This is a genomic window from Arthrobacter sp. H-02-3, from assembly GCF_003097355.1.
Taxonomy (GTDB): domain Bacteria; phylum Actinomycetota; class Actinomycetes; order Actinomycetales; family Micrococcaceae; genus Arthrobacter; species Arthrobacter humicola.
In genome coordinates this window covers 1-57,283 of record NZ_PYUI01000027.1, presented here as the reverse complement: position 1 = coordinate 57,283, position 57,283 = coordinate 1, and the positions used below count along the sequence as shown (strand labels likewise).

Below are 57,283 nucleotides of genomic sequence, written 5' to 3'. Positions count from 1 at the left end.
GGAATCGCGCATCCACGGGCGTGACCAGCAGGTTTGCCACGAAGCCGATCACCAGCAGCCCCACCATGGTCAGCAGGGCGGGCTGGTACGACGCGGCCGTGAGCGCGCCGGGCTTGCCCTGCGCGTCCAGGAAGGCGTTGACGATCAACGGACCGGCGACGCCGGCCGCGGACCAGGCGGTCAGGAGGCGGCCGTGGATGGCACCCACCTGGAACGTGCCGAAGAGGTCCCGCAGGTAGGCGGGGGCGGTCGCGAACCCGCCGCCGTAGAAGGAGATGATGATAAACGCGAGCGCCACGTAGAGCACGGTGGACGTCGAGCCGGCCAGGGCGAGCACGGTGTAAAGCAGGGCGCCGACGCCGAGGTACACCATGTAGATGCGCTTGCGGCCGGTCACATCGGAGGTCGCTGACCAGGCAAAGCGGCCTGACATGTTGCCGATGGACAACAGCCCGACGAAGCCGGCGGCGACGGCGGCACTGACCAGGGAGGTGCCGTCGGACTGGCGGAAGAAGTCCTGGATCATCGGGGCGGCCTGTTCCAGGATGCCGATGCCTGCCGTGACATTGCAGAACAAGGCAATCCACACGAGCCAGAACTGCCGCGTCTTCACCGAGTTCCGGGCGGAGACGTTGTCCGTCGTGACCAGAGCGGCGGCCTTGACCTTGCCGGGGTCGAAGCCTGCCGGTTTCCATCCCTCGGCCGGGACCTTGATGGTGAAGGCGCCGAACATCATGTAGGCCAGGTAGACGACGGCGAGGGTCAGGAAGAGCTTGGCCACCGAGTCGCCGCTGGCCACCCAACCCTTGGCGCCGGAGTTGGGGTCGTACAGCTTGAGCAGTGCCGTCGAGACGGGGCTGGCGATCAGGGCGCCGCCGCCGAACCCCATGATCGCCATGCCGGTGGCCAGCCCGGGCCGGTCAGGGAACCATTTGATGAGGGTGGACACCGGCGAAATGTAGCCGATCCCCAGCCCGATGCCGCCAACGACGCCGTAGCCCAGGTATACGAGCCAGAGCTGGCTGCTGAAGATCCCCAGAGACCCGATCAGGAAACCGCTGGCCCAGAACACGGCAGAGGTGAACATCGCCTTGCGCGGCCCGTTCCTGTCCACCCACGTGCCCATGATGGCGGCCGAGAGGCCCAGCATCACGATCGCGATCGAGAAGATGACGCCGATCTCGGTCAGGCTGGCACCGAAGTGCTTCACCAGAGCGGTCTTATAGACGCTCGTCGCGTACGCCTGGCCGATGCACAGGTGCACGGCGAGCGCCGCAGGCGGCACGAGCCACCGGTTGAATCCCGGCGGTGCGATGGTTCGTTCGCGGTCCAGCCAGCCCATAAATGTTCCCCCTGCTCGTCAACGACGTCGGTGTCCAGCACACTGAGGCGAAGGGTCACTCACACAGACCGTTGCCTCCGGCAATCATGGTGCAGATCGTCAGCAAACGTATTATTTATGCGCCGAGCGGTAGCTGTTCAGCGATGAGCGGTAGCCGAGTGGATGGCAATAGAGTCCGGGGGCTACTTGCCGAGGCCGGCTTTTCGGAGCGCCTCCGCCATCGCGGTGTTGACGGGCGACGGCGTGGACCTCGGCTGGGAGGCCGACCGTTGCGGCTGGGACTGTTGCGGCCGGCCCTGCTGCTGACCTGCCTGCTGCTGTCCACTCCGGGGCTGACCGGCCCGCGGCTGAGCTGGCCGCGACGTGTCAGGCTTAGGCGTGCCGGGGCCGTTGCCTGCCCAGCCCCGGGACGAAGGTGCGCTGCCGCCGGAAGCTGCCGGTTCGTCGTCGAGCCTTAGCGTGAGGGAGATGCGTTTCCGCTCCGGATCGGCTTCCAGCACCTTGACCCGGACCACCTGCCCGGACTTCACCACTTCGCGCGGGTCGGAGACGAACCGGTTGGCCAGCGCAGACACGTGCACCAGCCCGTCCTGGTGCACGCCGACGTCCACGAATGCGCCGAATGCCGCCACGTTGGTCACCGTACCCTCCAGCACCATGCCAGGCCTGAGGTCTGAGATCTTCTCGATCCCTTCCGAGAACGCCGCTGCCGCGAAGGCCGGGCGGGGGTCCCGGCCGGGCTTCTCGAGCTCGGCGATGATGTCCTGCACCGTGGGCAGGCCGAAGGATCCGTCCACGAAGTCCTGCGGGTTCAGCGCGGAGGCCGGGCCGGCCTTCGCTGCCGCCTTGATCTTCCGGGCGACGGGGTACGCCTCCGGGTGCACGCTGGAGGCATCCAGCGGCTCAGCTCCCCCGGTGATCCGCAGGAAGCCGGCGCACTGTTCGAATGCCTTGGCGCCAAGCCGTGGGACCTTCTTCAGCTCGCTGCGCTTCGCGAACGGGCCGTGCTCGTTCCTGTAGGCGACGATGTTCTCGCTCAGCAGGGGCCCGACGCCGGCCACCCGGCTCAGCAGCGCCGGCGAGGCCGTGTTGACGTCCACGCCCACCGCATTCACGCAGTCCTCGACGACGGCGTCCAGGCTGCGGTCCAGCTTCGCGGCCGTGACGTCATGCTGGTACTGCCCGACACCGATCGACTTCGGCTCGATCTTCACGAGCTCCGCGAGCGGGTCCTGCAGCCTCCGGGCGATCGAGACGGCACCCCGCAGGGACACGTCCATGCCAGGCAGCTCGGCGGCAGCGAGCGCCGATGCCGAATAGACCGATGCTCCCGCTTCGGACACCACGATCTTCTGGGGTTTGGTTTCTGATCCGGTGCCGAGCTGCTTGATCAGTTCGCCGGCGAGTTTGTCCGTCTCCCGCGACGCGGTGCCGTTGCCGATCGCCACGAGCTCGACGCCGTGCGTCTTCGCCAGGCCCACGAGGGTCCGCAGCGCCTCGTCCCATTTCCGGGCCGGGGCGTGCGGGTAGATCGTGTCTGTCGCGACCACTTTGCCGGTGCCGTCGACCACTGCGACCTTCACGCCGGTCCGCAGTCCCGGGTCCAGCCCCAGGGTGGCGCGGTTCCCGGCAGGTGCGGCGAGCAGTACATCGCGCAGGTTGGCCGCGAACACGCGCACGGCTTCGTCCTCGGCGGCGGCAAACATCCGGCTGCGCAGGTCGGCGGTCAGCCGGGCCAGGACCCGCGAACGCCACGCGAGCTGGGCCGTCTGCAACAGCCAGGCGTCGGCGGGCCGGCCGCGGTCGGCGACCCCGAGGAACCTGGCCACGGCGGCTTCGTAACGGCCGCGCGCCGCGGTGAGGGCGGCGTCGTCGTCCGGTGCGGCCTCGGCGAGGTCGAGCTCCAGCACGCCGTCTTTTTCGCCGCGCAACAGTGCGAGAACGCGGTGCGAGGGCATCCCGGACGGCTGCTGGGAGAACTCGAAGTAGTCCTTGAATTTCTGGCCCTCGGCCTCCTTGCCCTTCTTGACCCGGGACACCATCCGGCCCTGCGTCCAGAGTCGTTCGCGCAGCGTCTCCGCCAGATCCGCATCCTGGGCCACACGCTCGACCAGGATGGAGCGGGCACCTGCCAGCGCTGCGGCGGCGTCCCCGATCGAATGTTCGGCGTTGAGGTATTTGGCGGCTTCGCGCTCCGGGTCCAGCTCCGGGCGCTTCAGCAGCGCGTCGGCGAGCGGCTCCAGCCCGGCTTCGCGGGCGATCTGCGCCTTCGTGCGCCGCTTGGTCTTGAACGGGAGGTAGATGTCCTCAAGCCGCGACTTCGTGTCGGCCCCGACGACGGCGGCCTGCAGTTCCGGGGTCAGCGCCCCCTGCGCGGCGATCGCTTCGAGGATGGTCCGACGCCGGTCCTCAAGTTCGCGGAGGTAGCGCAGCCGCTCCTCCAGATCGCGCAGCTGGGTGTCATCCAGCGTCCCGGTGGCTTCCTTGCGGTACCGGGCGATGAAGGGCACGGTGGATCCGGCGTCGAGCAGATCCACGGCCGCCTTGACCTGCCAGGCCTGCACGCCGAGCTCGGCCGCGATCTGGGCGGCGATGCCCGATTCCTGGGTCTGCGGGGACGCGGCCTTGGGCGACGGGCTGGAGGCGGGTGAGGCGGGGCGCTGCGGGAGTTGGGTCACCCTGTCCATTTTGCCTTACCCGGGTCAGCGGCCTGATTCGGCCAGCGGAGTAACAGGCTCCTGCACGTCCTGAACAACCTCGTTGTGGCGCAGGAGCCACGGTTTGAAGGGCGGATCAAAGCGGGCAAACCGTGGCGGGCCCACGGCCGTCAGCCCGGCGACCACCAGTGCTGCCTGGAGGCCAGTGTTGTGCCGTTCAAAGGCGGTTTCCGACCCGCTGCCCGTGAACCGAAGAGCAGCTGCCAGGGACCCGGGAATGGCCCGCACCTTGACGTCGGGGTTCGCCGGGACCGGGGCGGTCTCCGCCGTCAACCCGGCGGGGAGCACAAAGGCCACTACAAAATCAGCAGAATCTTTGCTTCCCGGCAGCGGACCACTCTGCAGCACCGGGGCGGTCATCGCCAGCTTCTGCGAAGGACCGAGCTCCTGAATCACCGGTGCCGTCATCGCCAGCTTCTGTTGGGCCGTATTGCTGCCGGTGATGTAGTTGAACAGGTGCCGGAAGGCGGCATTCCCGGCCCGGTCAAAGGTTGCGTTGACCTGTATTTCGGCCACAACATGCGCGGGATAGCGGCGCAACTCGAAGTGCGCGTATCGCCGGACCAGCTCATAGGGTTGCTGTTCAGTCATAGTTCTCAGACCCTACGCCGAACCGGCGACAGGAACCAGATCCTGCCTGCTCCCCTGGTTCGTGGTTTTTGGTCCCGGGTTCGTGGTTTTTGGTTCCGGCTTCGTGGTTTTTGGTTCCGGCTTCGTGGTTTTTGGTTCCGGCGTGATTGTCAGAGGGCTTTGATACCTTGAACAACAGAAGGCCGGACCCGGCTCATTCCAGCAACAACGGGGGCACAGTGTTTTTCCTTGAACCTGAAGTGCCGGGATCATCACCGGATCTGGTCTACTCAGCGAGCGATCTTGTGGTGGCTGCCAGCTGCGAGTACCAACTGCTCCGCAAGCTCGACGAGAAGCTGGGCCGCGCCCCCAAACCGGACTTCGGCGTCGACGAGATGCTCGAACACGCCGCCAAGCTGGGCGACGTCCACGAGCACAGGGTCCTCGCGGATTTCGTCGAAGAGTTCGGCCCTTGGGATCCGGCCACCGGACACGGCGTGTACGACGTCGCTCCTGCCGACAGCATGGATCGCGTCACCTTGGCGGCCAAGCACGCCGAGTCCATCGAGGCACTGCGGGCGGGCGCAGACATCGTCTTCCAAGCAGCCTTCTTCGACGGCCAGTTCCATGGCCGCTCCGACTTCCTGGTGCGGCAGCCGGACGGAAGCTACGCCGTGTTCGACACCAAACTGGCACGCCACGCAAAGGTGACGGCACTGCTTCAGCTCGCCGCGTACGGGGACCAGCTCCTGAAGGCCGGCATCACACCGGATCCGTCAGTCACCCTGGTTCTCGGCGCCACCGTCCCGCTCCCGGGCGGCGGCTTCGACTACCTCCGCAGCGCCCACAACTTGCCGGACATCCTGCCGGTGTTCCTAGAGAGGCGCGAGCGCTTCCTCACCCTGACTTCTGCGCACATGGCACAGCCCAACACCGCGCAATGGGGTGCGCCCGGGCTGACCGCCTGCGGCCGGTGCGATTACTGCCAGGAGATGGTCAAGGCCACCGATGATCTCCTCCTCGTGGCGCGGATGAACTCCGCACAACGCAAGGCACTGCACGAACGGAAAATCTTTACGGTCAAGGAACTCGCCGAGGCACACCTTCCCGGAGCGAACAGCGCACTGCGTCGCCTGCAGGACCAGGCCCGAATGCAAAGCGGCGTTGGCGCCTACGACGGGGAAGTCCGGTACGTCAAGGACGGCGAAGAGCACATCATCCGCTTTGCGGTGCTTCCGGAAAACGCGCTGGCGGAACTGCCGTCGCCCTGCGAGGGCGACATCTTTTTCGATTTTGAGGGCGACCCTCTCTGGCAGGAAAGCGCCACGGGGGTCTGGGGGCTGGAGTACCTGTTCGGCGTCATCGAAGCACCGACGCAGCCCGGCGTCCCCGGGGTTTTCCGACCCTTCTGGGCGCACACCCGGGAGGCCGAGAAGCAGGCGTTCCTGGATTTCCTTGACTATGTGGAGCAACGCCGGCAGACGTACCCGGATATGCACGTCTACCACTATGCAGCCTATGAGAAGACGGCCCTCCGCAAGCTGTCCGTGATGCACGTGGCCGGCGAGGACACCGTCGACCGCTGGCTGCGCGAGGGGCTATTGGTGGACCTCTACCAGACCGTCCGGAACAGTATCCGGATTTCCGAGAACTCCTACAGCATCAAGAAGCTTGAGCCGCTGTATATGGGGACAAACCTGCGCTCGGGGGACGTGAAGGACGCCGGAGCCTCGGTTGTTGCCTACGCGCAGTACTGCGAGGCCCGCGACTCCGATCAGCCCGAGGAGGCAGCCAGAATCCTCTCCGGGATCTCCGACTACAACGAGTACGACTGCCTCTCCACACTGGAGCTGCGGAACTGGCTCTTGGGCTTGGCCCGAGAGCGCGGGATCGGACCGGGGACGGGACCGGGCACCGGAGCGGAAGTGGTCCCGGCCGAACTTCGCGCCCCCGCCGATCTAGCCGAGGCGGATGCTGACCTCGGACCCGCTGAGCTTGCCCTGGCCGAGTTTCTCGAGCCCGGATCAGGGCTGCCGGACGCGGATCGACAAGCGGTCGCCATCCTCGCTGCGGCCGTGAGCTACCATCGTCGCGAGCGCAAGGCGTTCTGGTGGGCGCACTTCGACCGGTGCGAGAACGGACCGGACGCGCGCCACCCGCAGGACCGCAACGTGTTCTTGGTCGAGGAGGCCGTGGCCCTCGAGGACTGGTGGAGGGACGGGACCAAGCTGCCCGAACGCAGGGTGAAACTGATCGGCACCGTGACCGCCGGCTCGGATCTGCGTGAAGGCAGCATCTGGTTCCGCATGTACGAGCCCCCGCTCCCCGCGGGACTCGCAGGCACTGGCATCAACGGGACCGGCCGGAACGGCTGGTTCGGCACGGAAGTTCTGGAACTTGGCGAGGAAGACGGCCGGGACACGGTCATCATCCGGGACAAGCTCAAGAGGAACATCGAGCCGTACGCCCAACTGCCGATGGCGCTGACCGAAGACCAGCCCATCGCCACCAAGAATCTTGAGGAGGCGTTGGCGGCGCTGGCCGACGACGTCGCGGCGGGTTTGCACGCTTCCCGTTCCAGACCCAGCCGGTTCGGGAAGCATCCAGCGCTCGACCTCGTGCGCAGAGTGCCTCCGCGGCTTTCCTCGGGAGCGCCCCTGCCGGCGCCGGGACAGGGCCCGGAACGCTTCGTTGACGCCATCACGGAGGCCGTCGGGGCCTTGGACCATTCCTACGTGGCGGTCCAGGGGCCCCCGGGGACGGGCAAGACCCATGTGGGATCGCATGTGATCGCCCGGCTCGTCTCCCGTGGGTGGAAGGTTGGCGTCGTCGGCCAGTCGCATGCGGTGGTCGAAAATCTGTTGCGGACCGCAGTCACGAAGGCCGGCGTCGATCCCGCCCGGGTCGCGAAAGACGTCAAGCACCGGGATCCGCTGCCCTGGAACCAGCGTTCCGCCCAGGATGTGGCACGGCTGCTCGAGTCCCCCGGCGGCGCCCTCATCGGAGGCACCGCGTGGACGATGACCGGGGCCACCGTGCCGCGCGGCTCGCTCGATCTGCTGGTGATCGATGAGGCCGGTCAGTTCTCGCTGGCCAATACCCTCGCCGTGGCGCAGGCCAGCAGCCGGCTCCTGCTGCTCGGCGACCCGCAGCAGCTTCCCCAGGTCAGCCAGGGTTCACACCCTGAGCCGGTCGACGCCTCGGCCCTCGGCTGGATCTCCGCCGGTCACGCCACCCTGCCGCCCGAACTCGGATACTTCCTTGCGGACTCGTGGCGGATGACGTCGCCGTTGTGCCGGGCCGTGTCCGAACTCTCCTACGAGGGACGGCTCGTCTCGGCACCGGCCGCCGACGCCCGGCGCCTGGACGGTGTTGCCGCGGGTATCGAAACGGTGATGGTCGAGCACCAGGGTAACGTCACGTCCTCGCGCGAGGAGGCTGACGAAGTGGTCAGGCAGGTGCAGCGGCATTTGGGCCGCAGTTGGCACACGGAGGACGGCACCCGGCCGTTGGCTGAAACCGACGTCCTCGTGGTGGCGGCCTACAACGCGCAGGTCAACCTGATCCGCGAGGCCCTCAATGCTGCCGGGATGCTGCGTGTGAAGGTGGGAACCGTGGACAAGTTCCAGGGCCAGGAAGCCGCCGTGGTGATCGTGTCCATGGCGTGTTCGGCAGTGGCGGAGGCGCCCCGGGGCATGGAGTTCCTGCTCTCGACCAACCGGATCAACGTGGCGGTTTCCCGCGGGCAGTGGCGCGCGGTCATTGTCCGCGCGCCGGAGCTGACCAACTATCTCCCCACCCGTCCCGAGGGCCTGGAACAGCTGGGTCGGTTCATTGGCCTGTGCCAAAGGTCAGTCCGCGCCTAGCTCCAAGGGGACATGCTCATTGTTCACGCGTGACCTGAAGGGACATGCTCATTCTTTGCCTTGACCAAGGGACATTCAGGCGTCATGTCCATCGCTCGGGGTCAGGGCTGGACATGCTCACGCTTCGCTAGCCATGTCGGAGAACATGCTCATTAACAGGCAGCTACAACACGGGACATGCTCATTGTTCACGCGTGACCTCAAGGGACATGCTCATTCTTTGTCGTGACCAAGGGACATCAAGGCATCATGTCCATCGCTCGCGGTCAGGGCTGGACATGTCCCGCGGATGTCGGGCCCTCAACCCGTCCGATCCATCAGACCCATCCTGTCAATCCCACCATCTTCCACTCCCGCGCCCACACCCGCGCCCGCGCCCGCGAGCAGCAGTGCCTCGTCGAGCACGCGCCCGAAGTTCGCGGGGTTGTGCGCGAAGCGGCCCAGGAACAGGCCGGAGACACCCTCGAGCGTGGGCAGCAAACCGGGCTTGGCCGAACCGCCGTAGATGATCGGAAGCCCGGGAACCCCGGCCGTGGCGAGGCGCCCGCGGAGTGCGCGGACGACGTCGGACACGTAGGGCGCGGCCGCCGGCTCTGCCGCGCCAATCGCCCAGACCGGTTCATAGGCCACCACCAAACGGCCGGCGCGGTTCCAGTCGCCGTCGACAGCCGATGCGATCTGGCGGTACACACGGTCCGCTGCGGCAGCCGGTTCCCCGGCCTTGGTCTCCCCCACGCACAGCAAGGGCGTAAGCCCGGCGTCGTCGGCTGCTCGGGTCTTGAGGGCCACCATGGCGTCGTCTTCGCCGAAGTGCCGGCGTCGTTCGGCGTGGCCGATTTCCACGAGGCGGACGCCCAGCTCCGCGAGCATGGACGGAGCCACTTCCCCGGTCCACGAGCCGTCGGCCCAGCCACAGTTCTGCGCCCCGAGCAGCAGCGGCGACCCCTCTAGTAGCCGGGCTGCCGCGGGCAGGACGGGGAAGGACGGAATTACAAACGGGACAACCCGCCCGGCCGCGAGGGCCGGACGGGCGTCCACTTCATTCCGCAACTGCTCCAGCCAAGCCAGGCTGTCCCGGTACCCCAGGTACATCTTGGTGCTGACGCCCACCAGAATGCTCTGGCGGGAAGTCTGGCGGCTGGAAGTCTGCTGCATTGCGGGTGCTTTCTGGTGGGTCCAGGGACTGCGAAGTTGGGGGCTGCGACGTCGAAGCCGGTTACTGCTCCAGCAGCTCGTCGGCCTTGTTCCTGAACCTCTTGGTTGCGAACATCATGACCGCGGCCAGGAATGGCAGCACGCCCAGGGCGTACACACCCATGGTTCCGGTGTCGGATGCCGTGATCTGGTTGACGGACGTCCGCAGGATCGGGGCGACGAAGCCGCCCAGGTTGCCCAGCGAGTTGATCAGGCCAATGCCTGCGGCTGCCGCAGTTCCGGTCAGGAACGCCGTCGGGTAGGACCACGCGATGGGACCGATGGACAGGAAGCTGCAGACGGCCAGGCTGATGAAAACGATGCCGAGGGCCGGAATGTGGTTGGCACCGGCCCAAGCCGAGCCGAAGATGCATAGACCGGTGGAGATGAAGAGTCCGGTGCCCCAGACCCTGCGGCGGATCACCGTATTGGCTGCCTTGCCGATGAAGTAGCAGGCGAAGATGCCGAAGAACCACGGGATTGCCGCCATGAGTCCGACGGCGAGGCCCACCTTTTGCCCGGTCAGCTGCGCCACCTGCTGCGGCAGGTAGAAGGTGACGCCGTAGACGGCGACCTGCAGGCAGAAGTAGATGACCGTGAAGTACCAGACCTTGCCGTTCTTAATGGCAGCCAGCACACCGCGCGGGCCGGTCTCTTCCTTGACGCCGTCCTCCAAAGCCATGACGTCCAGGAGCGCCTTCTTCTCGTCCTTCTCCAAGAACTTGGCGTCCTGCGGGCTGTTGATGAGGAAGAAGTACGCCGCGACACCGGCCAGGACGGCCAGCATGCCTTCGACGAAGAACATGACCTGCCAACCCTGGACGCCGGGGACCTGGTCGCCGATATTGATGAGCCAGCCGGACAGCGGTGCGCCCATCATCTGGGAAAAGGGCTGCGCGAGGTAGAAGATCGCGAACATCTTGACCCGGACTTTGTTGGGGAACCACGCGGCCAGGAACATGATGACGCCCGGGAACAGGCCGGCCTCGGTCACACCCAGCAGGAACCGCAGGATGATGAAGGACGTCTCGCCCTGCACGAACGCGAAACAGGCGGAGACGATGCCCCAGGTGATGGCGATGCGGGCCAGCCACACCTTGGCCCCGAACTTGGTCAGGAGCAGGTTGCTCGGAATTTCGAACAGGGCGTAGCCGATAAAGAAGATCCCGGCGCCCAAGGCGAAGGCGCCGGCGCTAATGCCCTTGTCCACTCCGAGGGCCGCCTCGGAAAAGCCCACGTTGGTGCGGTCCAGGAACGCCACCACGTACAGGATGACGAGCATCGGCATGAGCCGCCGGGACGCCTTGGAGATGGCCGATTTCAGGACCGGTGTCTCCAGGAGATCCCTGGTGGAGGTTGTTGCTACGGACATCAAAACTCCTCATTGAGTGAATCAGTTGAGTAGATCAGGAAGGTAGAACAGGTCGAACGAGCAGATGGAACGGGTGGAGACGCAGAGGTGCAAAGCAGATGGGTGAAGCGAGCGGGCGAAGCGCCGGCTAACGGGATAAGGCCATCATCAGGATTCCGGCCACGCAGGCCAGGATCCCGACGGCGAGATAGATCTTCCGTCCTTTGCTCCAGCTCGCGAATCCGGCGGGAGCGGCAGTCTTGCTGTGGTGTGCCACGGGACTACTTCCTTAGTGCATGTAGAGTCCGCCATCCACATTCAGCGTCTGCCCGGAGATGTAGCCGGCGTCCTCGCTGATGAGGAAGGCGATGGCGGCCGCGATGTCCCGGGTGGAACCGACGCGGTTGACCACGAGGTCTTTGGTGAGTTCGTCTTTGCGTTCCTCGCTGAGCGTGCCGCCCATGATGTCGGTGTCGATGGGGCCCGGGGAGATGGCGTTGACCGTGATGTCGTAGGGACCCAGTTCCCGCGCGGTGGACCGGGTCAGGCCGATCACGCCGGCTTTGGCCACCGAGTAGGGTGTCTTGGAGTAGGTCCCGCCGCCGCGCTGGGCGGAGACCGAGGAGATGTTGACGATCCGCCCGATTCCGTTCTTGACCATGGATTCGGCCACGCGGCGGGTGGCGTAGTGGACACCGTTGAGGTTGATGCCGAGCACCCGGTCCCATTCGGCGGCGTCAAGTTCCAGGTACGGGACCGGCGAGCTGACGCCGGCCACGTTTGCGAGTGCCACAATCTGGGGCAGCTCGGCCTCGATTTCGTCGATGGCGGCACGGACGGATGCCTCGTCGCCGACGTTGGCGCCCGCGCCGTAGGCCTTGACGCCGTGCTCCGCGGCCAGTTCCTTGGCCGTTGCCTTGCAGCGGGCGTCGTCGAGGTCAATGATGCCGACGTTCCAGCCCTGCGCCGCGAGGTAGCCGGCGGTGGCGCGGCCGATGCCGCGCTCGGATACGGCGCCGGTGACGATTGCCGTGCGTTCGGCGGGGAAAATGCTCATGGGAATGCTCCTGAAAAGTGCGAAAGAAGAAGTAGGTTCAGTTGATCGGGGCGGGACCAAGGTCCTCCAGGAGCTGCTGCATCGCCACGTACGCCTTGTTCCGGTACGCGATCAGCTCCGGTGTGCGCTCGGCCGGCACGTTGAGGAACCCGGCGCCGGACTTGGTGCCCAGCTTGCCTGCATCCACCAGATCGGTGAGGATCTGCGGCGTCGCAAAGCGTTCGGGGAAGTCGGTCTGAAGGGACTTGTAGCAGAAGTTATAGACGTCCAGTCCGGCCATGTCGGCGATGGCGAACGGTCCGAAGAACGGCAGCCGGAAGCCGAAAGTGGTGCGGACCAGGGTGTCGATGTCTTCCGCCGTCGCGATCTCCTGCTCCACCAACTGCGCTGCCTCGTGGAACAGCGCGTACTGGAGCCGGTTGAGCACGAACCCGGTGACGTCCTTGACGACGGCGGTCTGCTTCCCGGCGGCGTGCACGAGGTCGCGGACGGCGCCGACCGTGGCCGCCGAGGTGCCGGCGTGCGGGATGATTTCGACGCCGGGGATGAACGGTGACGGGTTCGAGAAGTGCACGCCCAGGAACCGTTCCGGGTGGCTGACGGGCTCGGACAGGTCCGCGATGGAGATCGTGGAGGTGTTGGATCCGATGATGGCGTCCGGGCGGGCGGCGGCGCTGATCCGGGCCAGGGTCTGGTGCTTGATCGCGATGACCTCGGGGACGGCTTCTTCGATGAAGTCGGCGTCGGCCACGGCTTCCTCAATGTCCTTGGCGGGCCACAGATTTTCCTTCAGGAGCTCCGTGGAGCCTTGCGGGAACAGCCCGGCGGCAACGAATTCGTCCGATTCCGTCAGCAACCGCTCGTAGTTCTTCTGCGCCACTTCGGCGGACACGTCAGCCAGCGCGACGCGCGCGCCGCCGAGGGCCAGCACCTGCGCGATCCCGCCGCCCATGTAGCCGGAGCCGACGACGGCAATCTTGCGGGCGGCGTTGATGGCGCCTGCGGTGTCCGGTGCTGTGCTCGTTTCAGGAGCCGGGGCGTTGGTTGTTGATTCAGTCATGGTCAGACTGCCTTCGTGTAGTCAGGCTCGTAAGAGCAGATGGCGTCCACCTTGGCGGCGGAGGAGGAGTTTTCGTCGAAGTGGTGGCCCAGCCATTCACTCACGAGCTTCTTGGCGAGTTCCAGGCCGATGACGCGCTGGCCGAGGGTGAGGACCTGGGCGTTGTTGCTCAGGACCGAGCGCTCCACGGAGTAGGCGTCGTGGGCGGTGACGGCCCGAATGCCGGGAACCTTGTTGGCCGCGATCGCCACGCCGAGGCCGGTGCCGCAGATCAACAGCGCCCGGTCGGCGTCGCCATCGGCGACTTTCCGGGCCGCGTCGACGGCCACGTGTGGGTAGGCCGTGGCGTCGTTGGCGCCGACTCCCACGTCCTGGACGGAAGCCACCCGGGGATCCGCTTCGAGCAGCGCCTTCAGCGCGATCTTGTATTCGACGCCGGCCTCATCGTTGCCGATGACGACGCGCCAGCCTGTTGCTGCGCTCATGCTTGTGCTCCTTGTTCCGCCGGCTCGGGGTTGGCGAGCCAGGTTCCAGTAGGGGAAATGTGTGCAGAGATCCGCGTCGCGATGAGGGCGAAGGACACCGCGCCGGGGTCCGGGTGGCCGAGGCTCTTTTCGGCGAGCGGGCGGGCCCGGCCTTTGAGCGGGCGCAGCTCGGCGGTCCGGCCAGCGGCATCCGTGGCGGCGGCAGCGGCCGCGACGAGCGAGCCGGCCACCGTTGCACCGCCGCCGAACGCGGTAAGGAAGGAATCCTGAAACGGCAGCAGGGCGTCCACCATGGTCTTGTCCCCGGGCTCGGCCTTGCCGAGAGCGGTGATGGCGTCGGTGAAGGCGGTGACCGCGGCCGCCGCGTCCTCGCCGCTGTAGCTGTCCTGGTTGCCCAGGGCCAGCCCGGCCGCGATGACCGCGGAGCCCCAGAGGGCGCCGGAGGTGCCGCCGGCGCGTTCGCTCCACGCCTCCCCCGCAGCGGTCAGGATCCGCGCAACTGACGCACCGCCGTCGTTCGCGGCCGCCTGCCGGGCCGCCGCGACGGCCGCATCGACGCCGCGGCGCATACCGATCCCGTGGTCGCCGTCGCCGGCGATGGCGTCCAGCCGGCCCAGTTCTTCTTCATGCTCGACGACGACGTCGCGCACCTGCCCGAGGAGCTCTGCGGCCAGCCGCCCGAGGGCTGCCGCCGCCGGGGTGGGGCGTTCGACGTCGGCCGCTTCCTCGGCTTCCGGCCCGGCGAGTTCGCGGCGGGCCCGGGGCTCCAGGTTGCCCTTGCGGAACGCCGGAGTGTCGGCCGGTGCGGCCCAGTACTGCTCGAGTTCCTCGTCCAGCCAGAGCAGGGTCAGGGAGAGTCCGGACATGTCCAGACTGGTGACGAGTTCGCCGCATTCGGGCTCCACCACGGTGAGCCCGGCGGCGGTGAGGAGTTTCTCGATCTTGCCGTAGAGCAGGAAGAGTTCGTCGTACTTGACGGTGCCGAGGCCGTTGACGATTGGGACCACGCGGGTGCCGGCGTCGTCCGGCTTGTCGGCCAGGAGCTTGCTGACGAGGAGGTCGGCCAGTTCAGAGGCGGTGGGCATGGGGTGATCGGAGATGCCGGGTTCGCCGTGGATGCCCAGGCCAAGGGACATGTGCCCGGCGGGGACGGTGAACAGCGGCGCGTCCGCGCCGGGCAGGGTGCAACCGTCGAAAGCGACGCCGAGGGAGCGGGTGCGGTAGTTGGTGCGGATGGCCAGACGCTCGACGTCGTCCAGCTTCAGTCCTGCTTCCGCGGCGGCGCCCGCGATCTTAAAGACTGTCAGGTCCCCGGCAATGCCGCGGCGTTTCTCGATCTGGTCCAGCGGGGCGCTGGCGATGTCGTCGGTGACCAGGACGGTGCGGGTCTCGATGCCTTCGGCGTTGAGGCGCAGCTGGGCCTGGCCGAAGTGCAGGACGTCACCGGCGTAGTTGCCGTAGCTCAGCAGCACGCCGCCACCGGCGTTGGCCGCCTTGGCTACCCGGTAGACCTGGCCGGCCGCAGGCGAGGCGAACATATTGCCGCAGGCCGAGGCCGTGGCCAGTCCCGGCCCGACCAGGCCTGCGAACGCCGGGTAGTGCCCGGAGCCGCCGCCGACCACTAGGGCAACCTGCCCGGCCGGGACCTCGGTGGAGCGGACGACGCCGCCGTCGACACGCGCTACGTAGCCGCGGTTGGCTGCCACGAAGCCGTCCAGTGCCTCATCCGCAAAGTCAGCGGGGTTGTCGAAGATCTGGGTCATGGTTTCCTCATTGAATCCGTGTTGGAGAAGTGGATCTGGGGTGAAACGGGGTGGTGCAGCCGCCCCCAATTGGCTAGACAGCTGCACCGGGCGCCGGGTCAGACGCTGGCGAGTTCCGCCGTCGCGGGCTGCTGCCGTCCCTGGGCCACCTGGCTCTGGCCGAGGGTGTAGCCGTCGGTCTTCGGCAGGACCTGGCGGCGGAGGTAGTCCTGGTTGCTGGCCGTGACGCTGAGGCCGTCGCCGCCGTAGTGCTCGGTGCAGAGGATGCCCTGGAAACCGACCGAAAGCGCCACCTTGAACGCCTCACGGTAGTTAATGAGGCCGCTTTCCATCGGGGCCGGCATCGCGACGTAGGTGTTCCGGGCGACGTCCTCGTCGCGGATGTAGTTCTTCATGTGCCAGTAGTTGGAGTACGGGAGGGTCTTGGCGACCATTTCGCGCCAGTCCTCGATCGGTCGGTGGAGCCGGATGAGGTTGCCAAGGTCCGGGTTGAGGCCGACGTTGGCCAGTCCAATGTCCTGGACCAGCTGAACGGAGGAATCCGCGGTGCCGAGGTAGGTGTCCTCGTACATTTCAAGCGAGAGCAGGACGCCGACGTCGGCCGCGTGCCTACCCAGTTTCCGCAGGCGGGTGACGGCGTTGTTCCAGGCTTCCTTGTCCCCCACCGGGTCCTTGTAGCCTTCGACGGTCCAGAACCAGAGCTGTTTCTGCTGCTCGGCGGTGATGGCCTGGTGCAGTCCGAAGGACACCACTTCGCAGCCGAGTTCGGCGGCGGCGTCGATGGTGCGGTGGCTGTAGGCGAGGTTGGCTTCCCAGTTACCGGCCTCGATCACGCTGCGGCGGATGGCTGAAATGACGGGGATGCCGATGCCCACGTTCTCCGCGGTCTGCTTGAACTCCGCAAGCCGGGCCGAGCTGAGGTCGCCGGGCCGGACCCAGCTGTCCGTCAGGTCCGCGTTGGCAAAGCCTGCGTCCTTGACTTCCTGCAGGACGTCGGCCCAGACGGACGCCGGGGCGTCGTTGACGGGGGTGCCTTGGGCGTCGGTGCCGGGGAACTGCAGCAGCGCCGCGGTGATGGGCCAGTTTTCGGCGGTGTAAGCCATGGGTCACTCCTATGTGGAATCCTGTTTCCTATAGGATTTACCATCGAAAGGGTGTTGTCAAGGTCACATCGGGGTCATTGGCAACAATCGAAGATCCTATAGGCATTCATCGTTCGCGTGAAGGGATCTCCGGAAATGCTGGGCGGTCAGTCTGCCGGCGCGTCCGCAATGGCCCGGCCGCGCACCTTGCGCACGTGCTCCGCCATGGCGGCTTCAGCCTTCTGCGGGTCCCCCGAGGCCAACGCATCCAGGACGGCCTGGTGTTCGGCGATCGCGTGGTCGGCGTCGGTGATGCCCACTCCCCCGAACAGGCGGAAGCGCTGGATCTGTCCGCCGAGGGCGGCATAGGCGGCCACCATGAACTGGTTGCCGGTCTGCTCCGCGATGAGCCGGTGGAACCGCTCGTCGGCTTCGAGGTAGCCGCGGAATTCGGCAAAGGACGGCCCGCGCGGCGCGTCCTTGAGGTCGACCACCGCCTGTTCCAGTTCCTTGAGGTGATTTGGCGTCAGCCGGGCGCAGGCCAAGCGGGCGTTGACGGGCTCGATCGCAAGCCGGGCCTCCATGAGCTCGGCGAAGTCTTCCTGGGTGAACACCGGAGCAACCCGGTAACCCTTGAGCGCGACCCGCCGCACCATGCCGGTGTGTTCCAGCCTGGCCAGCGCCTCACGGACGGGTGTGGGAGAAACGTCGAGCTCCCGGGCGGTCCCGTCGATGCTCACCGCGGCACCGGGTTCCAGCCGGCCATCCATCAGCGACGCCAGAAGTTCTTCATAGACGTGGTCCGCCAGGACCTGCCGGCTGACGGGGCGGCCCGCGGGACGCCCCTCAGGGACGCTGCCGGTGGAAGCTAGTTGCATGTTCAGATCCTATAGGACTGGGGTGGAAGCGTGCGTGGGGAGGCTCCCTCCGGGACATGCTCATTCGCACCGCTCGCGAGTGGACATGCCCCTCTCTGGGGCTGCATCAGCGGCAAGGGACCACGGGACATGCCCAGCCACGCGACCAGCCAAGGCACATGTCCTCTGGCGCGTTGTAACAGTGGACATGCCCGGTGCCCCAGGGACGCGGAGCGGGACATGTCCGGCCGCACGTGTCATCGCGGAGCATGTCCATCCGCAGGACCGCTCAACGAGGGACATGCTCATCGTTAAATGCCAGCAGCGGACAGAATGGCATTCTGTCCACTGCTCGTGGCCGAAGCTGAGCATGTCCACTGGTCATGATGTGCCGCGAGGAACATGCGCAGCCGCGAGGGACGCGGCGGGACATGTCCAGCCGGGGGTCCGTCGCAGTGCACAAAGTGCGCAGCGGGTGAGCTTCAAGGCGCGAGGTAAGCCCAAGGTGTACTGATGCGGTGGACATGTCCAGCCTTAGAACCGGTCAATGAGGGACATGCTCGTTGTTAAATGCCAGCAGTGGACAGAATGGCATTCTGTCCACTGCTCGTGGCCGAAGCTGAGCATGTCCAGCGGCCAAGATTTGCGGCGAGGGACATGTCCAGCCGCGGGCGTGGCGCGGGTGTGTACCACGCGACGCGAGCCCGCAGGCATGTCCAGCCGGTGGCCCCGTCGCTGCCTAGTTCTGGTAGGCCGGGTAGTCCGTGTAGCCCTCGGCGCCGGCGGCGTAGAAGGTGGAGGGGTCGGGCTCGTTGACGGGCAGGCCTTCGCGCCAGCGGCGGGCGAGGTCCGGGTTCGCGATGGCCGGGCGTCCGACGACGACGGCGTCCGCGTGACCGTCGGCCACGAGTGCCACTGCCTCGTCGCGGGTCGTGATGACGCCAAAGCCGGTGTTCACGAGGAATGTCCCGCCGAAGCGAGCGCGCAGGTCCTGGACGAGTGCGCTCGTGGGCTCCTTGTGGAGGACGCTGAGGTACGCGAGCTTCAGGGGAGCCAGTCCGTCGACCAGCCGGCCGTAGGTCTCCCGGACATCGGCAGCATCCAACTCGAGGGCGCCCTGGACGTTGTGTTCCGGCGAAATGCGGATGCCCACCCGGTCCGCGCCGAGGGCTGCAACAACGGCCTCGACCACTTCGAGGACAAAGCGGGCGCGGTTCTCGGGCGAACCGCCGTAAATGTCATCGCGCTGGTTAGCGGACGGAGCGAGGAATTCGTGGAGCAGGTAACCGTTGGCGGAGTGCAGCTCCACGCCATCGAACCCTGCCTCGACCGCCTTGCGCGACGCCGTGACGAATTCCTTGACGATGCCCGGCAGTTCCTCGGTGGTGAGGGCGCGCGGAACGGGGAACGGCTGCTTGCCCGCGTAGGTGCGGGTTTCGCCGTCGATCGCGATGGCGCTGGGCGCCACAACCTCATGACCGCCATTGGTGTCCTGGTGCGTGACCCGGCCGGCGTGCATGACCTGGGCGAAAATCCGGCCACCTTCGGCGTGGACGGCCGCAGTGACATTGGACCAGCCCTCGAGCTGCTCCGGGGTCACCAGGCCGGGCTGGCCCGGGAAGCCCTGGCCTGCGTGGCTCGGGTAGGTGCCCTCGCTGACGATCAGGCCGAGCGAGGCGCGCTGGCGGTAGTGTTCAACAACCAGCGGCCCCGGGATTCCTTCCCGGCCCGAGCGAAGACGGGTCAGCGGCGCCATCACGAGACGGTTGGGCAGTTCCAGCTCGCCGAGGGTCATCGGGGAAAACAGCATGCGCAATTCCTTTCACAGTGAAATGGGTTCACTGGCGGCAACTGCGAGGCGTCTGCAACTATTCCTGATGAGACTCGAATCACTACGGGTGGACGATGATTTTCACCGCGGTGTCGTTGTGGTTGATCAGCGTGTCGAACCCCTGGTCCACCAGATCATCCAAGGCGATTCTTCCGGTAATGAAGGGTTTGAGGTCGACTTTTCCGTCCTGGACGAGCTTGATGGCGGCCGCATGATCACCGCAGTAGGCGATGGTGCCGCGCAGATCGATTTCCTTCAGCACGACTTTCTGCATGTCCACCGTGGCCGGATGCCCCCAGATCGACACGTTGACGACGACGCCCGCGGGCTTGACGACGTCGAGCATCGTGTCCAGCACGGCATTCACGCCGGCACATTCAAACGCCGCGTTGGCCCCTGCGCCGCCGGTCAGTTCCAGCACGCGCGCCTTGACGTCAACTGAGCTCGGGTCGAGAACGTGATCGGCAACCCCGGACGAGGCCGCCTTGTCCTTGCGGGCGGTCGACAGCTCGGTGACGATCGTAGTGATGCCGATGCCTTTGAGGACCGCGGCGGTGAGCAGGCCGATGGGTCCGGCTCCTCCGACGACGGCGACGTCCCCGGCCTTGAGCCCGCTGCGGCCGACGGCGTGATACGCCACCGCGAGGGGTTCGATGAGAGCGGCCTCATCCAGGGGGATGTCTCCGACGGCGTGCACCCACCGGGCGTCGACGACCACCTTCTCGCTCAAGCCTCCGCCGCCGCCCGCCAATCCGATGAAGCCGAGTTTTGTACAGAGGTTGTAGTGTCCGCTGAGGCACGGGCCGCATTCATTGCAGACGAAGTACGGCTCCACGACGACGCTGTCTCCGACCGCCAGGCCACTGACCCCTTCCCCGAGTTCCTCGACCGTGCCGGAAAACTCGTGCCCCAGGGTGACCGGCGCGGCCTCGTGGGAAAGTACGTGGGGGTTGCCGGGAGGTGGGGTGAAGATGGGCCCTTCCAGGAATTCGTGGAGGTCTGTGCCGCAGATGCCGCACCAGGCGACCGCGATCTTCACCGCCCCCGGACGCAGCTCAGGCTCAGCGATGTCTTCGATCCGGAGATCCTTACGGGCGTGAAATCGTGCTGCTTTCATGGTGTATCGCCTTTGCATTCCAGGCCGTGGATGCGCCCGGCAAGGCGCATCCACGGAATGTCATTGGTTTCTCACAATGGAGCCTTAACCCCAGTCTGGTTGCCGTGCCTGTGATTGTCACGGGCCGTTCGAATCAGTTCAATTCAGCGCGCGTGGTGTGTGGGCTGAAGCTCGAAGACCGGCGTCGGCAGTCCTTCCATCCTTGCCTTGAGCTGCAGCGCCAGATAGTTGGAGTAGTGCCGGCTCTGGTGCAGATTGCCGCCGTGGATCCACAGGTTCTCCACGTTCGTGGGCTTCCACATGTTGCGTAGTTCGCCCTCCCACGGCCCCGGGTCTTTCGGCGTCTCAGAGCCGTAGCCCCAGCACTTGCCGACGGCGTCGGCCACCTCGGGCGAGACGAGATCGGCCAGCCAGCCGTTCATGGACCCATAGCCGGTGGCGTAAATGATGACGTCCGCCTCCAGTTCCGTGCCGTTGGCCATCACGACCGAATTCCCGGTGATCTTGCCGATCTCGCCGTTAGCGAGCTTGACCCGGCCGTCGATGATCAGCTGGGAGGCGCCGACGTCGATGTAGTAGCCGGAGCCGCGCCTGAGGTACTTCAGGAACAATCCGGAGCCGTCAACACCGAAGTCCAGGTCAAAGCCGGCAGCCTCCAGCTCGGAATAGAACTCGGCGTCGCGCTCGGCCATCTCCGCATACACCGGGATCTGCGCTTCGGGCAGGATCCGGTACGGCAACGAGGCAAACAGCAGATCGGCCTTCTCCGTGGTGACGCCGTTGGCGAGCGCCTGTTCGGAGTACAGGCCGCCGAGCGCCAGGTCCATGAGGGATTCGCTGCGGGCGATGTGCGTGGAGGACCGCTGGACCATAGTGACGTCCGCGCCGTGCTCCCAGAGGTCCGCGCAGATATCGTGCGCGGAATTGTTGGAACCGATAACCACGGCTTTCTTCCCGGTCCAGTCTCCGCCGCCCGGGTGCTTGGACGAGTGGTATTGCTCCCCTAGGAAGGACTCGGCGCCGTCGAACACGGGAACGCTGGGGTACCCCGAGACGCCCAGGGCGAAGACGAGCTGCTTGGGGCGCAGGGTGACCGGTTCGCCGTCGCGCACCACCTCCACCACCCACTCCTGGGACGCTTCATCGAAGCGAGCGTTGGTGCACTCGGTCTTGGACCAGTAGTTCAGCTCCATGATCCGGGTGTAGTTCTCGAGCCAGTCGCCGATCTTGTCCTTCGCCGCGAAAACCGGCCAGTCGTCGGGGAACTTGATGTAGGGCAGGTGGTCGTACCAGACAGGGTCGTGCAGGTGCAGGGACTTGTAGCGGTTGCGCCACGAGTCACCCGCGCGCTCATTCTTTTCGATGATGATGGTGGGCACGCCGAGCCTGCGCAGCCTCGCACCCAGCCCGATCCCTCCCTGGCCGCCGCCGATAATCACTGTGTAGGGCTGGTCTTCGTAGCCGAGCCGCGCTTCTTGCTCTTCCTTCAGTTCCAACCAGGACTTGCGGCCCTTCGTGATCTGATGGGCCACTCCCTTCTCCCGGTTCGGCCCCTTCTTTTCCTCAAAGCCCTTGAGCTCCTGCATGGTGGTGAGCAGGGTCCAGCATTTGCCGTTGCGGAGACGCAGATGGGCGTGGCCGCGGGCCTGGGCGGTCTCGAAATTGACCCAGGCCTCGGCGTTCGCAGCGTCCCCGGTGGCGTCCTCGGCGAGGGCCCAGTTGCTGGGTTGCACGTCGTCAAGGGTCGCCTCCAGCATGCGACGAATGTCCTCTTTACCCTCGAGGGTCTTGAGGTTCCAGGTGAAGGAGACGAAGTCGCGCCAGTACGAATCGTCGTCGAAAAGCTCCAGTGCGGCGTCCGTGTTGTGGCTGCGCAGCGCCTCTTCGAACTGCGCCAACCACGCCCCGACGACGCCGTTTGGTGTCTCAGGCATGATTCCTCTTTCTATTGCTGACAGTGGGTCGCTCCCGTTGCGTGACCCCTAGACCACGCAGTGACCCGCATCACAAGTAAAAGTCGCAGGGGGTTACAATCGGGTTACACGGAGCTCTCAAGCCGTTGTCCGCCGCTCACAGCAGCCGACGGCGGCGGGGAAGCGGCGGGGAACCGGCCGGGTGCGACGATTCGAGGGCGAGTTGGGAGAATGAGCATGCGGCAGGGCAATGGCTCCATAACGCACCCCTCAGACCTCAGGTTTTCGGCGCCGGCGGAGTACGCCCGGACGCTCCGGGCGGCGCACGAGGCCACCATTTCCGGCAATCCGGATCCGCACCTGCCGCCGTCGCTCATCAAGTCCTGGCAGCGGTCTCTGGCATTGGGCATCAATCCGGACCAGCACCGGCCGCCCCACCGGCATGAGGTCTCGGAGGCGCGCTCCCTAAGTGCCGGCCACCGGCTGGCCGCTGTCATGCCCGCGCTGTCGCAGTTGCTGGCCGATGAGACAGTGACCGGGCGCCACTTGCTGATCGTGACAGACCACGAGGGCGAAGTCCTGTGGCGCGTTGGCAGCAAACAGGCGTTGCGGCTCGCGGACTCCCTGGAGTTCGTCGAGGGCGCCGACTGGTCCGAGTCAGGGGTGGGGACCAATGCCATCAGCGAGGCGTTGGTGACAGGCGCCCCGGCGCAGCTCTTCTCGGCCGAGCACCTCGTGCGGACCCATCATGAGTGGGCGTGCACCGCATCCCCCATTCGCGATCCTTTGACGGGCGAAATCGTCGGCGTTCTGGACGTCTCCGGCCCGTTCGAATCGGTCACGCCGGACAGCCTGCGGCTGGTCCGGTGTGGGGTGCGGCTTGCGGAGGAACTGCTGAAATCGGTTCCGGCTCCCGGCGGCGGCGTCCGGCGTCCGGGGCAGCCGGCACTGCGTGACGAGCGGACACTGCGCGACGGCGGCGTTCGGGCACAGCTGCTGCTGCGGCTACTGGGCGACTCGCCGTCTGCGGCGCTCGACGGCGGCACCAGACGCCCGCTTACGTTGCGCCGTGCCGAGATCCTGGCCCTGTTGGCCTCGCGCGACCAGGGCTGGAGTGCCGACGAACTGGCGTACGAGATCCATGGCGACGCAGGCACCGGCGCGGCGATCCGGACCGAGATGCACCGGATCCGCAGCATCCTGGGCGATGTCGTGGAAGCGAACCCCTACCGATTCTCGCCAACCGTCACCGTCGTGACGGATGCCTCCGTCGTGGCCGGCCATCTGCGGGAGGGGCGTGTGGCCGAGGCCTTTGCGGCTTACCCGGCGCAACTGCTCACCCGTTCGACCAATTTGGCGGTCGGGTTTATGCGCGACGAGCTCAACCTGGCAGTGGGGGCCTCCATACGGTGCAGCGGCGATGCTGGGCTGATGCTGCAATGGTGCACAAGCGATATGGGATCCTCCGACACGGCAACGGCGGCAGCAGCGGCGGCATTGCTCGGACCGGGTGATCCCCGCTGCCAGCTGGTGAGCGCCCGGATGGACCGGGTAGACCGGGAGTTGCGAGCCTAGCCACGGGCTGTGGTGCCGCCTCAGGGAGGCGGCGCGACGCCGGGGCAGCCTTGGCCTTGGGGGTTCTGCAGGCACGTGTCCGCGTAATTCCTGGTGATCGACCGCCAGACGCTCATGGTCTGCGGGGGCGAGCTGAATTGTCCTTGGCCGGGAATCGGCAGCGCCGGTCCTCCATTTACGGAGTAGGTGCCTTGGAAATGCGTTGTCAGGACCACCGGGAAGTCGCCGGTCTGGGCGTAGACGTGGCTCGTCAGGGTCTTCTCGCCCCACCGGTCCTGCGGAAGCGGTCCGCCGGGCGCCGTTTGCGGACCCAGTGACGTGCCGTCGCCGTAGTTCCAGGTGTACTCGACGGGTTTCGCCACAATGGAGACCCTCTGGCCCAGCATGTCGACGCCAAAGGTTTGCTCGACGGCTTCCGCGTAGAAATTTGTCTCTGCGCCTCTCAGAGTGTGTGGACTCGGCTGCATGACGGCATTTCCTGGACTGACTGGCAGCTGCTGAAATCTAGTCTGGATCTGCGCCGCGATTCTGTCGAGTACATCGTCAGGATTCTCTGAATAGACGCACCGATCGGGACGAATCGTTGACCATATCGGGGGAATGAAAACTTTCAGCGATGAATACCACCTTACGGGGCGCCCGTCAGTCCCTTCGTCACACCGCACTGCACCTGCCAGGCAAGCAATGTCGAAGTTGTTCTTTGTGGCGTCAAGACAGAGGTATTCAAATCGATAGGTGTTCGGGTCTTCCGATAAAGCACCTGGCGCATCCACCCATACTCCAACGCCTGAGTCGTAGCGCCACACACCAAGTCCGGACTTGTTCCAGGAGACGTCCGAGTCGTTGGCCACCGCACACATCGGAGCCACCAGAAGACCTGCCGCTACTAGGAAAGTTGTCACAATCGACCGCAATGCAGCTCCGGCGGACATTGCTCAGCCCCCGAGCCGATCAACGTTCTGGACGGCCCAACGTCCCCCCTCATATCTCGCAACCATCAAGTCCCCCAACATGGCGGACTCGGAAACTACCTGCGCTTCAGTTCCGTCTGCATTCTTCAGCGATCCCGCCGCTTGTTGCGACTGGATGGCAACTTGGAAATCCCCATTCGGCGTTTTGACGAATCTTGACTGGACGGCATGGACGGTGACGGTAGCGCCGACTATCCATCTTCCCTCTGCATTCCATTTCTGGATCCCAGGAAAGACTTTTCCGCAGAGGGCACATGAAGGGCCGGAGATGGAGTTGATGCCGGATAAATCACCGGTCTCGTATGAATAATTCAAGAGCGAATACCAGTACCGGGCAAACGCCTCAAGCCCTTCCTTTGTTTCCGCTTTCGCTGCCTCGGGCAGTACTGGAACCGGGACGTTCTGGGCCCTACCCGAGGCGTCGGCGGGTTTGTAGGCGGCCGTGGGCGTCGGAGTGGCGCTCGGAGTGGTCGATGCGGCCGGGCTTTGGGACTCGGAAGGTGAGGATCCGGGAGGTGGCGCTCCACCTCCGGTACAAGCGGAGACCGACATCAGGGAGAGCGACACCACGGCGACCGTGCAGGCGCGCCAGGGACCGGAAAACGAACTGCGAAATGTCATGGTCAGCTACTCCCCCGATAGATATCAAGACGCGCGAAGCCAAGCAATTGCTTAAGGGTAACCGACGTCACATTTTGGTCAACAAAGTTATCCACAGGCGCGCGATTGACGCGGCTTTCGCCGCCCCGGACGGCGGGCCGTCAGTCCTTTAGCCCCTAGCAATCGTCGGCTCGTTTCAGAACAATGAACCCATGATGTTCGAACACGAAGACGGCAATCCCATCCTCAAGCTGGACGACGAGCAAAGCTGGAAACTGATCGAGGGCACAAAACACGGCAGGCTCGTGGTCACCGTGGCCGGAGACCCCGACATCTTCCCTGTGAACTACGCGGTCAGCGGCCGGAAATTGTTCCTCCGCACAGCCCCGGGAAACAAATTGGCCGAGCTCACCATTAATTCGAAGGTGCTTTTCGAAACGGACGGCATTTTGTCCGAGGAAGCGTGGTCTGTGGTCCTGCGAGGCACTGCGCGCGTTCTTGACCAATCGGCCGATATCGCCGAAGCCGAGGCCCTCGGACTGAAACCCTGGGTTCCAACATTGAAGGACTTCTACGTAGAAATTACGCCAGCGTCTGTCAGTGGCCGACACTTCCAGTTCGGCGAACACCCTGAACGGGAGATCTAAGGCCCGACGTCGTCTCCCGGCCGCCGTTCGGCGTCCGGCATCGCCGGGGTCTCGTTGCCCGTCGGTCACAGTCAGCGCGCTGACGCCCCAGGACCCGCCCTGGGACCTGCCCGGGCGGCCGCCTAGACTTGAATGATGGCGGACAAGCTGACCCCCGAGCGGCGCAGCTGGAACATGTCCCGCATTCGGGGCAAGAATACGAAGCCCGAAATGCTGGTCCGCAAGCTGCTGCATGCAAAGGGCTACCGGTACCGGCTGCACGGCAGCGCAGCCGGCGGCAAACTCCCGGGCAACCCGGACCTCGTCTTCGCCGGCCGGCATAAAGTCATCTTCGTCAACGGCTGCTTCTGGCACTTCCACGATTGCCGGGCGGGGCAGCACGCGCCCCAAGCCAATGCGGAATTCTGGGAAACAAAGCGCACGCGGACCCGGAACCGCGACGCCGAGCAACGGCTCCAGCTCGAACGCGATGGCTGGGAGGTTCTCACCGTCTGGGAATGCGAGCTAAAGGACCCATCGGCGCTGGAGGACCGCCTCGAGGCTTTCCTGCAGCGCACGCCGCCAGCATGAACCGGCATCGATGTCCGGCCTAAGCCGGCATCGGCCTCCACCTCGAATCAGCAAGAACCATGAGAAGTCCTGCGTGTCGCGCCGCCCAGCTTCCGGTTCAGGCAGGTGGTCTCCGCTACTATTCGAATTCGGGGACCTTAGGCACTATTCGGTCAGTACCACTACGTACTGCAAACACGGGAGAGCGCATGCCGCACTTGCTGATGTCCAACGACGAGCCCGACACGGCTGCTACGCCGGCAGATTCCAGTCCCTCAGATCACAGTCTCACAGTCCTGCAGTTCCGTCCCCTCAGCCATTCCACACACCGTGCCGTCCGGCCCCGCCGGTTCCGCGGAGCGGACCCGGATCTTGAACCCTTGCGTCGGCAGTCGACCTCAATCATTAATGAGGTTCTCGCGTCGACCAACCCGGATGATGCTGAAGCGCAGGACAAACTGCTGTGGCATGTCGCCAACAACCCGGGCCAGCCGGAAAAAGCGCTTCTGGACCACCTGCTGACCGTGGGCGTCCGGCAGGACGAATCCGCCTAACGCGCTGAGCAGTTTAGCTGGCTGACCTGTCGATACTGGCCTGCCGGAGCACTTCGCCCCAGGACTGCTGGGCCAGATCTGCCACCGAGGCAAGAATTTGCGACGGCGGCAAGGACAAATCCAGCGGGAACTCGACAATGTCGATGTCGGTGTTGAGGATCCGGCGCAGCTTGATTTCCCCGGCGCCCGGGTAAATGATCCATGCCGTCGGCACCCGCAGCGATGTGCAGTAGGCCAGCATCCGGTAGTGGTCGCCCGAGAGCGATGCGCCGGCGTCGGCTGCTGCTTTGTACTTGGCGTCGTAAACCATGACGGGCCGGCCGCCGAGGAAATGGACTGCCCCGGGCTGCACGACGATCCTGTCCGAGTCGCGGACGGCCTCGTTGAGGAGTGCGTTGTAGCGCAGCCGCATCTCGCCGGGGAAGGCAGCCATGGCTTCGCGCAGGGCCGTCCCGACAAAGTCCTCGAACACTTTCGCCATATCTACCACGAACGACGCCGACTGCTGTTTGCCGTCGCCGGCCTCCGCCGAGGCGTTCCGCAGGATCAGCTCGGCGAGCCGGAGAGCCGCGTGGTAGCGGGTGTTCATCCGGCTGGGCCGCCACTGCGGCAGCGGCGCGCCGGACTGAAGGCGCGTCACGGCGTCGAGCTTTCCCTTTAGCTGGCGCAGCCGGCTGAGGACTTCCGGCCGCACGCGCGGCACTTGAGACATCCGTTCCAGCGCGGCGCGCAAAATCCGGTTCTCCGCGATGTCCTCGGTGAATTCGTCGTACGAGACTTCCAGCGGGACCAGCATTCCCGGCCGGCGGGAAATCTGGTCCGAGATCCGGATCCGGCCCTTGACGGTCCGCAGGGATTCCTCCACCATCAGGTACCCCTGCAGCACGCCGCGGCTCAGCGCCCGGTCGGCGAGCTGCGCCAGGGACTCGGCCAGCGCGCTCCAGAGATCGGTGTGCTCCACGGCGGCGACGGATTCGTCGCGGAACCCTTGATCCCCCGCGTAGCCGAGCAGGAACAGGAGCCGGCTCAGACCGAGCCGTCCCTTCGGCCGCACCTCCAACTGGACGGTGGGGGTGCGCACCGAGCCCACCTTGCCGACGGGTTCAATCCGGTACAGGCCCATGCCCATCGGCGAGGCTTTTGCCAGGCCGCTGGCATTGACGTAGGCCGCGGTGTCCGGATCAAGCCGCTCCACGACGCCGGCGGAGAGCTCGTCGATGACAAGGTGCCGCCCGGCCACCGCGCCGCCGCGCCCGGGCACAGCCGGGCCAGACGCTGCCCGGGCCTGCATGCCCCGTCCGGGCCCGCCCGCTCCGAGTGCGCCCGGCGCGGACGTACCCCGGCCGGCCGTGTTCCGGTCCGCCACACTCCGGTCCAGCGCCACAGCGCCCCCGGACGGCGTCAGCCTAGACGTGCGCAAGGCGGCCGAGGAGTTGTTCCAGTCCAAACCGCTCCTCGAGCTGGGCGCGGTTGAGCTGTCCGTGATAGTGCTCTTCCAGCAGCGGCATGAGCTCGTACTTCCAGATCCGGCGGAGGCCCTTGGGCGTCTGCGCGGATTTCTTCATGAAGTAGGAGGGCCCGATCATCAGGTCCCGGTCCCATTCATCGATGGCGTCGTTCAAGGCGTCCAGCAACAAGGCCGGCGTCGTGTCCAGGTCGCGGGCCTGCAGGAATCGCAAGAGTGAGCCCTTCACAGGCTCCGTCTTCGGATGGAGCTCGATGAACGAGAAGCGCCGCCGGATGGCCGCGTCCATCATCGCGATGGAGCGGTCCGCGGTGTTCATGGTGCCGATGATGTAGAGGTTGTCCGGCAGCGTGAACGGCTCATTGGGGCTGTACTGGAGGTAGATCCGGTCATCCCGGTATTCGAGCAGGAAGTACAGCTCACCGAACACCTTGGCGAGGTTCGCCCGGTTCATCTCGTCGATGATCAGGAAGTACGGCTTGCTCTCGTTGCCGGGTTTGGCGGCCTCCTCCGCGAGCCGCCGCAGCGGACCGGCCACGAGCTTGAAGGACACTTGGCCCTCATCCGTCTTGTCCGGGCGGAAGCCCTCGAAGAAGTCCTCATAGGCGTACGAGGGGTGGAACTGCACCAGCTTGACCCGCTCGTCCGTGGTGTCGCCGGCGAGCTCGGCGGCGAGGTGCTTGGCGAGGTACGTCTTGCCGGTTCCCGGCGGGCCGTAAAGGACCAACTGCCGGTTCTCCTCGAGGAGTTCTGCGATTTCCTGCAGCGGCTCCAGGTCCATGTGCAGGGACGCGGCGAACTCCTCCGTCAGCGGGCGGAAACCTTCACTGACCGGTTCGACGGCGGCGGCCGGCTCGACGCCGTCGCCGGTCTCGGATTCGGCTTCGGCGGGCAGGAGCGCCTCAAGCGCCTGGATCACGCGGGTGATGTCCACGATGTTGCCGGACGTGGTCAGCTGCCGCTGCACGTGCCGGGGCAGGCCGGTGACGTCGTGTTCCTCATCGAACCAACGGACCTTGCGGCGGAGCTGGCGGTTGTCCTTGGCGTGCTCCGGCTCGCCGAGGACCACCCCGATCCGGACCTTGCCCGAGCTCTGGTAGAGCGCGAGATCGCCCGGCTTCATCACGGTCAGGAAGGCGAAGACGGCGGTCTTGGTGTCCTCCCGCTCCACGTAGCCGAGGTGCTTGTAGTCCTCGTCAACGGCGTTCTGGACCAGCCCGGCGGTCACGCCGGGGTCCAGCAGGCGGAGGTGTTCGACGTCGAGCGTCACTGCCTCCTCGTCCCGCCACTCCCCCAGCAGCTCAGCGTTGTCGTGGTGGGTGCGCAGCAGCCAGGCGCGACGACCCGGATCACCGACCTTCCGCCACTGGCTCACCAGCTGGCGGGAGTACCAGTCGATCCGCTGCCCGGCCTGCTGGTCCAGATGGAGGCGGATGCGGTGGATATCCGCGGAAATTTCCTCGTCGCTATCCCCCTTGGCGCCGCCCACGAGGGAGGCAAAGGCGTCGCGGATTTCCTGCCGTTCGACGTCGGCCACGACAGGTTCGAAGTAGCTGGGCCAGACCAGGAACTCGATGCTGCGGCGGATGGCCGGCTGGTCATCCGGGGTCCCGGCGACCAGCCGGTGGAAGGCCAGCGGGTCCTTGACCGCGGCCTGGACGACGCCGGCCGGCCGCTGGGCGACGTGCTGCACGAAGCGGCAGAGCCACTTCAGATGGTCCCAGATGGTCCAGTTGAATTCCGCGGTCCGGTCCCGGATCACACCGTGGTCCGTCATGCCGGCGTAGAGCTCGTCGGGGAGCTCAAGCGGGGGCTCCAGCCAGGACGCGGCCTCGGCGACACGGGCCCGCTTGACCTTGAGTGACTTGACCTCGTGGGCCAGCGGCAGGGACTGGAGGAACAGGAGCTCCACTGCGAGTTGCTTCGCCCCGCGCGTCGCGTCTTCGAGGTTCTGGCGCAGGTTGGTCATCATCGGCGCCTTGGGGTCTGGAACGCCTCGTTCGAGACGTTCCAGCAACTCCGCGGCCGCCGGGACAGACCATGTCTTGGTGCGGCCGTCCAGGGCGGACGCCTTGCCGAGCAACCCCGGGCCCAGCACGAACCACGCCGCGTCTTCAATCTCCTTGGAGATACCGAGGGCACGGTGCAGGGCAGGCTTTTTGGTTGGGGTCATACGTTCAATTTACAGGCTTAAACTGAACGCGCGCACTTAACGCTGCCCTCCGGCTACCTGCCAGTAGATCCCGGGCGGGTGGTTGGCCGTGGCTATTTCGTGGCGGGAAGGCGCTTCACGCCGAAGGTGAAATAGCACCCCGGACCGATGAAGTTCACTAGGGTGGCAGCCCTCCACATCGCTTTGCTGCCGCGGATTTCCGCTGCGGGCCGGCGCGAAATGTCGCGTTGGGCTGCAACGAGCAGCGTCAGTTGGATAACCGCGCCGGCGATTGTTCCGATCTTCGCCCTCGGGGAGAGCTCTTTCCACGTCTTCTTGCGGGGGTGCCTCATGTGCATCTTCTGGTGCATGTCCTTGCCCATGTTCTTGTGCATCTTCTTGCCCATGTTCACAGCGACCACTGCTCCTTATGCGTCGGGATTGTTCATTGTAGGAGCCATGCCAAGAACGGGGGTAGGGGCTATTGGACCGGGTGGGCGCGGGTATAGGGTGCCAGCCGTTCCTTCTGCTCCGGCGTCAGCCGCAGGACCCGTCCGGTTTCCTCGTCGACGAAGGCCAGATGGCTTGTGGCCCGGACGCAGTCCTCCCGGGTCACCGGATCCTGCACCAGGTAGTGGATATCGAAGCTGGCGCCCTTGACCGCGCCGACCCAGAGCTGGACGACGGCGGGCACGTTCCGGTACTCCAGGGTCCTGACGTACCGGATCTTGTGCTCCACCACGAGCGCCAGGGTCCCCTCCGGGATGTCGTTGAAGAGCGACACCAGGGGTTCGGTCCCGGGTAGCCCGGCTCCGCGCGGCGGCCCGAACCCGGCGATCCGTGCTTCCTCCAGGATCCGGACAATCTGGACGTTGTTGATGTGCCCGTACGCATCCATGTCGCTCCAGCGCATCGGCACCTCCACCTCCAGGTGGCGAGGTTCGGTGGCTCCCGCCTCCCCCGCTGCCGGGGCTCCCGCCTCCCCGGTGTGGCCCGCGGCGCTCAACTTCGCACCGCCGTCGGGTCCTCTGCCGTCTCCGCTGAGGCCGCGTCTGCATCCTCCCCGGCGAATTGGGACATGTACAGCCGGTAGTACGCGCCCTGCAGTGCCAGCAGTTGGGCGTGCCGGCCCTGCTCGACGATCCGGCCGGCCTCCATAACCAGGATGGTGTCCGCGTCCCGAATGGTGGAGAGCCGGTGGGCGATCACGAAGCTGGTGCGCTCGGTGCGGAGCGCGGCCATCGCCTTCTGCACCAGGACTTCGGTGCGGGTGTCCACGGAGCTCGTGGCCTCGTCCAGGATGAGCAGCGACGGGTTCGCCACGAAGGCCCGGGCGATGGTGATGAGCTGTTTTTCGCCGGCGCTGACGTTGTTGCCTTCTTCGTCAATGACCGTATTGTAGCCATCCGGCAGGGCGCGGACGAAGCGGTCCACGAAGGTGGCCTTGGCTGCTGCCATGATCTGGTCTTCGGTGGCGTCCAATTTGCCGTAACGGATGTTCTCGTAGATGGTCCCGCCGAACAGCCAGGCGTCCTGCAGCACCATGCCGACCTTGGCGCGCAGCTCCGACCGGCTCAGCCGGGTGATGTCCACCGCGTCCAGGGTAATGCTGCCGGCGTTCAGTTCGTAGAAGCGCATCACCAGGTTGACCAGGGTGGTCTTGCCCGCCCCGGTCGGGCCCACGATCGCCACGGTGTGTCCGGGCTCGGCGGTGAACGACAGGTCCTCGATCAGCGGCTTGTCCGGCGAGTAGCTGAAGGTAACGTGCTTGAACTCGACGTGGCCGTCGGTCTTGGCCGGGAGGTGCTCGGTGGCCGTCTCGGCGTCCTGTTCGTCGGCGTCGAGGAATTCAAAGACCCGCTCCGCGGAGGCGACACCGGACTGCAGCATGTTGGCCATACCGGCCATCTGCCCCAGCGGCTGGGTGAACTCGCGCGAGTACTGGATGAACGCCGTGGCGTCGCCGAGGCTCATGCTGCCCGAGGCCACGCGCAGTCCGCCCACGACCGCGATCCCCACGTAGCTGAGGTAGGAGACGAACTGCATGACCGGCATGATCATGCCGGAGACGAACTGGGCGCCGAAGCTGGCCCGGTAGAGTTCCTCGTTCCGTTCGTCGAAACGGGCCAGCATGTCGGCGTCGCGGCCGAACACGCGGACGAGGTCGTGGCCCGAGAAAGATTCCTCGATCTGGCCGTTGAGCTCGCCGGTATTCTTCCATTGGGCGGCGAAGAGCTTCTGGCTGCGTGCGCCGATGATGCCGGCGGCCACCCCGGAGAGCGGCAGTGCGATGAGCGCGATGAGGGCCAGCTGCCAGGACACGATGAACATCATGATCACAATGCCGAGCACCGTCAGGGCCGAGTTCACGAGCTGCGCAAAGGCCTGCTGGAGCGCCTGCTGGATGTTGTCGACGTCGTTCGTGACGCGGGAGAGGACGTCGCCGCGCTGGCGGGTATCGAAGTAGTTCAGCGGCAGCTCGTTGAGTTTCTTCTCAGTGTCGTCACGAAGCTTGCGAACCACGCGCATGACCAGCACGTTCAGGACATAGCCCTGAAGCCACAGGAAGATGTTGGCGACGAAGTACATCACCAGCACCACGCTGATGAGGAACGCGAGCTTCTGGAAGTCGATGCCCGCGCCGGGCACCACATCCATTTTGGTGAGCATGTCGGCAAAGTTGTCCTGGCCCTGGGAGCGCAGTCCTTCGATGAACTGTTCCTTGGTGGCGCCGGCCGGGAGCTGCTTGCCGACCACGCCCGCGAAGATCACGTCCATCGCCTGGCCGAGAATCCGCGGGGCGATGACGTTGAGGACGACGGCGACTGTCACCATCGCGAGAACCGCGGTGATGCCGGCACGCTCGGGCTTCAGCAACCCCATGAGCCGTTTGGCCGAGGGCCAGAAGTGCTGGGCCTTCTTGGCCGGCACGGCGCCGAACATGCCGCCGTCGGCTTCGCCGGGAGTGAACTCCTCTTCGAGGAAATCATCGTCCAGTACGTCCGTTGCCGGCATCCCGGCTGCTGTCGCGTCCGGTGCTGTCCCGTCCGGGGCCTGGGCCGAGCCGGTGGAGACTTTCTCGTTGGTGCTCATGCCACTGCCTCCGCGCTCAGCTGGGATTCGACGATTTCCTGGTAGGTGCTGGAGCTTTGCAACAGTTCCTCATGTGTTCCGCGGTCCACGATCCTGCCGTTATCCAGGACGAGGATCTGGTCCGCATCGGCGATGGTGGACACGCGCTGGCCGACGATGATCACCGTGGCGTCGGCCGTCTTGGCCTTGAGCGCGCGGCGGAGCCTGGCGTCGGTGGCGACGTCAAGGGCCGAGAACGAGTCGTCGAACAGGAAGACCTTGGGCTCGGTGACGAGGGCACGGGCGATGCAGAGCCTCTGCCGCTGCCCGCCGGAGACGTTGGTACCGCCCTGGGAGATCCGGGACGCAAGGCCGCCCTTCTTTTCGCGCACAAAATCCGCGGCCTGGGCGACCGTCAGGGCTTCCCACAGGTCCTTGTCCGTGGCCTCGGGCTTGCCGAAGCGCAGGTTGTGCTCGATGGTTCCGGAGAACAGGTAGGGCCGTTGCGGCACCATGGCCACGCGCTGGGTGATCTCGGCACGGTCCAGTTCGGTGACGGGCACGCCGTCGAGCAGGACCTCGCCGGATTCGGCGTCGTAGAGCCTCGGCAGCAGGGCCAGCAGGCTCGTCTTTCCGGCGCCGGTGGAGCCGATGATGGCCACGGTCTGACCGGGCTCGGCCGTGAAGCTGATGTTGCTCAGCACGGGCGCTTCGGCGCCGGGGTAGGCGAAGGTCACGTTCCGGAATTCAACCCGGCCGGCCTTTGCCGCCGGCGCCACCGCGGTGAGGGGGTCGTGGATGGAGGGTTCGACGTCGAGCACTTCACCGATGCGGTCGGCACAGACCGAGGCACGGGGAATCATCATGGCCATGAACGTGCCCATCATGACGGCCATGAGGATCTGCAGGAGGTACTGCAGGAAGGCCGTCAGCGAGCCCACCTGCATCTCGCCGGCGTCGACGCGCTGGCCGCCGAACCACAGCACGGCTGCGGTGGAGATGTGCAGGATCATGCCGATGGCGGGGAACATGAGCACGAAAAGGGAGCCGATCTTCAGCGAGACGTCGGTGAGGTCCTTGTTGGCGGCGCCAAAGCGCTCGGCCTCGTGGGGTTCGCGCACGAACGCCCGGACCACGCGGATGCCGATGATCTGCTCGCGCAGGACCCCGTTGAGCCGGTCGATCTTCGCCTGCATGGAACGGAAGAGGGGCATGAGGCGAACCACGAGGTAGCCCACCACAACCACCAGCAGGGGCACCGAAACCCAGACGAGCCAGGACAGGTTGAGGTCCTCGCGCACGGCCATGAAGATGCCGCCGATGCACATAATGGGCGTGGCCACCATGAAGTTCAGCGTCATGAGCATGAGCATCTGGACCTGCTGGACATCGTTGGTGCCTCGCGTGATCAGCGTGGGGGCACCGAAAAGGTTGACGTCGCGGGCCGAGAAGCTGCTGACCTTCCGGAAGACCCCGCGGCGCAGGTCCCGGCCGAACGCCATGGCCGCCTTCGAGCCGAAGTACACGCCGGCGATCGCGGTGGCCACCTGGATCAGGGCGACGCCGAGCATGACGCCGCCGGTGCGCCAGATGTAGTCCGTGTCGCCGCGGGACACGCCCTCGTCGATGATCTGGGCGTTGAGGCTGGGCAAGTACAGAGCCGCGATGGTGGACGCCAGCTGGAAGATGACCACAGCCGCGATGTATGGCAGATACGGCTTGGAATAGCGCCGCACGAGGGTGACGAGCATGCCCACGAGTCCTTAGGAGTACCGAATGAGGGGGAGTCTGACGAATCAGGAGACCGAACAAGACCGAAAAATGAAGTGCGTTGAAGAGCTGATTGGAGACTATCTTTTGGGTCCGACAGCCACAGCCATCCAACTCTACGAAATCCCCCGCCCGGGTGGAACACGGGACACCAAATATCATCCAAACGGTGTACTTAGTGGCTGGCGCCCGTTCCGCGGCTTGAAGACGGCCCCCGGCGGATACGCCGAAAGCCCCGCGGCTGCCCAAGGAGCGGCCGCGGGGCTTTGAGGGTCCGGAGCGGCGGACGCGGAACCGGGTGCTACTCGGTCCGGTGCCGCCCGTGCGTGGCGATGTAGTCGGCCGCCGCGCGCTGCATCTTGCGCTGCTTGGCCAACTGCCGGCGCAGGACCGTGAGCTCCTCGGCAACACGGGCCTGTTCCGCGGCAATCGCACGCTGTTCGGCGGCTTGGTCGTACACGGCGCGCAGCGCGTCGGCCAGCTGGAGCTGCTGTTCGGCCAGCAGCCGCTGGGTCTGCAGCAGTACGGGCACGACGTCGGCTGCCTCGGGCCGGTCATCGGCCACGAGGGTCCGGGACCGTTGGCGGGCGCCTTCCCTCTCGGCCGCGCGCTCTGCGGCTGACTCCCCCTGGCGGGGCTCCCCCTGGCGGAAAGCCGGGTCGGAAGTCAGTCCTGCCTCCTGGCGGGCGGCGTCCGGGAAGCGGGATTCGGCCCGCTCGCGGCTGAGCACCTCGATGAATTCCCGGTCCAGGTCCACGATGCCGGTTCCGGTGGCGGACGAGGCGCCCTGGACGGCGTCGTTTCCGGTATTTCCAAGTGCGGTCGCAGAAGCACCTCCGGCGGCGACAGCAGCAGCGGCCGCGGCGTCGCCTGCCTGCTCGGCCGACTCGGGCCGGATATCGACAGTCCGGCGCAGGGGGCGTTCCTTGATGAACAGGATGGCCAACAGGGCAATCACGCCGATGATTGCCGAGATCATGAAGACCTCCGCGATCGCGTCACCGTAGGCGGCCCGCATGATGTCGCGGATGGGTGCGGGCATGTCCTTGAGGTCCATGCTGGCTCCCGAGGATCCCGCCGGAACCTGGATGCCGGCGGAGGCGAGCCCCTCCGTGACGAGTTCCTTGACCCGGTTGCCCAGGACGGCTCCGAGGACCGAGACGCCGATGGCGCCGCCGACGGACCGGAAGAAGGCAACAGAGGCGCTGGCCGTGCCGATGTCCTTGGCCTGGACGGTGTTCTGCACGGCGAGCACGAGGTTCTGCATCAGCAGGCCGAGACCGATGCCGAGGATGGCGGTGTAGATGCCGGTCAGCCACAAGTCGGTGGTGTGGTCCATGGTGCCGGCCAGGCCGAGGCCGCCGATCAGCAGGATGGAGCCGGCGATCAGGTACCGCTTCCATTTGCCGGTGCGGCTGATGAGCATGCCCGAGGCGACGGAACCGATCAGGTTGCCCGCGATCATGGGCAGCGTGAGCAGGCCGGCTTCCGTGGGGGTGGCACCGCGTGCCACCTGGAAGTACTGGCCCAGGAAGGTCGAGGAGCCGAACATGCCGACGCCGACGGCCATCGAGGCGAGGATCGCGAGGGCGGTGGTCCGCTCCGAGATGATCTTGAGCGGGATGATCGGCTGGGCCACGCGGGATTCCACCAGCACCAGCAGGCCAAGGAGCACGACGCCGCCGCCCACCATGGCGACCGACTGCCATGACCACCAGTCGTAGTAGTCGGGGTTGCCGGCGAAGGAGACCCAGATGAGCAGCAGGCTGACGCCTGAGGTCAGCAGGACGGAGCCGAGCCAGTCAATCTTGGCCGGGCGCTTGACGTGCTGAATTTTCAGGGTGATCTGCAGCAGGATGAGGGCGACGACGGCGAGCGGGACGCAGACGAAGAAGGTCCAGCGCCACCCGAGCGGGCTGTCGACGATGAAGCCGCCGAGCAGCGGGCCGCCGGCTGTGCCTACGGCCATGACGCCGCCCATGTAGCCGGAGTACTTTCCGCGGTCACGCGGGGGGATCATCGAGCCGATGATGGCCTGGGCCAGGGCGGTAAGGCCGCCCATGGCGATGCCCTGGATGACGCGGGCGGTCAGCAGCAGCGGGATGGTCTGGGACAAACCGGCCATGACGGAGCCGGCCACGAAGATCACGATGCTTAGCTGAACGAGGACTTTTTTGTTGAAAAGGTCGGCGAGCTTGCCCCAGATCGGGGTGGTTGCGGCGTTGGCCAGGAGCGCCGCGGTGATCACCCAGGCGAAGTCCGTCTGGGTGCCCTTGAGCTCGGACATGATGGTGGGAAGCGCGTTGGCAACGATCGTGCTGCTCAGAATGGCGGTGAAGAACGCCGCGAGCAACCCGGTGAGTGCTTCCATGATCTGGCGGTGGGTCATCGCCGCAGGTTCTGCGGCGGGCTGGGATGCGCGGGGCGCCCCCGGCTGAATGCCCGATGGGGCCGGGGACGGCCCTGTGGCGGCAGCGTGGCTAGCCATATGTCTACTCCTCAACAATTTCGGTCGTATTCGTGGGTCCGGCCGTCGTTGCCCGGGCTGAGGTCCTGAGGGACTCAGCGAGTTTTTGCAGGGTGCGCGCCGTCTCTTCGACGTCGTTCTGGCTCCAGTCCTGCAGGAGGTCCTGGATGGTTGCCGTGCGATGGTCCTCGATGGCGCGCAGCTTTTCCGCACCGGTGGCGGACAGGGCGATCAGTTGCGCGCGGCCGTCCTCGGGGTCCGGCCGGCGGACCACATAGCCGTGCTCTTCGAGTTCGGCGATGTGGCGGCTGAGCACCGGAGCGCTAACGCCGAGGCGCTCCGCAAGATGCGTGGCCCGGGATTCGCCCTCCCCCACAAAACGGAGAACACCCTGCAGCGCCACTCCGGTGTCCTGCCCGCGCAAGTTAGCGGTGGCAACACAGCGGACGGCGCGCTGGAGGTCGAAGATCTGGTAAACGAGTTTGGCTGCAGCGTTGGATTCAACTGACATGATGGACACCCCTTTTTTGCTTGCCCTAGGCAACCATATCACCAAAATGGTTACTTCGGGAAACTAACCCTTTTTCGTAGCCCTGTGAGGTGCCGGGCCGATCCCGAAGAAGGGTGCTTAAACGCCAAACGCGGACCTGCCGGGTCCATCCCTCGCGGTGAGGGGTGGACCCGGCAGGTCCGCGCGGTAGGCGTGCAGGATCCTACGGTGCCAGGCGGCCGGTTGGCCGCCCAAGCCAGGCGGCCGGACGGCCGGCCCGCTTAGGTGGCCAGGTGGGTGGGGCCGAACATTTTGAGCAGGGTTTCGACGACGACGACGTTGGGGCCGTCGGCGGCGAAGCCGGCCTTCAGGGCATCCCCGACGTCTTCGGGGGCGACCCGGACCGCCGGGACCCCGAAGGCCTCGGCAAGTTTGACGAAGTCCGGCCGGGAGAGCTCGGTGGCCGTAGCCTTGCCGAACGCGCCGACCATGTATTCGCGCAGGATGCCGTAGCCGCCGTCGTCCACGATCAGCCAAGTGACCGGGATGTTGTGCTGCTTGGCCGTGGCGAGCTCGGAAATGGAGTACATGGATGACCCGTCCCCCGAAACGGCCAGCACCCTGCCGGGCTTGCCGGTGGTTTCCAGGCCGACGGCGCCGCCGATCGCGGCGGGGAAGCCGAAGCCCAGGCCGCCGGCGCCTTGCGCGGAGTGGAACTGGCCGTCCCGGGCATCCCAGCAGCTCCAGGCCCAGTAGGCCGAGATCGTCATATCCCAGAACGTCTGCATGTCCGCGGGTACGGCCTCGCGGATGTCGGCCATGAACTTCAGTTCCTTGGCCAGGTCCTGGGACTCGAGCCGGGCCGTGACCTTGGCCAGGGTCTCCTTGACCAGGGTCTCGGGGGCGGTGCCGTGCCAGTCGGGGCCGGCTTCGCCGATCACGAGGGCCTCGTCGAGGGCAGCGAGGGCCTGGCCGGCGTCGGCGCGGATGCCCAGTCCGGGCCGGTTGGACTCCAGGACGCGGGGTTCGGCGTCGATCTGGATGATCCGGCCGCGGGGTTCGAAGGTGAAGTAGTTCGACGTCACCTCGCCAAGGGAGGAACCGATCACGATCAGGACGTCGGCGTCCTCGAGAAGCTCGGTCATGTACCGGTCCTCGATCCACGCCTGGAGCGAGAGTTCATGGTTCCAGGGGAACGCTCCGTTGCCGCCGGGCGTGCAGATCACCGGGGCGCGGAGCTTCTCCGCAATCGAGAGCAGGGACTTCTCGGCCCGGCCGCGGCGGGTGCCGCCGCCGGCGATGATGGCCGGACGTTCCGCCGTCGAAAGCCACTTCACGGCCTCGCGGACCAGCTCCACCCGGGGCGGGTTGTCCGCGGCCTCGGCCAGGGCATCCTCCACCGGGGGCACCACGATCGGGTCCAGCAGCACGTTCTGCGGGATTTCCAGCCACACCGGGCCCTGCGGCGAGGAAATCGCCTCGGTCCACGCGTCCTGGATCGCCGAGGGAATGCCGGAGGCGTGCTGGATCAGCCGCTGGCTCTTGGTGACGTTGGCGGCCGAGGCCTTCTGGTCATCGAGCTGGTGCAGCATGCCTTTGCGCCGGGCGCCCAGTCCTTCGAGCGGGATCTGGCTCGCCACGACCACCATCGGCACGCCGGTGGCGTAGGCCTCCTGCAGGCCGGCCAGCGACGTCAGCGCGCCCGGACCCGTCGAGAGGAACAGCACGCCGACCTCGCCCGTGGCGCGGGAGTACCCGTCGGCCGCGAACGCTGAGTTGTTTTCCACCCGGGAGGAGACGAAGTGCAGGTTGCCGCGGCCCATGGCGTCGAAGAGGCCCAGGGCGTGCTGGCCCGGGATGCCGAAGACCGTCTTGGCACCGAGGGCCTCAAGGGTCTCGACGACGAGGTCCCCGCCGTTGCGCACGCCGGTCACCGCGAGGCCACCGGCGAAGCCACAGGTGTGCCGAATCCGGCCGGGCGGCGGGATTCCTGGCCGAGGGCCTGGGCGGCGTAGCCGTTCGGCGCGCCGAAGCGGTCGCCTTCGACGGCGCGGTCCGCCATGAGGGTCACGAGTTCGTAGGCGACGTGGCTTGCTGCCACCCCGGTGATCTCGGCGTGGTCGTAAGCGGGGGCGACCTCGACGACGTCGGCGCCCACCAGGTTCATGCCGCGGAAGCCGCGGATGATTTCCAGCAGCTCGCGGCTGGTGATGCCGCCGGCCTCGGGCGTGCCGGTGCCGGGCGCGTGCGCGGGGTCCAGGACGTCGATGTCCACCGAAATGTAGAGCGGGCGGTTGCCGATCCGGTCCCGGACTTTGGCGACCGTCTCCAGGACGCCCTGGTAGTAGACGTCGGCGGAGGTGACGATGCCGAAACCGAAGCGGTGGTCGTCGTCGAGGTCCTTCTTGCCGTAGAGCGGGCCGCGGGTGCCGATGTGGCTGATGGCCTCGGTGTCCAGGATTCCCTCCTCGACGGCGCGGCGGAACGGTGTGCCGTGGGTGTATTCGGCGCCGAAGTAGGTGTCCCAGGTGTCCAGGTGCGCGTCGAAGTGCAGCATGGCGATGGGTTCGCCGGCGCGCTCGGCGGCGGCGCGCAGCAGCGGCAAGGCGATGGTGTGGTCTCCGCCGAGGGTCAGCAGCTTGCTGCCGGACGCCGTCAGGTCCAGGGCGTTCTGCTGGATGGTTTCGATGGCCTCGTTGATGTTGAACGGGTTGACGGCCATGTCGCCGGCGTCGGCCACCTGGATGGCCTCGAAGGGGCTGACGTCCCAGGCCGGGTTGTACGGCCGGAGCAGCCGGCTGGCTTCACGGACGTGGTTGGCGCCGAAGCGTGCGCCGGGGCGGTAGGAGACGCCCGAGTCGAAAGGCACACCCACGACCGTGACGTCGGCCTTGGCCACCTGGTCCAGCCGCGGCAGGCGGGCATAGGTGGCAGCCCCTGCGTAGCGCGGGATGCGGGATGAATCGATGGGGCCAAGGTTGCCATTGGCCTCGATGCGCAGCTCTTCCAAAAGAAGCCTCTCCTTCGAGGATTGACCGACGGTTGTGATAGCCATCATACACTCGAAGTTTCATGTCGCGCATCATTTGTTTACCAAAGGACCCGGCCGCCGGCAGCCTTCCCCAGGCGGGTCCGACATGTTTCGGACCCGCCTGCGTGCCGCCAGAGGCGGCCGCCCCGGCCGGGCAGCCTCACGCGATGGCCGAGGCTCCCCGCTCCCCCGTCCGCACGCGGACGGCGTCGTGCACCTCAATGATCCAGATCTTGCCGTCGCCGAAGTGTCCGGTGCGGCCGCCCTCTTCGATGGCGGCCATGACGCCGCGCAGGGCGTCCTCGTTGGCCAGCACTTCCAGCCGCACTTTGGGCAGCAGGTCGGAGTTGTATTCGGCACCCCGGTACACCTCGGTGTGGCCGCGCTGCCGTCCGTAGCCGCTGGCCTGGCTCACCGTCAGGCCGTTGACTCCAAACCGCTCCAGGGCCGTACTGATGGCGTTGACCCGCTCCGGCCGCACGATGGCGGTGACGAGCTTCACGTGGACACCTTGCCGCGGACAGCCTCACTTTCGGTCTGGCCTTCGGCATGGGCTTCCGGCTGGGACTGGACCGCTGCAGCGTCAGCCCGGTTGTGCGGGTCTCCAGGGTGGAAGCTGCCGCCAACCATGAGGAGTTCATAGGCCGTTTCGGCGTGTTCCGTCACGTCGATGCCGGAGAGCTCGTCGGCCTCAGAGACGCGCATGCCGATGGTCTTGTGGATCGCGAAGCCGATAAGCAAGGTCATCACTGCGCTCCAAGCCGTGACAATCAGCGCGGTGAGGATCTGCGGCCAGAACTGCGCCAGCCCGCCGCCGTAGAACAGCCCGCCGCCGGTCTTGGCGGACGGGAGGGCGAAGAATCCTAGGGACAGGGTCCCCCACAGGCCGCCGACGAAGTGCACGGCCACGACGTCCAGGGAGTCATCCAGTCCGATCTTGAACTTCAGCCCGACGGCGAGCGCGCAGACGGCCCCCGCGATCGTACCGATCAGGATTGCCCCGACGGGGTCGATGAACCCGCAGGCCGGGGTGACGGCGACGAGTCCCGCGACAGCGCCCGAGGCGGCGCCCAGCGACGTGGCATGCCCGTCGCGCAACCGCTCAACGAACAGCCAGCCGAGCAGGGCGGCGCTGGTGGCGAGCAGCGTGTTGGTCCAGGCCAGGGCGGCCGTCGCGTCGGCGGCAAGTTCCGAACCGGCGTTGAAGCCGAACCAGCCGAACCAGAGCAGGCCCGCGCCGAGCATGACGAACGGCAGGTTGTGCGGGCGGATGTTGGGGTCCTTCATGAAGCCGAGCCGCTTGCCAAGCACCACCGCCAGCAGGAGGCCGGCCATGCCGGCGTTCATGTGAACCACGGTACCGCCGGCAAAATCGAGGGCCGAGATCTTACTGCCGATGATGCCGGTGGGCCCGAAGATGCCGCCGCCCCAGACCCAGTGCGCGATCGGCGCGTACACGAGCGTGACCCAGAGCCCGGCAAAGAGGAGCCAGGGGCCGAACCGGACGCGCTCGGCTACCGCCCCGCTGATCAAGGCGACGGTGATGATGGCGAACGTGGCCTGGAAGCCGATGAACACCATATCCGGCAGGCCCGCCGCCTTGGTGCCGATACTGGTAGTCAGCCCGCTGAGGCCGAAGTTCGTGAAGGGGTCTCCGACGAAGCCGCCCAAGGTATCCGGCCCGAACGCGAGGCCGTAGCCCCACAGGGCCCAGACGACGGCGACCACGCCCATGGCGCCGAAGCTCATCATCATGATGTTGAGGACGGATTTCATTCTGACGAGGCCGCCATAGAAGAATGCGAGCCCGGGGGTCATCAGGAGGACGAGGGCGGATGCCGTGAGCATCCATGCCGTCGATCCAGGGTCAAGGGTTTGCGGATCGACGTCCATTCCTACTGCAAGCACAGCGAAGTTCATTGCGGGAGCCTTCCTCGAGGGCCGGCGCTCCGAGGGCGCCGATTCGGCGAGACCATGAGACGAATGGGACTGTTGTGCGTCCCCCCGCAGATGACGCTACCCACCGCGTGTTTCAGGAAGGCTTTCCTCGTTTTGCGGGCGCGTTACGGGACGGCCCCGGGCATGAAATCGCCGTTTCCGGCAGGTTACCGGAATGTGACGTACATCTCACCAAAACTCGCAGCTGTTGGCCGCGCGTGGGTCAGCTGTACTTGAGGCTGAGCAGCAGGCGCTTGAGCTGGGTGTACTGCTCCGTGGTCATCCAGGCTTTCGCGGAGTCGACGGAGGCGAACGCCGGGCTGCCGAACAGTACCTTGGCCTCGGCGCCGCCATTGGGGAACTGGACGTGGGAATAACCGGCTTCCGTGACCGAGGGTGCGAAGTCGCGTTCTTTGCGCACTCCCATATGGAAGTCCGACTTATCGGCGAAGGAGTCAAACGCGAACCCGAAGGCCAATTGTTCGCCGTCCACATCTTTCAGCCCCGGCACCGGAGCGGTGTCCAGGACGGTCCGGACCACCGGGCCGGACGCACTGCTGCCGTTGGTGCTGCTGACAATCGACGCCAGCTCGTTGCCCGTGGCATCGGCGAGGACCACCTGCACGCCACGCAGCTTGACGGCATTCTCGGGAGAGCCGACCACCCGGATGGACCAGTCGCTCGGGTAGGAAAAGGACAGATGTCCGTCCGGGAACGTAAAGGTCTTGACGCCGGCCTCAGCACCCGCCGTCGGCGTGGCCGGCGAGGTGGCAGTGACTGCGGGGGCCGGCGTGGCCGCGGTTGCGGAGGGTTCCGCCGACGCGGCGGGGCCGGATTCCTGGGGCGTCGGGGCCGCCGCGGTGGCGCTCGCCGTGCCGCTTCCGGTTTCGCCGGCACGCTGGCCCGGCGCGGCACAGGAGCTGAGGCCGAGTCCGGCCGCGAGCGTGGCGGCCAGCGCCAGGGACAGAAAGAGGTCGTTGCGGTTCATGAAATCCCCCAGTTGAAGCTAGTGTGAGCGGCTTCCGCTCGTCCTGTATGGTTCCGGCACAGATATTTCCGGCAGATATTTCCGGCAGAGCCGGAGTGGTTACTTCTTCACGCTTACCAGCCTTACCGGCTGGCGGCCGGTACCAGCACCCACAGCACCTCGACGGCGTCGTCCGTGGGGTTGACCCAGGTGTGGGGCTCCCGGCCGGGGAACGTCACCGTGTCACCCGTGCTGAGCTCGAATTCCTCGTTGGTGAGGATCAGCCGAATGCTTCCCTTGACCACGTGAAGGACGTCGACATCGCAGTCCACGGCATAGAGTTCGGACTCGCCGCGCCCGCGGGGCTCGATCACGGCCTGGATGATCTGGACGCGGCGCTCGGAGCGGGCAGTCAGCAGCCGCTCGACGATGCCCTCGCCCCCGAGGGAGATCCGGGGGCCTTCGTTCCGCTTCGTCAGGTGGGTTTCGGGGGCGGCGAAGAGGTCGCCGATCGAAATGGACAGGACCTGGCACAGTGTCACCAGGGAGGCGACCGAGGGCGACGTGAGGTCCCGTTCGACCCTGCTGAGGAATCCCTTGGTGAGCCCGGTGGCGTCGGCGACCTGTTCAATGGTGAGCCGCTGGGACTGCCGGGCGGCGCGGATCCGCGAACCGATAGCAACGGGAACGTTGCTCGGTTCAACTGGTAGAGCCTTCATTTAGGAACCTTTCACGGCCGGCCGCTTGGCCCCATCATTGGAGCAATCCTAGCCGGAGCAGGCGTTGGTGACGCGGAACCGGCGGCGGCACGCGCTGCGCCTTGACTGTTACCGGAGTCACAACATACCCTTTGGCAACATGTGTTGCCTATGAGGCAATACTGGAGGTTCCGACGGACACCTCCTCCACCCCCGTCACGCAGCAGCTGTTTTGCCGAATGCACCGTTGAGGCCCGGCAATGCCCGCGCACGCTGCCCATCAGCTCCAAGGAGCCCTTTTTATGGACGCAAGTTTCGTCAACATCGCCATTGTGGTGGTGTATCTGCTCGCCATGCTGGCGTTCGGATGGTGGGGCAAGTCCCGCACCAAGAACAACAGCGACTTCCTCGTCGCCGGCCGCCGCCTCGGGCCGTTCCTCTACACCGGCACCATGGCCGCCGTCGTGCTGGGCGGCGCCTCGACGGTCGGCGGCGTAGGCCTGGGCTACAAGTTCGGCATTTCCGGCATGTGGCTCGTGGTCGCCATCGGTTCCGGCGTCCTGCTGCTGAGCCTGCTCTTCGCCAGCACCATCCAGAAGCTGAAGATCTACACCGTCTCCCAGATGCTCACCCTGCGCTACGGCAGCAATGCCACGCAGACCTCCGGCATCGTCATGCTCGCCTACACGCTGATGCTCTGCGCCACCTCCACCGGCGCCTACGCCACCATCTTCGTGGTGCTCTTCGGCTGGGACCGCGCCCTCGCGATCGCCGTCGGCGGCGCAATCGTGCTGGTCTACTCGACCATCGGCGGCATGTGGTCCATCACGCTGGCCGACCAGGTCCAGTTCGTCATCAAGACGGTCGGCATTTTCTTCCTCATGCTGCCGTTCACGCTCAACGCCGCCGGCGGCCTCGACGGGATCCGCAGCCGGGTGGATGCCACCTTCTTCCAGATCGACGGCATCGGCGCCCAGACGATCATCACGTACTTCGTGGTCTACACCCTCGGCCTGCTGATCGGCCAGGACATCTGGCAGCGCGTATTCACCGCCAAGACGCCCGAAGTCGCACGCTGGGGCGGCGCCACGGCCGGCATCTACTGCATCCTCTACGGTGCAGCCGGTGCCCTGATCGGCCTCGGCGCCCGCGTGGCCCTCCCGCAAATCGACGTCAAGGCCCTCGGCAAGGACGTTGTCTACGCCGAGGTCGCCACCCACCTGCTGCCCATCGGGATCGGCGGCCTCGTGCTCGCCGCCGCCGTCGCCGCCATGATGTCCACCGCCTCCGGTGCCCTGATCGCGGCCGCCACCGTGGCCCGCGCCGACGTGCTGCCTTTCGTCGCCGGCTGGTTCGGCAAGACCGTCAACACCGATGACACCGACAACCCGGAGCACGACGTCAAGGCAAACCGCCTGTGGGTCCTGGGCCTCGGCGTCGTGGCGATCGTGATCGCCATCATCACCAAGGACGTCGTCGCCGCCCTGACCATTGCCTACGACATCCTTGTCGGCGGCCTGCTCGTCGCCATCCTCGGCGGCCTGGTGTGGAAGCGCGGCACCGGCGTTGCCGCCGCGGCGTCCATGGCGGTCGGCTCGGTCATCACTCTCGGCACCATGATCATCCTGGAAATCAACGCCGAAGTTCCGCTGGACGGCATCTACGCCAACGAGCCGATCTACTACGGTCTCATCGCCTCCGCGGTCGTCTACATCGCGGTGTCGCTGCTGACCAAGCCGACGGATCCGGCGGTCATGCAGAACTGGCACCGGCGCGTCGCCGGCGGCGCAGCCGAGGACGAACAGGTCCCCGTTCTGACGCACTGAAAGTAAGTTGAAGCTCGACGGCGGCGCTCCCCTTCCGGGGGCGCCGCCGTCGTCGTTTGTTGGATCGTTGTTTAGTGAACCATCAAGCGGGTGGGAGAATCACTCGTTTTCCTCGGGTTCAAGGAATTCTTCCCCTTCGAGGGCCACTACCGGTTTCTCCTCGCCCAGGAAGTCCTCCCTTTCCAAGGGAACGAGCCGGTCTGCCTCCTCCAGAAGCTCCTCCTCCTCGGTCTCCGCGCCATCACTCACGGGCGCGTCCTCGGCGTAGTCGTAAGCGGGATCGGACTCGAGGGAATCCCGGGCCGGCTGGATGGGTGATCCGGTGCTGTCCATGGTGCAACCTCCGTGTGACAGGGGTGGCGGCAAGGGCCCCGGAGGGCCCGCCCTGGGTTTCATTCGAACACCGTCAACCCGGGCGGTCAAGGGCCCGCAATCGTTGGCGGAAACTATCTGCGGGCAGCCCCGCAACGGCTCGCCGGTTACGGGTTCCCTAAACTTTCCGCTAAGGATTGCCAGCCGGAAAAGCTTTGAATTACGGGGTACTCTGGAGTCGCAATGGGGCCGGACCATGCCCGACCAAACCCAGGAGTTTTTTCGTGTCTCAGTACACCGAATCGGACCACAACGATTCCCAGCAGCCCCACCCGACACAGGATTCTTCGGATCGCGGCCACACGGACCCGCGCCCCGCGCCGCCGCAGGCCTCGACACCCGGCGCCGCACGAACCGCAACTCCGAGCGCCGCCCCCAGCTCAACTCCCAGCGCCGCGCCAACCGCAACTCCGAGCGCCGCGGACATCAAACGCTGGCGGCAGTACCTCGCCGATGAACGCGCCGAGGCATCCGTCTACCGCGATCTGGCGCAGAACCGCAGCGGCGAGGAACGTGCCATCCTGCTCGCGCTGGCCGAGGCCGAGGGCCGCCACGAGGCCCACTGGCTTCAGCTGCTGGGCGAACACGCCGGCAAGGACCGGCATGCCTCGCTCCGGAGCAGGTTCCTTGGCTTCCTGGCCCGGCACTTCGGCTCGGTCTTCGTCCTGGCCCTGGCCCAGCGAGCGGAGAGCCGCTCCCCCTACGCCAACGACCCCTCTGCCACGCCGGCAATGGTCGCCGACGAGCAGATCCACGAGGAAGTGGTCCGCGGGCTGGCCACCCGGGGCCGCAACCGCCTGGCCGGAACCTTCCGGGCCGCCGTCTTCGGCGCCAACGACGGGCTGGTCAGCAACCTGTCCCTCGTCATGGGCATGGCGGCCTCGGGCGTTGGAAGCCAGGTGGTCCTCCTCAGCGGTGTCGCCGGGCTGCTTGCCGGTGCGCTGTCCATGGGTGCCGGCGAGTTTATTTCCGTCCGGTCGCAGCGGGAGCTCCTTGCCGCGACCCGGCCCACCCAGATCACCTTGGCGGCGGCGCCGTTGCTGGACATCGAGCACAACGAACTCCTCCTCGTGTACCTGGCCCGCGGCATGTCCCGGGAGGCTGCCGAGCACCGCGTCGCCGAGCGCATGGGCCTGCTGGACTGCGACTGCGATCCGAGCCTGTCCCTGCAGCCGGAACTGCCGGATGCCGAGGACCAGCATGAGGCTGTCGGCACGGCCTGGGGAGCAGCGGCGTCGAGCTTCTGCTTCTTCGCCTCCGGCGCGATCGTGCCCATCATCCCCTTCCTGCTGGGCATGACGGGAATAGCCGCGCTGGTGGTTTCCGCGACCCTGGTCGGCCTGGCGCTGCTGCTCACCGGCGGCGTCGTAGGTCTGCTGTCCGGCACGTCCCCGACCACCCGCGGCCTGCGCCAGCTGGGCATCGGCATGGGCGCCGCGGGCGTGACGTACCTGCTGGGCATGGTCTTTGGCGCCGTGGTGGGCTAGTGGACGGTCCTGAATTTCGGGACCGCGGGCCGCAGCACAGCCGGCCCGCAACGGCATTGCGGGTTGTCAGGAACCTGGTCGCCGCTGCCATGATCGCTGGTGCGGCGTTCCTCGCGGCCGGACTCATCTACGGCGATCCCGGGTTTACGGGGCTCTTCGAGGTCTCGCGCGGCACAGGGCAGAATGCAGGCCACAGCCACGGCGCTGACGTGCAGCCGGCGCCGCGGACCGGCCAGGTGTCGGGCCAGCCTGCTGTTCCGGCCGGAGAGTCCCGGACGGACACTCCCCCGCCCGGGCTCGAGGAACAGGACAAACCCCTCGGCTCGGCCCGGAAACCGGCCGTCGCCAGCACCTCCTACAAGTTCCTCGCAACGAACGAGGACGGCAGCCCGGTGGGCTACTCGCCGTGCCGGCCGCTGCATTATGTGGTCAATGCCGCTCTGGCTCCGCAGGGCTCCGAACGGCTCGTGGACGACTCCATCCGGACCATCTCGGAGGCCACCGGGATCAAGTTCATCAATGACGGCCCCACGGCCGAGCTCCCCTCGCCAACCCGCGCGCCATACCAGAAGGACGTCTACGGGGACAGGTGGGCGCCGCTGCTGATTGCCTGGACCACACCGGAACAGGCCCCGCAGCTCAAGGGCCCGGTGATCGGAACCGGCGGCAGCACCCACTTCAGTTTCGGCGACGGTCCCAAGAGCTTCGTCACCGGCAGCCTGGAACTGGATGCCCCGCAAATCACGGAAGACCTCGGCCGGTCCGACGGGGCGTCGTATGCCACGGCGGTGATCCTGCACGAACTCGGCCATGTCATGGGCCTGGAACACGTCGATGACCCCGCCCAGCTGATGTATCCGGAGATTGGAACCTCCGACGGGCTTGCCGCCGGCGACCTGAACGGGCTGTACGAGCTCGGCCACGCCCAGTGCCGCAAAGACCTCTAGCCGGATGGCACAGGACAGCTAGCGCGCCAGCGCGTCGAGCGCTTCCTCCACGGTGTCGACCAGGAAGATCCGCCCTTCCATGCGGCGGCCGGAGGCCAGGCTCTGCAGGAGCGGCCATGCCGGGAACCGCCGCAGCCAGTGTTCCTCCCCGACGAGGACCATGGGGGTGATGGTTTCGGGGGCGCCGTAGTAGTTCTCGCAGGCGTCCTGGAAGATCTCCTGCACCGTGCCGCCGGAGCCCGGCAGGAACACGATGCCGCCGTTGCAGAGTTCGAGCAGGATCGCTTCCCGGATGGCATTCGCGAAGTATTTGGCCACGTGCGTGGCGAAGAAGTTGGGCGGCTCATGACCGTAGTACCACGTGGGAATCCCCAGCGACGGCGTTCCCTCCGGATAGCGTTCGACGACGGCGGCGGCTGCCCGTGCCCAGGCGGACACCGAGGGGCGGAAGGCCGGCACCGCCGCGAGGTCGGCCAGGGCCTGCCGGAATTCCTGCTCCGGGGCTTCACTGAGGAAGGCGCCCAAGTTGGCGGCCTCCATGGTCCCGGGGCCGCCGCCGGTGGCAACCACCCTGTTGTTCCGGGCCAGCAGCCGGCCGAGCAGGGCAGCTTCTTCGAAGAGGGCCGTGCCGCGGCGGGCAGCGTGCCCGCCCATGACCCCCACCATCGTGCGGCCCGCACAGAAGTCCGAGCGGGTCAGCTCGTCGAGGGCATCGCCGATCGAGTGGTCATGCAGGGCCGCGGCCAGGGTGGCACCGAGGCGGTGGCGCTGGCCGGGCCGGATGCTCCACTGGTAGATCCGCGCGTCGAGAGTGTCCTCATAGCGTGACGTGTTGATCCCGGCATACAGTTCCTGCGGCGTATATAGCTTGCCGCGGTAGGGGTTGAACGGCACGGCCTCAAGCCGCGGAAAGAGCAGGGCCCCCCGGTTGCGCAGCGAATCCTCCACACCGCCGTCGAACGTGCAGCCAAGGAAGATCGCGCCCTGCACGTCCAGCGCCTCGAGCTGGTGCCGGCGGCCCCGCAGGTCCAGCGACTGGACATGCCAGCCGTGCATGCTGCGCGCCCCGGCGGCGACAAGCCGGTCGAAGCCGGCCAGGCTTTCGACCTCCAGGGTGCGGGGGCTGGGGTGCAGGCTGCGGGCGGCGCTCATGGAGCCAGCCTAGACCGTGGCCGGCCCCTCCCTACCCCCGTTGCTCTATCACTTGTGGCGGGCATTCCGGGGTTTTAAGGGCCACAAGTGATAGCGCAACGGGGAGGGTGGGGGACGGTCAGGAGACCTGGAGGCCGCCGTTGATGTCGTAGGTGGCCGCGGTGATGTAGCCGGCGTCCGGGCCGAGCAGGAAGGCGATGAGGGCCGCCACTTCCTCGCGGCTGCCGACCCGTCCCATCATGATGCCCTCGGACATCTGCGCCTTGCGTTCCTCGCTCAGCGTGCCGCCCATGATGTCGGTGTCGATGGGGCCGGGGGCGATGGCGTTGACGGTGACCCCGAATTCGCCCACCTCGCGGGCCAGGGCGCGGGTGAATCCAATGATGCCGGCCTTCGATGCGCTGTAGGCGACCTTGGAGTAAGTGCCGCCGCCCCGCTGTGCCGAAATCGACGAGATGCTCACAATCCTGCCGAGCCTGCGCTCGATCATGCCCTTGAGCACCCGCTGGGAGACGATGAAGGATCCACGCATGTTGATGGCGAAGACCTTGTCCCATTCTTCGACCGTGGTCTCCATGAACGGCGTCGGGGAACTGATGCCGGCCAGGTTGGCCAGGGCAACGATCGGAGGCAGCGAGCCCTCGATCTGCGTGATGGCGCGGTCTACCGATGCGGCGTCGGAAACGTCCGCGCCGACGCCGATGGCCTTGACCGCGCGGTTGGAGCCGATTTCGGCGGCAGCTGCGGCAGCGTCCTCGGCATTGATGTCCAGGATCGCAATGGACCAGCCCTCGCTGGCCAGGCGGTCGGCGGCGGCGCGGCCGATGCCGCGGGCCGAGGCGGCGCCGGTCAGGACCACGGTGCGTTCAGTCGGGAAAGGGGTAATTGATGTCATGACGACGGTTCCTTCTGGGAGTTCGGGTTAGGAGACTTTGGCGGGGTCGACGGCGGCCGCCGCTGCGACGGCGGGGTCAAGGGCGGCGTCACCTTCGGGGCGCTTGCGGGCGTAGAGGTACGTGGCCGCCGCGGTGAGGCACAGGCAGAGGGAGAGGAACAGCAGTCCGCTCTGGTTGCTGCCGGTGGCGTCCTTGAGGAGGCCGACGGCGTACGGGGAGATGAAGCCGCCGAGGTTTCCGAGGGAGTTCACCAGGGCGAGGCCGGAAGCGGCAGCCGCGCCGGTCAGGGCCGCGGAGGGCATCGAGAGGAACGGGGCGATGGCCCCGTAGATCCCCATGGCCGAGACCGTCAGGCCGATCATTGCCAGGACAGGGTTGACTGGCAGCAGGTAGCCGGCGGCCAGAAGTCCCACGCCCGCGAGCACCATGCTGACGGCGGAGTGCCAGGCGCGCTTGCCGGTCCGGTCCGCCCGCTTGCTCCAGAAGTAGACGAAAACTGCGGCCACGGCATAGGGGATAAAGACGATGAATCCGACCTCGGCCGTGGAGAACTTGCCGAGGGCCGCAACGATGGTGGGCATCCACAGGCCCAGTCCGTAGATTCCGCACACCAGGCCGAAGTACAGGGCGGAGTAGACCAGGGTGCGCTTGTCCTTGAGCCCGGCCAGGAAGTTGTGCTTTCCGGACTGGGATTTGGCCGCCAGTTCGGCGTCCATGGTGGCGGACAGCCAGTTGCGCTCGTCAGTCTCAAGCCATTTGGCGTCCCGCGGGCGGTCCGTCATGAGGAGGGGCGTCAGGACGCCGAGGAGGATCGCCGGGATGCCTTCGATGATGTAGAGCCACTGCCAGCCTTGGAGGCCCATGACGCCGTCCAGCTGCAGGAGGAGCCCGGATACCGGGGCGCCGAGCGCGTTGGAGACGGGCTGGGCGAGGATGAAGATGCCCAGCACGGTCACGCGCTGCGCCGCGGGGAACCACAGCGTCAGGTAGAACAGGATCGCCGGGAAGAATCCGGCCTCGGCTGCGCCCAGCAGGAACCGGACGATGTAGTAGGTGCTTTCGCCGTTGACCAGGCACATGGCGGTGGCGAAGATCCCCCACGTGATCAGGATGCGGGCCAACCACTTCCGGGCCCCGAACCGGTACATGCCCGCGTTGCTGGGAACCTCGAGGAGTGCGTAACCGAGGAAGAAGATGCCGGCGCCAAGGCCGTAGGCAGCGGAGTTCAGGCCGATGTCCTCGCTCATGGTGAGTTTGGCAAATCCGACGTTGTTGCGGTCCAGATAGGCAACGAAGTAGAGCAGGACAATCAGGGGCATGACGCGACGGCGGACCTTGCGGAGCGTGCGGTCACCCAGTTCGCCGAGTCCGGAGGACTTGGGGGCTAATAGAGTCATCATCGACCTTCTTACGTACAGTTCCCTCCGGCAGCTTTGCCGCGCAGGGATTCATGGGTATGTGGGAGAGGTCCTGTCCGCAGCTGCGACTGCGGAATCAGGATCAACCTTTGAGTCAGATGTCAGACATCTGACTCAAGAACTAGGCACGAGCTTAGAATGTGATCCGGATTACGTCAAGAGTCTGTTGGATCAGGCGAAGAGTCCGCAGGCGGGCGTCAGGACTTGGCGCCCCGGACGTAGCGTTCGTAGTCCGCGTTGGTCTGGTCCATGTGCGCATCCATCGCCTGCCGCGAGCGCTCGGCGTCGCCGCTGAGGATGCCATCCAGGACTCTCTGGTGGTAATCGATGGCGTGCTGCTGGATCACGTCGACGGCGGATGTTTCGCGTCGGGTCATGTACAGCAGCTGGCCCAGCTGGGCGAAGAGGGCACGGACAAAGGGGTTGCCGGAGGCCCTCAGGACGGCGTCGTGGAATCCGATATCCGCTTCCACGAAGCGGTCCAGGTCGCCGGACTCGTGGGAGCGCTTCATGTCCTCGATGCACTCGCGCATCCGCTCGACGTGCTCCGGGGTATAGCGCGTGGCGGCGAGTGCGGCCGCCCCGGTTTCCACCATGCGGCGCATCTCGATCAGCCCCACGGAGACCTGCTCGGCCGCATTGCCGTGCGAGGCCGCCCTGAAGATCGCGTCCAGGCCGGTCCAGTTGTCCGTGGGATTGACGAAGGTTCCCCGGCCGGCCTTCACGTAGAGGATGTTTTGCGCGCGGAGCGCCTTGAGGGCTTCACGCACGGTCAGCCTGCTGACACCGTAGGCCTTGGCGATGTCGGCTTCCGGCGGAATCGCAGTGTGGGGCGGGAGCTTTCCGTCGAGGATCTCGGTCAGCAGGCCGTCGACGAGATCGTCGACCAGTGTCCTGCGGCCCATCCCAGTTCCCACCTTCAGTCGCGGCTCGTGCTTCCATCCACATTACCCAAGTCCCTGCGTCCCCCAAGTCACCGCGCAGCCATGTAGGCGTCGAGCTTGGCCAGCGTCTGTTCCAGGTTGACCGGATGGCGGCGCAGGTAGCCGGCCAGCCGGAGCAGGCTCTTGCCGCGGACCCGCCGCGCGTCCCACTGTTCCGTGACGAGGGTGCCGGCGGTGCCGTCCGGACCCGTGGACGGTTCGAGCAGGTAACGCCACACGTGGCCGTAGAAGTGCCGCCAGGCGATCCGGTGGCCTTCCTCGAACTCGCAGACCCTGTTGAGGATTTTGTAGTTCACCCGCATCCTCATTTGCATGCCGAACTTGGCGCCGAGGTAGAGCCGTTCGGGCCCGCGCGGCTGGGCTCCCTTAACGGTGTCCGAGCCGTCGATCGCGCTGTGCAGGGCGGGCGTGGCGAGCACGTCGAAGATGGCATCCGGGGCGGCCGCGATGAACCGGCTGCGGGACACGAGATAACGGGCTTTCATCTGGCAATCCTAGTCCGGGGATGGTGTTGCAGAATGAGGCATGCAGATTTTCCGCAGCAGCCCGGGCAACCGGCCGCGCATCGGCGTTCCTGTCCGCCTCACCAGCTCATCCGATCCCGACCCGCGGGTGGCGGAAGCCAACGCATTGTTCGAATACATTGTGGAGCTGTTGCGTGAGGGCGGCGGCGAACCGGTGCTGCTCACCGCTGCGGTGACCGACGACGGCGGCCTCGGGGCTGCGCTGGAGTCTCTCGACGGCGTCGTGCTTCCCGGCGGCGGCGACCTCGACCCCGGCCTGTACGGCGAGGAACGAAGCGGAGTCTGTTACGACGTCAATCATGCCCAGGACGAGCTGGACGCGGAGGTGGCGCGGCAGGCGATCGACGCCGGTCTGCCGCTATTGGGCATCTGCAGGGGGCATCAGCTGCTCAATGTCATCCATGGCGGAACCCTCATCCAGGACATGGCTCCGGGGACGGTGGCGCACCGCGAGCCCGCGCCGGCACACGGGGCCGGTCCGTGGGCCTGGCACGAGGTAGCGGTCCAGGCCGGCTCCAAGGTGGCAGCCCTCTACGGCGGCGGATCCGGTGCCGTGACGGTGAAGATCGCCTCGGGCCACCATCAGGCCGTGGCCCGAGTGGCCGGATCACTGCGGGTGACGGCCGTCGCCGAGGACGGGACCGTTGAAGCGCTGGAGCATCCGGACCGCTGGGTGGCGTCGGTCCAGTGGCACCCCGAAGCTTTGGAACTCCCCGCGGCGGAGCGGCTGGCACCGTTCCGGGCCTTCGTCGAGGTGTGCCGGACCCGACGCTGAGCCGGACGCAGAGAACCTGATTGCAGAGCCCGAAACCCGGTCGTCGTATCACGCCAGACAACAGAACCCCCGGGGCTCTGGGCCACGGGGGTTCCGGTTCGTTCAATTCCATACGGGCCAGGGGTCCCGCACGGGGCGCCGGTCAGCTGGCGACGTTCACTGCCACCTTGACCGGGACGCCGGTGGCCAGAGATTCCTGGGCCGCGTCCGCCACCCGGGATGCCGCCACGGCGTCCTCAGGCGTGCAGGGGTTGTCCCGGCGGCCAAGGATCAGTTCGACGAAGGCCTCCATCTCGGAGCGGTACGCCTGGTCGAACCGTTCGGCAAACGTCTGGTGAGGCTTCCCGGAGGGGAAGGTAGTCCCCGCTTCGGCGGAGGCCATCGCCGTCTTGTCGTCCAGGCCCACCATCAGCGAACTGCGGGAGCCTTGGATTTCGAGCCGGACGTCGTGGCCTGCCCCGTTGTAGCGGGTCGCGGAGACCGTGCCCACGGTGCCGTCGTCGAACGTCACCAGCGCGAGGGCGGTGTCCACATCACCGGCTTCGCCGATCGCCGGATCCCCGTTGTTGGAGCCCTTGGCGTAGACCTCGACGATTTCGCGGCCGGTGAGCCAGCGCAGGATGTCGAAATCGTGGACCGAGCAGTCCCGGAACAGGCCGCCTGAGCTGGCCAGGAATTCGACCGGGGGCGGCGTCATGTCGCACGTGACGGCGCGCAGGGAATGGATCCAGCCCAGCTCGCCGGCCTGGTAGGCGCGGCGGGCCTCAAGGTAGCCGGCGTCGAACCGGCGCTGATGCCCGATCTGCACCACGCCGTTGCGGTCCCGGATGTAATCGAGCACCGGCAGGGCGTCGTCCACGTTCAGGGCCACAGGCTTTTCGCAGAACACCGGGATCCCGGCGTCCACACCGGCTTTGATGAGCTCGGGGTGGGTTCCGGTTCCGGTGGCGATGACGAGGCCGTCCACCCCGGAGGCAAGGAGTGCCTCGACCGACGGCAGGAATTCGGCGCCGAGACCGGATGCCACGGTCCGGGCATGATCTTCTGCGACGTCTGTGAGCCGGAGAAGGACACGGATCCCCTGCGGGTTCAGGACCTCGTTGAGGGCGGCGATGTTGTTGGCGTGCATGACGCCGATCCGCCCAACTCCGACGAGCCCCAGGATTACGTCTTTCATACTTCTACTCTCGTGTGTAGTGCGGGCACGGTGGATGCTGCCCGGAACGTCCCAGGCCTTCCAGCGTGGGGATGGCCGTTATCCGTAGGTCTTGCCGGTCGTCTGAGCCACTTCGGCGACTTCGCCCTGGACTTCTTTGACGACGTCGCCGTGGCCGCCGAGTTGTTCGAGTTCGTGGGCGAGTTCGGCGAGTTCGGCGCCGCCGGCCATCTGGGCCGTGAGTTCGTCGAGGGTGATGTCCTTTTTGTCGTAGTAGCCGATCGATTTGCCGCGCTTGAGCAGCAGGAAGCGGTCACCGACGGGGAAGGCGTGGTGCGGGTTGTGGGTGATGAAGATGACGCCGAGGCCGCGGTCGCGGGCCTGCAGGATGTAGCGGAGCACGACGCCGGACTGTTTCACACCCAGGGCGGCGGTGGGCTCGTCCAGGATCAGGACCTTCGCGCCGAAGTACACGGCCCGGGCGATCGCGACACACTGGCGCTCACCTCCGGAGAGCTGGCCGATGGGCTGCTCGACGTCGCGCAGGTCGATGCCCATCGCGGCGAGTTCCTTGAGCGTGATCTCCTTCATCTTCTCGACGTCCATGCTCTTGAACGGGCCGAAGCCGGACGTGA

At 66.4% G+C, this 57,283-nt stretch carries 48 protein-coding genes (1 of these 48 cut by a window edge); 9 read left to right on the top strand and 39 right to left on the bottom strand.

The genetic code is table 11. The annotated features are described in order from the left end of the window. The 3 genes from C9424_RS19465 to C9424_RS19455 form a co-directional block, all read right to left on the bottom strand. A protein-coding gene (locus C9424_RS19465) for an OFA family MFS transporter (RefSeq protein WP_116768498.1) crosses the window boundary here: on the bottom strand, positions 1–1,342 show its 5' portion. It extends 53 nt beyond the left edge of the window; only the first 1,342 of its 1,395 coding nucleotides appear in the window; its start codon is at positions 1,340–1,342; its stop codon lies beyond the left edge, outside the window. A gap of 182 nt (positions 1,343–1,524) precedes the next feature. After that, positions 1,525–4,020 carry a Tex family protein gene (locus C9424_RS19460; protein ID WP_442862057.1) on the bottom strand — a complete coding sequence of 832 codons (2,496 nt, stop codon included), beginning with the start codon at positions 4,018–4,020 and terminating at the stop codon, positions 1,525–1,527. 24 nt (positions 4,021–4,044) lie between these two features. Beyond that, a complete protein-coding gene (locus C9424_RS19455; protein WP_116768496.1) occupies positions 4,045–4,650 on the bottom strand; it encodes an SOUL family heme-binding protein in 606 nt (201 codons plus the stop codon). Between the two features lie 218 nt (positions 4,651–4,868). Here C9424_RS19455 and C9424_RS19450 point away from each other — a divergent pair, with 218 nt between their 5' ends. Next, positions 4,869–8,495 carry a TM0106 family RecB-like putative nuclease gene (locus C9424_RS19450; protein ID WP_116768495.1) on the top strand — a complete coding sequence of 1,209 codons (3,627 nt, stop codon included), beginning with the start codon at positions 4,869–4,871 and terminating at the stop codon, positions 8,493–8,495. Positions 8,496–8,795: 300 nt separating this feature from the next. On the opposite strand, the gene C9424_RS19445 is transcribed toward C9424_RS19450, so the two are convergent. The 12 genes from C9424_RS19445 to C9424_RS19395 all read right to left on the bottom strand — a co-directional run bounded on the left by C9424_RS19445 (position 8,796) and on the right by C9424_RS19395 (position 22,226). Further along, on the bottom strand, positions 8,796–9,650 hold the full coding sequence (locus C9424_RS19445) for a triose-phosphate isomerase family protein (RefSeq protein ID WP_116768494.1): 855 nt from the start codon (positions 9,648–9,650) through the stop codon (positions 8,796–8,798). A 61-nt stretch (positions 9,651–9,711) separates the two neighbouring features. Then, positions 9,712–11,061, bottom strand: coding sequence for an MFS transporter (locus C9424_RS19440; RefSeq protein ID WP_116768493.1), 1,350 nt, complete (start codon positions 11,059–11,061; stop codon positions 9,712–9,714). Between the two features lie 127 nt (positions 11,062–11,188). Continuing rightward, the gene (locus C9424_RS22100) at positions 11,189–11,317 is read right to left on the bottom strand and encodes a hypothetical protein (RefSeq protein ID WP_272914163.1); all 129 of its coding nucleotides are present in this window, start codon (positions 11,315–11,317) and stop codon (positions 11,189–11,191) included. 12 nt (positions 11,318–11,329) lie between these two features. After that, positions 11,330–12,097: an SDR family NAD(P)-dependent oxidoreductase gene (locus C9424_RS19435; RefSeq protein WP_116768492.1), complete on the bottom strand. Its 768-nt coding sequence runs from the start codon at positions 12,095–12,097 to the stop codon at positions 11,330–11,332. 37 nt (positions 12,098–12,134) lie between these two features. Continuing rightward, positions 12,135–13,157: a 3-hydroxyacyl-CoA dehydrogenase family protein gene (locus C9424_RS19430; protein ID WP_272914162.1), complete on the bottom strand. Its 1,023-nt coding sequence runs from the start codon at positions 13,155–13,157 to the stop codon at positions 12,135–12,137. A 2-nt stretch (positions 13,158–13,159) separates the two neighbouring features. Beyond that, positions 13,160–13,642, bottom strand: coding sequence for a ribose-5-phosphate isomerase (locus tag C9424_RS19425; RefSeq protein WP_116768491.1), 483 nt, complete (start codon positions 13,640–13,642; stop codon positions 13,160–13,162). Beyond that, the gene (locus C9424_RS19420; RefSeq protein ID WP_116768490.1) at positions 13,639–15,405 is read right to left on the bottom strand and encodes a dihydroxyacetone kinase family protein; all 1,767 of its coding nucleotides are present in this window, start codon (positions 15,403–15,405) and stop codon (positions 13,639–13,641) included. Before C9424_RS19420 ends, C9424_RS19425 begins: the two co-directional genes overlap by 4 nt. A 98-nt stretch (positions 15,406–15,503) precedes the next feature. Beyond that, entirely contained in the window at positions 15,504–16,508 is a 1,005-nt protein-coding gene (locus C9424_RS19415; RefSeq protein ID WP_116768489.1) for a sugar phosphate isomerase/epimerase family protein, read from the bottom strand. Between the two features lie 146 nt (positions 16,509–16,654). Further along, entirely contained in the window at positions 16,655–17,365 is a 711-nt protein-coding gene (locus tag C9424_RS19410) for a GntR family transcriptional regulator (protein ID WP_116768488.1), read from the bottom strand. A 718-nt stretch (positions 17,366–18,083) separates the two neighbouring features. Next, entirely contained in the window at positions 18,084–19,154 is a 1,071-nt protein-coding gene (locus C9424_RS19405; protein WP_116768487.1) for an alkene reductase, read from the bottom strand. 82 nt (positions 19,155–19,236) lie between these two features. Then, a complete protein-coding gene (locus C9424_RS19400) occupies positions 19,237–20,292 on the bottom strand; it encodes a 2,3-butanediol dehydrogenase (protein WP_116768486.1) in 1,056 nt (351 codons plus the stop codon). Positions 20,293–20,435: 143 nt separating this feature from the next. Beyond that, positions 20,436–22,226 (bottom strand): NAD(P)/FAD-dependent oxidoreductase, encoded by a 1,791-nt coding sequence (locus C9424_RS19395; RefSeq protein WP_116768485.1) that lies wholly within the window; start codon positions 22,224–22,226, stop codon positions 20,436–20,438. A gap of 216 nt (positions 22,227–22,442) precedes the next feature. On the opposite strand from C9424_RS19395, the gene C9424_RS19390 reads away from it, so the two are divergent. Then, positions 22,443–23,780, top strand: coding sequence for a helix-turn-helix domain-containing protein (locus C9424_RS19390; protein ID WP_116768484.1), 1,338 nt, complete (start codon positions 22,443–22,445; stop codon positions 23,778–23,780). Between the two features lie 20 nt (positions 23,781–23,800). Here C9424_RS19390 and C9424_RS19385 read toward each other — a convergent pair whose 3' ends face one another. Both C9424_RS19385 and C9424_RS21990 read right to left on the bottom strand, forming a co-directional pair. Continuing rightward, the gene (locus C9424_RS19385) at positions 23,801–24,247 is read right to left on the bottom strand and encodes a PKD domain-containing protein (RefSeq protein ID WP_116768483.1); all 447 of its coding nucleotides are present in this window, start codon (positions 24,245–24,247) and stop codon (positions 23,801–23,803) included. Between the two features lie 468 nt (positions 24,248–24,715). Further along, the gene (locus C9424_RS21990; protein WP_237563572.1) at positions 24,716–25,303 is read right to left on the bottom strand and encodes a DUF6318 family protein; all 588 of its coding nucleotides are present in this window, start codon (positions 25,301–25,303) and stop codon (positions 24,716–24,718) included. Between the two features lie 260 nt (positions 25,304–25,563). Here C9424_RS21990 and C9424_RS19380 point away from each other — a divergent pair, with 260 nt between their 5' ends. The 3 genes from C9424_RS19380 (at position 25,564) to C9424_RS21515 (ending at position 27,101) form a co-directional block, all read left to right on the top strand. Next, positions 25,564–25,998 (top strand): pyridoxamine 5'-phosphate oxidase family protein, encoded by a 435-nt coding sequence (locus C9424_RS19380; protein WP_116768482.1) that lies wholly within the window; start codon positions 25,564–25,566, stop codon positions 25,996–25,998. Between the two features lie 135 nt (positions 25,999–26,133). Further along, on the top strand, positions 26,134–26,568 hold the full coding sequence (locus tag C9424_RS19375) for a very short patch repair endonuclease (protein ID WP_116768481.1): 435 nt from the start codon (positions 26,134–26,136) through the stop codon (positions 26,566–26,568). Between the two features lie 359 nt (positions 26,569–26,927). Continuing rightward, complete coding sequence (locus tag C9424_RS21515; RefSeq protein WP_161958257.1) at positions 26,928–27,101, top strand: hypothetical protein; 174 nt, start codon at positions 26,928–26,930, stop codon at positions 27,099–27,101. A 13-nt stretch (positions 27,102–27,114) separates the two neighbouring features. Here C9424_RS21515 and C9424_RS19365 read toward each other — a convergent pair whose 3' ends face one another. From C9424_RS19365 to C9424_RS19300, 14 genes are all read right to left on the bottom strand, one after another. Next, a complete protein-coding gene (locus tag C9424_RS19365) occupies positions 27,115–28,392 on the bottom strand; it encodes an McrC family protein (protein ID WP_237563570.1) in 1,278 nt (425 codons plus the stop codon). A gap of 115 nt (positions 28,393–28,507) precedes the next feature. After that, a complete protein-coding gene (locus tag C9424_RS19360; protein ID WP_116768479.1) occupies positions 28,508–30,739 on the bottom strand; it encodes an McrB family protein in 2,232 nt (743 codons plus the stop codon). Between the two features lie 92 nt (positions 30,740–30,831). Continuing rightward, on the bottom strand, positions 30,832–31,140 hold the full coding sequence (locus C9424_RS19355) for a hypothetical protein (RefSeq protein WP_442862056.1): 309 nt from the start codon (positions 31,138–31,140) through the stop codon (positions 30,832–30,834). Positions 31,141–31,199: 59 nt separating this feature from the next. Next, on the bottom strand, positions 31,200–31,631 hold the full coding sequence (locus tag C9424_RS19350; protein ID WP_116768478.1) for an acyl-CoA thioesterase: 432 nt from the start codon (positions 31,629–31,631) through the stop codon (positions 31,200–31,202). Positions 31,632–31,720: 89 nt separating this feature from the next. After that, a complete protein-coding gene (locus C9424_RS19345; RefSeq protein ID WP_116768477.1) occupies positions 31,721–33,811 on the bottom strand; it encodes an ABC transporter ATP-binding protein in 2,091 nt (696 codons plus the stop codon). Then, on the bottom strand, positions 33,808–35,541 hold the full coding sequence (locus C9424_RS19340; protein WP_116768476.1) for an ABC transporter ATP-binding protein: 1,734 nt from the start codon (positions 35,539–35,541) through the stop codon (positions 33,808–33,810). The genes C9424_RS19345 and C9424_RS19340 overlap by 4 nt, the downstream gene beginning before the upstream one ends. Positions 35,542–35,861: 320 nt before the next feature. Next, positions 35,862–37,949 (bottom strand): MDR family MFS transporter, encoded by a 2,088-nt coding sequence (locus C9424_RS19335; RefSeq protein WP_116768475.1) that lies wholly within the window; start codon positions 37,947–37,949, stop codon positions 35,862–35,864. Positions 37,950–38,052: 103 nt separating this feature from the next. Continuing rightward, on the bottom strand, positions 38,053–38,538 hold the full coding sequence (locus C9424_RS19330; protein ID WP_116768499.1) for a MarR family winged helix-turn-helix transcriptional regulator: 486 nt from the start codon (positions 38,536–38,538) through the stop codon (positions 38,053–38,055). Positions 38,539–38,798: 260 nt separating this feature from the next. Further along, entirely contained in the window at positions 38,799–40,451 is a 1,653-nt protein-coding gene (locus C9424_RS19325) for a thiamine pyrophosphate-binding protein (RefSeq protein WP_202615933.1), read from the bottom strand. Then, on the bottom strand, positions 40,448–41,527 hold the full coding sequence (gene speB, locus C9424_RS19320) for an agmatinase (protein ID WP_116768473.1): 1,080 nt from the start codon (positions 41,525–41,527) through the stop codon (positions 40,448–40,450). The genes C9424_RS19325 and speB overlap by 4 nt, the downstream gene beginning before the upstream one ends. Positions 41,528–41,708: 181 nt before the next feature. Next, positions 41,709–42,050 (bottom strand): P-II family nitrogen regulator, encoded by a 342-nt coding sequence (locus C9424_RS19315; protein ID WP_116768472.1) that lies wholly within the window; start codon positions 42,048–42,050, stop codon positions 41,709–41,711. Further along, positions 42,047–43,468, bottom strand: a complete 1,422-nt coding sequence (locus tag C9424_RS19310; RefSeq protein ID WP_116768471.1) for an ammonium transporter — start codon at positions 43,466–43,468, stop codon at positions 42,047–42,049. Before C9424_RS19310 ends, C9424_RS19315 begins: the two co-directional genes overlap by 4 nt. Before the next feature lie 241 nt (positions 43,469–43,709). After that, entirely contained in the window at positions 43,710–44,474 is a 765-nt protein-coding gene (locus tag C9424_RS19305; protein ID WP_116768470.1) for a hypothetical protein, read from the bottom strand. 122 nt (positions 44,475–44,596) lie between these two features. Next, positions 44,597–45,172 carry a helix-turn-helix domain-containing protein gene (locus C9424_RS19300; RefSeq protein WP_116768469.1) on the bottom strand — a complete coding sequence of 192 codons (576 nt, stop codon included), beginning with the start codon at positions 45,170–45,172 and terminating at the stop codon, positions 44,597–44,599. Between the two features lie 281 nt (positions 45,173–45,453). On the opposite strand from C9424_RS19300, the gene C9424_RS19295 reads away from it, so the two are divergent. Continuing rightward, positions 45,454–46,977 (top strand): sodium:solute symporter, encoded by a 1,524-nt coding sequence (locus C9424_RS19295; RefSeq protein ID WP_116768468.1) that lies wholly within the window; start codon positions 45,454–45,456, stop codon positions 46,975–46,977. Positions 46,978–47,076: 99 nt separating this feature from the next. Here the strand turns inward: C9424_RS19295 and C9424_RS19290 are convergent, their stop codons facing one another. Further along, positions 47,077–47,310 carry a hypothetical protein gene (locus C9424_RS19290; protein ID WP_116768467.1) on the bottom strand — a complete coding sequence of 78 codons (234 nt, stop codon included), beginning with the start codon at positions 47,308–47,310 and terminating at the stop codon, positions 47,077–47,079. Between the two features lie 263 nt (positions 47,311–47,573). Here C9424_RS19290 and C9424_RS19285 point away from each other — a divergent pair, with 263 nt between their 5' ends. Then, a complete protein-coding gene (locus tag C9424_RS19285) occupies positions 47,574–48,836 on the top strand; it encodes a VIT1/CCC1 transporter family protein (protein WP_237563569.1) in 1,263 nt (420 codons plus the stop codon). An 89-nt stretch (positions 48,837–48,925) separates the two neighbouring features. Continuing rightward, entirely contained in the window at positions 48,926–49,783 is an 858-nt protein-coding gene (locus C9424_RS19280) for a matrixin family metalloprotease (RefSeq protein ID WP_202615932.1), read from the top strand. Positions 49,784–49,801: 18 nt separating this feature from the next. Here the strand turns inward: C9424_RS19280 and C9424_RS19275 are convergent, their stop codons facing one another. The 5 genes from C9424_RS19275 to C9424_RS19255 form a co-directional block, all read right to left on the bottom strand. Further along, on the bottom strand, positions 49,802–50,935 hold the full coding sequence (locus C9424_RS19275) for an LOG family protein (protein ID WP_116768465.1): 1,134 nt from the start codon (positions 50,933–50,935) through the stop codon (positions 49,802–49,804). A gap of 118 nt (positions 50,936–51,053) precedes the next feature. Beyond that, positions 51,054–51,830, bottom strand: a complete 777-nt coding sequence (locus C9424_RS19270) for an SDR family NAD(P)-dependent oxidoreductase (protein ID WP_116768464.1) — start codon at positions 51,828–51,830, stop codon at positions 51,054–51,056. A gap of 27 nt (positions 51,831–51,857) precedes the next feature. Further along, positions 51,858–53,231, bottom strand: a complete 1,374-nt coding sequence (locus C9424_RS19265) for an MFS transporter (protein ID WP_442862055.1) — start codon at positions 53,229–53,231, stop codon at positions 51,858–51,860. Positions 53,232–53,446: 215 nt separating this feature from the next. Then, positions 53,447–54,154, bottom strand: coding sequence for a FadR/GntR family transcriptional regulator (locus tag C9424_RS19260; RefSeq protein WP_116768462.1), 708 nt, complete (start codon positions 54,152–54,154; stop codon positions 53,447–53,449). 68 nt (positions 54,155–54,222) lie between these two features. Beyond that, on the bottom strand, positions 54,223–54,678 hold the full coding sequence (locus C9424_RS19255; protein ID WP_116768461.1) for an SRPBCC family protein: 456 nt from the start codon (positions 54,676–54,678) through the stop codon (positions 54,223–54,225). Positions 54,679–54,718: 40 nt separating this feature from the next. On the opposite strand from C9424_RS19255, the gene C9424_RS19250 reads away from it, so the two are divergent. Beyond that, positions 54,719–55,492, top strand: coding sequence for a gamma-glutamyl-gamma-aminobutyrate hydrolase family protein (locus tag C9424_RS19250; protein ID WP_116768460.1), 774 nt, complete (start codon positions 54,719–54,721; stop codon positions 55,490–55,492). Between the two features lie 142 nt (positions 55,493–55,634). Here C9424_RS19250 and C9424_RS19245 read toward each other — a convergent pair whose 3' ends face one another. Both C9424_RS19245 and C9424_RS19240 read right to left on the bottom strand, forming a co-directional pair. Further along, entirely contained in the window at positions 55,635–56,669 is a 1,035-nt protein-coding gene (locus tag C9424_RS19245) for a Gfo/Idh/MocA family oxidoreductase (RefSeq protein WP_116768459.1), read from the bottom strand. A 78-nt stretch (positions 56,670–56,747) separates the two neighbouring features. Next, positions 56,748–57,283 (bottom strand): ATP-binding cassette domain-containing protein (locus tag C9424_RS19240; protein WP_133247539.1); only part of this gene is annotated, 536 nt, incomplete at its 5' end.

What these genes read in the sequence shown, in the direction of transcription:
- C9424_RS19395 (WP_116768485.1), bottom strand. Translation starts at nt 22,226, where the DNA reads ATGCCTGAGACACCAAACGGCGTCGTCGGGGCGTGGTTGGCGCAGTTC.
- C9424_RS19365 (WP_237563570.1), bottom strand. Translation starts at nt 28,392, where the DNA reads ATGCAGGCCCGGGCAGCGTCTGGCCCGGCTGTGCCCGGGCGCGGCGGC.
- C9424_RS19445 (WP_116768494.1), bottom strand. Translation starts at nt 9,650, where the DNA reads ATGCAGCAGACTTCCAGCCGCCAGACTTCCCGCCAGAGCATTCTGGTG.
- C9424_RS21990 (WP_237563572.1), bottom strand. Translation starts at nt 25,303, where the DNA reads ATGTCGGTCTCCGCTTGTACCGGAGGTGGAGCGCCACCTCCCGGATCC.
- C9424_RS19335 (WP_116768475.1), bottom strand. Translation starts at nt 37,949, where the DNA reads ATGACCCACCGCCAGATCATGGAAGCACTCACCGGGTTGCTCGCGGCG.
- C9424_RS19390 (WP_116768484.1), top strand. Translation starts at nt 22,443, where the DNA reads ATGCGGCAGGGCAATGGCTCCATAACGCACCCCTCAGACCTCAGGTTT.
- C9424_RS19405 (WP_116768487.1), bottom strand. Translation starts at nt 19,154, where the DNA reads ATGCTGTTTTCCCCGATGACCCTCGGCGAGCTGGAACTGCCCAACCGT.
- C9424_RS19440 (WP_116768493.1), bottom strand. Translation starts at nt 11,061, where the DNA reads ATGTCCGTAGCAACAACCTCCACCAGGGATCTCCTGGAGACACCGGTC.
- C9424_RS19255 (WP_116768461.1), bottom strand. Translation starts at nt 54,678, where the DNA reads ATGAAAGCCCGTTATCTCGTGTCCCGCAGCCGGTTCATCGCGGCCGCC.
- C9424_RS19400 (WP_116768486.1), bottom strand. Translation starts at nt 20,292, where the DNA reads ATGAAAGCAGCACGATTTCACGCCCGTAAGGATCTCCGGATCGAAGAC.
- C9424_RS19345 (WP_116768477.1), bottom strand. Translation starts at nt 33,811, where the DNA reads ATGAGCACCAACGAGAAAGTCTCCACCGGCTCGGCCCAGGCCCCGGAC.
- C9424_RS19260 (WP_116768462.1), bottom strand. Translation starts at nt 54,154, where the DNA reads ATGGGCCGCAGGACACTGGTCGACGATCTCGTCGACGGCCTGCTGACC.
- C9424_RS19455 (WP_116768496.1), bottom strand. Translation starts at nt 4,650, where the DNA reads ATGACTGAACAGCAACCCTATGAGCTGGTCCGGCGATACGCGCACTTC.
- C9424_RS19350 (WP_116768478.1), bottom strand. Translation starts at nt 31,631, where the DNA reads ATGCGCTGGAGCGACATGGATGCGTACGGGCACATCAACAACGTCCAG.
- C9424_RS19245 (WP_116768459.1), bottom strand. Translation starts at nt 56,669, where the DNA reads ATGAAAGACGTAATCCTGGGGCTCGTCGGAGTTGGGCGGATCGGCGTC.
- C9424_RS19250 (WP_116768460.1), top strand. Translation starts at nt 54,719, where the DNA reads ATGCAGATTTTCCGCAGCAGCCCGGGCAACCGGCCGCGCATCGGCGTT.
- C9424_RS19295 (WP_116768468.1), top strand. Translation starts at nt 45,454, where the DNA reads ATGGACGCAAGTTTCGTCAACATCGCCATTGTGGTGGTGTATCTGCTC.
- C9424_RS19300 (WP_116768469.1), bottom strand. Translation starts at nt 45,172, where the DNA reads ATGAAGGCTCTACCAGTTGAACCGAGCAACGTTCCCGTTGCTATCGGT.
- C9424_RS19310 (WP_116768471.1), bottom strand. Translation starts at nt 43,468, where the DNA reads ATGAACTTCGCTGTGCTTGCAGTAGGAATGGACGTCGATCCGCAAACC.
- C9424_RS19265 (WP_442862055.1), bottom strand. Translation starts at nt 53,231, where the DNA reads ATGATGACTCTATTAGCCCCCAAGTCCTCCGGACTCGGCGAACTGGGT.
- C9424_RS19275 (WP_116768465.1), bottom strand. Translation starts at nt 50,935, where the DNA reads ATGAGCGCCGCCCGCAGCCTGCACCCCAGCCCCCGCACCCTGGAGGTC.
- C9424_RS19425 (WP_116768491.1), bottom strand. Translation starts at nt 13,642, where the DNA reads ATGAGCGCAGCAACAGGCTGGCGCGTCGTCATCGGCAACGATGAGGCC.
- C9424_RS19380 (WP_116768482.1), top strand. Translation starts at nt 25,564, where the DNA reads ATGATGTTCGAACACGAAGACGGCAATCCCATCCTCAAGCTGGACGAC.
- C9424_RS19410 (WP_116768488.1), bottom strand. Translation starts at nt 17,365, where the DNA reads ATGCAACTAGCTTCCACCGGCAGCGTCCCTGAGGGGCGTCCCGCGGGC.
- C9424_RS19415 (WP_116768489.1), bottom strand. Translation starts at nt 16,508, where the DNA reads ATGGCTTACACCGCCGAAAACTGGCCCATCACCGCGGCGCTGCTGCAG.
- C9424_RS19290 (WP_116768467.1), bottom strand. Translation starts at nt 47,310, where the DNA reads ATGGACAGCACCGGATCACCCATCCAGCCGGCCCGGGATTCCCTCGAG.
- C9424_RS19435 (WP_116768492.1), bottom strand. Translation starts at nt 12,097, where the DNA reads ATGAGCATTTTCCCCGCCGAACGCACGGCAATCGTCACCGGCGCCGTA.
- C9424_RS19330 (WP_116768499.1), bottom strand. Translation starts at nt 38,538, where the DNA reads ATGTCAGTTGAATCCAACGCTGCAGCCAAACTCGTTTACCAGATCTTC.
- C9424_RS19280 (WP_202615932.1), top strand. Translation starts at nt 48,926, where the DNA reads ATGATCGCTGGTGCGGCGTTCCTCGCGGCCGGACTCATCTACGGCGAT.
- C9424_RS19420 (WP_116768490.1), bottom strand. Translation starts at nt 15,405, where the DNA reads ATGACCCAGATCTTCGACAACCCCGCTGACTTTGCGGATGAGGCACTG.
- C9424_RS19385 (WP_116768483.1), bottom strand. Translation starts at nt 24,247, where the DNA reads ATGCAGCCGAGTCCACACACTCTGAGAGGCGCAGAGACAAATTTCTAC.
- C9424_RS19375 (WP_116768481.1), top strand. Translation starts at nt 26,134, where the DNA reads ATGGCGGACAAGCTGACCCCCGAGCGGCGCAGCTGGAACATGTCCCGC.
- C9424_RS19305 (WP_116768470.1), bottom strand. Translation starts at nt 44,474, where the DNA reads ATGAACCGCAACGACCTCTTTCTGTCCCTGGCGCTGGCCGCCACGCTC.
- C9424_RS19430 (WP_272914162.1), bottom strand. Translation starts at nt 13,157, where the DNA reads ATGACTGAATCAACAACCAACGCCCCGGCTCCTGAAACGAGCACAGCA.
- C9424_RS19340 (WP_116768476.1), bottom strand. Translation starts at nt 35,541, where the DNA reads ATGCTCGTCACCCTCGTGCGGCGCTATTCCAAGCCGTATCTGCCATAC.
- C9424_RS19270 (WP_116768464.1), bottom strand. Translation starts at nt 51,830, where the DNA reads ATGACATCAATTACCCCTTTCCCGACTGAACGCACCGTGGTCCTGACC.
- C9424_RS19360 (WP_116768479.1), bottom strand. Translation starts at nt 30,739, where the DNA reads ATGACCCCAACCAAAAAGCCTGCCCTGCACCGTGCCCTCGGTATCTCC.